A 57671-nucleotide genomic window follows, 5' to 3' on the forward strand; every position below is an offset into this window, starting at 1 on the left:
CCATGTGAGCTACTATTTCTGTATCTGTTTGAGATAAGAATTTAACTCCTTCAGATTCTAATTCAGCTTTTAATTCAAGGTAGTTTTCTATTATTCCATTGTGAACAACAGCTATAGTTCTATCCATGTTGTAATGAGGATGTGAATTTACATCTGATGGTTCTCCATGAGTTGCCCATCTTGTATGCCCTATTCCTAAATGTCCATCAATAGGATTTTTTTGTAAGTCTTCAGCAAGTATTGCAAGTCTTCCTTTGAACTTTCTTATTTCTAATTGGTCACCAGTATTTACGGCAACACCTGCAGAGTCATATCCTCTGTACTCTAATTTTGACAGACCTTCTATTAAAACTTCTGTTGCCTGTCTTCTTCCTAAATATCCAACTATTCCACACATATTATGTGTCCTCCTAAAAATATTATTTTATATATTTTTAGAGTTAGGTCATGAAAAGTTTACTTTGGTTTTCCTTTGTCCACAGAATCACTTCTATGATTTGAAAAAACCTTAACGATGGTAAACACACCGCAGAGCATCCGCCGAAAAATCGATTAACTCTGTCCTCGTCAACTTAACCCCCAATACTACTAATAAAAATTATATTATTGTTAAGTTCTGGCGCTTAGTATTTATGTTTGACCTTACTCTTAGTTAAACTAATTTGAAAATATATTTTTTAAAATTAAATTAACTATATTATTTTATAAGTACGATGCTAATATATAATTAAGGCTATGTCAATCTATATAAATAATCCTACTCATCATATTTTTTTATCACTTTGCATAATTCCTTTATTTTACTTTACCTCAAGCCATATCGTATATAATTAATTTTATTTTTTATTAAGAAGCATACAAAAAAATCGCCTAGAATATTTTATAGGCAACTAATATTCTTTAACTTTTGATTCAACATTTAAAATGCAATGTGTTACAACTAAAATTTTTTTCATAATTCCTCCTTATTTTATCTATCAATTATTATATATTAAAAAAAAGCCATGGCAATTTATTTTTACCATAGCTTTGTCTAAAACTCTAAATTATCTTACATCATAAAGAAAAAGTATGCTAATAAAATAATACCAAGGATTATTCTATACCATCCAAATACTTTAAAGTCATGTTTTTTAATATATCCCATAAGGAATTTGATTGCCCATACAGATACTATAAATGATACTAAAGTACCCGCACCTAATACAATTAATTCAAAACTCGTAAATGCAAATCCAAATTTTAATAGCTTAAGTAAACTTGCACCAAACATTACTGGTATAGCTAAAAAGAATGTAAACTCTGCTGCTATTTCTCTTGATACACCTATTAATAATGCTCCTACTATTGTTGCTCCTGAACGAGATGTCCCTGGAAAAACTGCGGCTATTAATTGGAATAATCCTATGATTATAGCCATTTTATATGTAAGTTGATTCATGTTTGTAACTTTAGGTCTTGTACCTTTGTTATGATTTTCAACTACTATAAATAAAATACCAAATATGATAAGCATAGTAGCTACTGTTTGGAAATTATAAAATAGGGCATTTATTTGATCATCCCATAGTAATCCAATTACTGCTGCAGGAATACAAGCAATTACTATTTTAATCCACATAATAATTATGTCTTTTTGTACAAATGGTTTTCTATCAAATTTAAAAGGAAAAATCTTTTTCCAATATAAAATTACAACAGCCATTATGGCACCAAGCTGTATAACTACAAAGAACATTTCTTTGAAAGCTGGCGACATACCTAATTGTAAGAATTCATCAACTAATATCATATGACCTGTACTACTTACTGGAAGCCATTCTGTAATTCCTTCAATAATTCCCAATATGATGGCTTTAAATATTTCTATCCATTCCATGTTTTCACCTCATTTATATTTTCTTTATTTGAATAAAAAAAATCCTAATTAATATTAGGTCTTTTTCTAGTATACCATATAAAGTATGACTTAGCCTCATAATTTTATACTTACCATTTTGTAATAAACTCACAAAATAAGTAAGTATAAAAATTTAATTCCTTTAAAATATCCTCTAAAACTATCCTTATTAAAAAAAGTCATCTAAAAAATTTCAGATAACTTTTTTCTATATTAGGTAGTTAGCTATGCTATTTTTTCTGAATTTCCTTTGTTACTTTTAACTCTCGGAATACCAAATCCTATAGCAACTATACCACACACAAACATTAATATTGGATAGTGTAAGTAACCAATTATTGAAAATGGTGATATACCAGCTAAACCTGCTGCTGTTAATAGTTGGGCTCCATAAGGAATTATACCTTGCCATACTGATGAAAATATATCCAATATACTAGCTGATTTTTTTGAATCTATTCCATATTCATCTGCTATATCTTTAGCGATTGGTCCAGCCATTACTATGGCTATAGTGTTATTTGCAGTACATAAATCTACAATACTAACTAATGCTGCTATTCCAAATTCAGCGCCTTTTTTATTTTTAATTTTACTTTGTATAAAATTAAGTACAAAATCTATTCCTCCATTAAACTTAATAAGCTCAACCATTCCTCCAACTACTACAGATATCATACAAAGTTCAAACATTCCCGCCATTCCTTCAGATACAGCTGTTATTACTCCAAATAAATCTAAAGATCCTGTTATTATGCCTATTGTTCCTGCAAATATTACTCCTCCACCAAGAAGTAAAAATACATTTGCTCCAAGGATGGCACCAATAAGTACAAATAAATATGGTAAAACTTTTAATAATTCATACTCATACGCTTCATTTGATACACTTACATATCCTCTACTCATTACAGTTAACAATATTATTGTTACTATTGCTGCTGGCAGTACTATTAAGAAGTTTATTTTAAACTTATCTCTCATTTCACAACCTTGAGTTCTAGTAGCTGCAATTGTTGTATCAGATATCATTGATAAGTTATCACCAAACATTGCACCGCCTACGACTGCACCTAAAACTAAAGCTACTGGTATTCCAGTTTTTGAAGCGACTGCTACACCTATTGGGCCTATTGCAGCTATTGTACCTACTGATGTTCCCATAGATATTGATATAAAACATCCTATAACAAATAATCCTGTAACTAATAAGTTAGCTGGTACCACTGATAAGCCTAAATTTACTACTGAATCAGCCCCACCCATGGCTTTTGATACACCACTGAAAGCACCAGCAAATAAGAATATTATAAGCATTAAAATAATATCTTTATTTCCTCCACCTTTACAAAATACTTCTATCTTTTTGTTAAAATCTGCTTCTCTATTAAATAAAAATGCTACTGCTGTTGAAATTATAAAAGCTACTAAAGTAGGCATTTTATAAAAATTTCCACTTATAACTCCACTTCCAATAAATAAAATCAAAAATATAACTAGTGGCAATAATGCCAATGCACTACCTTTTTGTCTTTCCTTACTCATAATTATTCTCCCTTCCTTATAATACTTACTATCAGTTGAAATTTCATTTTCCATACTAAAAAAAGCTTGAGAATAATCTCAAGCTTTTATAAACTATGTTATTCCTCATCTTTCAGCCTTCGCTGCAGGATTTAGCACCTTTTTATATATAAATATATATCGGTTGCCGGGTATCATAGGGCCTGTCCCTCCACCACTCTTGATAAGTAAGTAAGTAAATATTTATTTTTATTAATTAACATTATATTAGAGTATTTTTTATCTAATGTCAACTTTTTATTATTAAAAAATTCTAATATATCATATTAAGCACAAACTATTTTTCAGGTATATAAATTTGTTTTGAATCAAATCCTAAATTTTTAAATTTAGAATATAAAAATTCATATTTATTAGGTATAATTTTTATTACGTTCATATCAAAAGGTAATTTTGATATATTTTCTACCTTAAGATCTTTTCTACTAAGTACATCTATATATTCATCACACCAAGGTTTTATAATTTCCGCTTCTCCACTTATTTGCAAGCCACATAAATTGTTCATACTTTTATAATCTTCATATACACAAAGAGATATTTTATTGTTTTTTGAAAGTCCTATAAACTTTAAACCACCTTCACTAATTATATAAATGTCTCCATCGTAATACTCATATTCTAAAGGTGTTGCTCTTACAAAGTCTCCATATCCAGTAGCAAGTGTACATGTATTTTTATTTATAAGAAAAGCTTCAATTTCTTTTTTTGTTATATTAACTGGAGGTATAAATTTAGGTGTATTAAAATATTCCCTCAAGTCTTTCCCCAATTCCAAGGCTTTTTTCTCATCAAATTCACCTAAATTACCGAATGGTATTCCCACTTTGGCACAAAATGATTTTATCTTTTGCTTATCATCAGTATTAAGCTTATTTATAAACATTTCACCCTTTATAAACTCACAAAAAATATTTTCATTATTAACGATTTTTTTCAATTTAGCAATTTCATTTAGTCCATCTTGTTTATTTAGTCCTATACATACTAAGGCTACTCTTTTCTTACTAAAGTCTATTTTGTTTTCTTCTATATATTTCAAAATTTTTTCGCAACTATTTTGTCCATATAAAGAAAATACTAAGACAATGTTAGAATAATACTTGATATCACTTGGAGCATCGTTAATGTCAAAAGATTTTGCTGGGCCTAATATTGGACATACAGTATTTGCAATAGTCTTTCCTGTTCCATACTTACTTTCATATAAAATAAGAGTAACATTCATTTTATCCACCTCTTCATAATAAATCTTATTATTTGACATTTATTTTTTAGGAATAATTATCACATCTTCCTTTCTTCTATTGTTACACTTTTTATAGTTCCTGTCTATTAAATGAGTAAATAGCTTATATTATTATGATTTTTATATTTTTTTAAATAATAAAAAAAGGAATTATTAAGATTTACTTAATAATTCCAATATGTACTTTTTCTTTTCGATGATTATAAAACTCTTCTTGCATTTACATAAGTATTTACATAGTACGAACTATTCATATCGTTTATAACAACTTTTCCTTGCCCAGATGCAGCATGAATCAATTGTCCATTTCCTATGTAGATACCAGTGTGAGTAACCCCACCATTATTTGCTCCAACAGTGTCAAAGAATACTAAGTCTCCTGGTTTTAAATTACTTCTACTTACATAAGTTCCATAGTTACTTTGTGAAGATGATACTCTAGGTAATGTTATTCCAGCAGCATTTTTAAATACATAGTAAGTAAACCCTGAACAATCAAATCCACTCGGTCCTTGAGCACCCCATACATAAGGCTTTCCTAATAATTTTTTTGCATAAGAAATTACCTTACTTGCTGAAGTACTAGTTGAAGTATTAGAATCTGAAGAACCTCCAGAAGATGGTTTCGTGCTAGTTAAATATGTACTAGAAACATATCCTGTTATACTTCCACTAGTTATTTTTGACCATCCATTGCTAGTTGATTTTACAGTTACTTTTGTTCCATGACTTAATGTAGTAATTACTGAGTAGCTTGTTCCTGCTCCTTTTCTTACATTTAGCCCAACACTTGCATCCACATATTTAGTAGTGGATGTTTCATTATTAGAATCATTTCCAGTACTTGGCTTATTGCTACTTAAATATGTACTAGAAACATATCCTGTCACACTTCCACTAGTTATTTTTGACCATCCATTGCTAGTTGATTTTACAGTTACCTTTGTTCCATGACTTAATGTAGTAATTACTGAGTAGCTTGTTCCTGCTCCTTTTCTTACATTTAGCCCAACACTTGCATCCACATATTTAGTAATTGATGTTTCATTACTATCATTATCTGAACTTGATGCTTTACTGCTTAAATATTGATTTGAAACATATCCTGTTATACTTCCACTAGAAATTTTTGACCAATCGCCACTTGTAGTTATTACTTTAACTTTAGTTCCATTAGTTAATGTTGCTATCTTAGCATAGCTAGTTGATGGCCCTTTTCTTACATTTAATCCAGCTGAAGTATTAACATATTTCTCACTTGACGAAGCTGATGTTCCATCTGATATATAATCCTTATGAACATAACCTGTTTTTGAGTTATATTTTATTTTTCTCCAACTACCATTTGAACCTAAGTAAGTAACAGTTTTTCCTTTTTCTATTTTACCCATAGAATCATACTCTTTGCTTGGTCCAGTTCTAAAGTTTACTCTTCCTGTTATTGTTCTTGTATCATCTGCGTGAGAGTTCGTTACATCTGCCATTGGTGCTACTAGCGCTGTAGCTAGCATACCAGCCATTACATATTTTTTATTTATACTCATATTTAATCGATTTTACAATTTTATAAATTGTAATTTCTATCCCCCTTCCAATATGTAACATATCTGAAACATATTTACTTGGTATTAATACTATTATTACATTTTTACATTAGTTTGTCTATATTTCGACAGTAAAAAAAATACATTTTTGTAACTTTTTCGTAACTTTTTCCTTTCGAAATTGTAACTTATTCCCTAATTTAATTTTAATGAATATGTTTTATGGAAATCAATGTTTTTTTGTACCATTTTTTACATTTATTTTCAAAAAAATAAATGGCGACTCTTAACAGATATCACCATTTTATTTATAATAAATTTATTTGTTCTTATAATTGAGCTTCTATTTTTGCTTTTATATGTTCTTTTGGAAGGAAACCTACCATTTTATCTACTACTTCTCCACCTTTGAATATTATCATTGTTGGAACAGTTGTTATTGCATATCTTCTTGCAACATCTAATGCTTGATCCACATCAACTTTAAAAAATTTAGCTGTATCCATTTCTCCACTTAATTCTTCAAATACAGGAGCTAACATTTTGCAAGGTCCACACCAAGTTGCAAAAAAATCTACTACGCATACTCCATTTTCTATTGATGTATTAAAATTATCGTTATTAAGTATTTGTGCCATTAAAATATCCTCCATATTTTTCTATATTTTGTTTGTCATTTATATTTTATTACAATAACAAATTTATATCCATATTATTATTAATATATATACCCACTTTTTACATAAATACACATTTTTTATATTTATATAAATAAATTTAAATTTGATTCTTCTGTTGCTCCTAGATAAGATGCCACTCCGCCTATTTCTACACCATTAATAAATTCTTCTGCTTTTATACCCATAAGTTCCATACTCATGGAGCAAGCCACAACTTTCACACCCATATCCATTGCATTTTTTATTAATGTGTCAATATCATCCACATTATGCTTTTTCATAATTTGTTTTATCATCTTAGGTCCTATACCACCCATATTCATTTGTGATAAAGGTAATTTATCTGTATTTGATGGCAACATCATATCAAACATCTTTTCCATAGTATCTTTTGAAACAGATGGCTTGTCTTTACTTTTTAAGATATTAAGTCCCCAGAACGTAAAGAACATAGTTACTGGTTTTCCCATAGATGCAGCTCCTGTTGCTATTATAAATGATGCAATAGCTTTATCTAAATCACCACTAAATACTACCATCGTAGCTCCATCTTTTTCATTATTGCTTAAAGAGCAAGAAGGATTTACTTTTACATCTTTACTTCCTTTTTGTATATAAGCCACAAAAGCTTTTTTATTCTTGTCAAATTCAGATTTTAATAAAGTATTTCCTGTTTTATCACACCATGAATCAATGTCTTTTGTAAAACCAGGATCACTGGCCTTAACTTCTAGTATTTGATTTTCTTCCATTTTATTAATTTCTTCAAATACTCTTCTTATTGGACCAGGGCATTGAAGCCCACAAGCGTCTAAAGTAACATGAGCATCTACACTTCCCTTATTAAAATCATTTTTACTCATTTCTTTTCCCCCATTATTTTTACTGATATTTTGATTATTTAAAGCTTTTTCTGCTTTTTTAACAGCTAAATATGTTTTTATTCCACCATCAATATTTACGCAATCAAAACCATTTTGGGATAATATTCTACAAGCAATATATCCTCTAAGTCCTACCTGACATGTGACATAAATTATTTTATTTTTAGGTATTTCATTCAATCTATGTCTTAAAACTGTTAAAGGTATATTAATAGAATTTTCTATTACTCCTGTAGCTAATTCAAACTCTTCTCTTATATCTAGAATTATAGAATTATTATTGTCTAATTTATCAACTTCATACCATTGAATAACTTTTACATTTTTTTCAATTATATTTTCAGCGTAATATCCTAACATATTTACAGGATCTTTTGCTGAATTGTATGGTGGAGCGTAACATACTTCCACATCTTGCAAATCATATATATTAAGATTGCCTTTTATTGCAGTAGCTATTATATCGATTCTTTTTTCTACTCCATTTATTCCTACGCCTTGTGCTCCAAATATTTTTCCATCCTTAGGGTCAAATGTCATTTTATAAGATATTGGAAAAGCCCCAGGATAATATGATGCACTTGATGAAGGATGAATATGAATTACTTCATAATCAATTCCTAACTTTTTCAAAGTCCTTTCATTATTTCCTGTTGTAGCCACAGTATAGTCAAAAACTTTTGCTACAGATGATCCAAGACTACCTTTATACTCTGATTTTTTACCACAAATATTATCTGCAACTATTCTGCCTTGTCTATTTGCTGGCCAAGCTAAAGGAATCATTGTAGGTTTTTTATTTACAAAATCCATAATCTCTACAGCATCACCTAATGCATAAATATTATTATCTGATGTTTTCATATGCTTATCAACTACTATAGCTCCTCGTTGGTTTAGTTTAAGACCACATTCTTTTGCAATATTCGTTTCTGGTTTCACACCTATAGATAAAATTATCATATCTGTATTTATTTCTTTTCCACTTGCTAATACTATCTTTTTACCATTGTTTTCAAAAGAATTTACGCCATCTTTTAGGATAACTTGTATGCCTTTATCTACAATATGCTCATGAATTATACTTGCCATTTCTATATCTAGTGGTGCCATAACTTGTTCACTAGCTTCTACTAATGTAAGATTTAACCCTAAATCATACAAGTTTTCTAACATTTCAAGCCCAATAAATCCTCCGCCAACTACAGTTACATGCTTTGGTTTATTTTCATTTATGAAATTCTTAATTTTATCTGTATCTGGTATATTTCTCAAAGTAAATAAATTATCACAATCATTGATTCCTGAAATTGGAGGCTTAATAGGACTTGCCCCTGGAGATAAAACTAAGTTATCATAATTTTCTTCATAAGTTTCATTTGTTTTGTGATTTTTAACTGTTAATATTTTATTTTCCTTATCTATTTTAATAATTTCACTAAAATTTCTTATGTCTATATTAAACTTATTACTCATAGATTCTACACTTGTGACTATCAACTTATCTCTTTCACTTATTGTCCCTCCAATATGATATGGAAGACCACAGTTGGCAAAAGAAATATACTCTCCTTTTTCAAACATTATAATATTTGCATTTTCATCTAATCTTCTAAGTCTAGCTGCTGTGGATGCACCACCTGCTACACCACCAACTATAATTATCTTCTTACTCATTATAAAACCCCCTACTTTTTATAAATAATACTTAGTACTTACAATATATATGAATAAGATTTTTTAGACTGTAACATTGTCACATAAAACGAATTTTTTTATTTTTTATCATTTAGATTGCAAATAATAATAAGTGGGTAATTATCTGATAAATAGATTTATATATGCAATTAATATATTAATAAAATTGTGAAATAATATTTAAAGGAGACCTTTCAATGAAGATATATGAAGATATAAGTTCACTAGAACTGAATAATATGATAAATAATAAAGAAAAACTCATATTACTTGATGTTAGAACAGAAGCAGAATATAATACTAGTCGTATCCCTAATGCTATAAATATTCCTATAAGTGATTTAGATTTACAAATAGATCACTTATTACCCTATAAAGATGAAAAAGTTATTATTTACTGTCGTTCTGGGAAAAGGAGTGTTTACGCTGCCCATTTATTAGATGAATATGGATTTAAGCATTTATACAATTTAACACAAGGTATTATTGGCCATTTGAATTATTTATAAAAATAAAAATACCCACCTTATATATGAAGTGGGTATTTTATTATAAATTTCTTAAGTATTTCTTAATATTTATAAGATTTTTAATAGTATTCAAAATTTGTTATATAATAATTATAAGGTTACATATACTCTATTTGAAGAAATAAATTTACATTATTAAAAGAAAAGGAGAATTAACATGAGAAGAATATCTTTGTTTATTGTTATTAATGCAATATCTTTATTTATAGTTTCAAATTTAATGTCTAGCGTATATATAGGCTCTTTATCAACTTTAATAATACTTACTATAATTTTTGGATGCCTTAACTTAATAGTAAAACCCATTATACAATTTTTCTCATTTCCTATAACTATTTTAACTTTAGGATTATTTTCATTAGTTATTAATGGTATAGTTTTATACTTAGCTTTTTCTATAGTACCAGGTGCAGAACTTAACGGAATGTTAAATTCGATTTGGGCTGCCATATTATTATCTATAGCCAATTCTATATTGTATAGTATTTTTGATTAATAACATTGTTTAATGATGTTTTATTGCAATAAAAAATCTGTAAAGATATTTTCTTTACAGATTTTTTAATTTAATCCAGTTCAAGCATTTCGCCTTTTATAGAATATATTATCATTTCACAAATATTTGTTACATGATCTCCTATCCTTTCTAAAAATCGTCCAACTAGCAACAACCTTACAGCCTGAGGTATATTTCTTTCATCTCTTTTCATCGCAGAAATACAATCTATATATACTTCATTGTATAAATCGTCTATTATGTCGTCTTGCAAAGCCGTTTTATGGGCCAATTTTACATCACTATTTATAAAAGCAACTTTTGCACTTTTTAACATATCCATACTTACTCTTTTCATTTTAGGTATATCTATTAGCTCTTCAACGTACTCATCTTTACCTATTTTAATTGTTTCCATGGCAATATTAACAGCATAATCACCAATTCTTTCAAGCTCAGTAGACATAGTACTAAGCGCGTATATAGTTCTTAAGTCTTTTGCCATAGGTTGCCTAAGGGCAATTAATTCAATAATTTGCTCTCTTATATATCCTCTTAAATTATCTATATCATCATCTAAGCCTATTATTTCTTTAGATTTTTCTATATTTTTTTCAACCATTGCATTTACAGCTTCTTCAACAATATTTTCACACTTATCCATCATATCTATGGCAATATCTTTTAAAGAATTTATACTTAAACCTAAGTTATTATCATTTTTTTTCATGTTAACACCCCTTATTTTTATCCAAATCTACCTGTAATATAGTCTTCTGTTCTTTGATCTTTAGGATTTGTAAATACTGTTTTTGTGTTATCAAATTCTACCAAATCACCACTTAGAAAAAATGCTGTTTTATCAGAGATCCTTGCTGCTTGTTGCATATTGTGAGTTACTATTACCACTGTAAACTTTTCCTTCATTTCTTCTATAAGTTCTTCTACCTTTAGTGTGGAAATAGGATCTAGGGCTGAAGTTGGCTCATCCATAAGTATAACTTCAGGCTTAAGTGCAATAGTTCTTGCTATACAAATACGTTGCTGTTGACCTCCAGACAGTCCAAGGGCTGAAGATTTAAGTCTATCTTTAACTTCATCCCAAATAGCCGCACCTTTTAAACTTTCTTCAACAATTTTATCCAGTTGTTTTTTGTCTTTTATACCATGTGCTCTTGGACCATATGCCACATTATCATAAATACTCATTGGAAATGGATTTGGTTTTTGAAATACCATTCCCACCTTTGTCCTAAGCTCTATGACATCGTCATCTTTATAAATATCTACTCCATCTAACTTAATTTCTCCATTTATTTTCACATTATCAATAAGATCATTCATTCTGTTTAAAGTTCTTAAAAATGTAGATTTTCCACATCCCGATGGACCAATTAAAGCAGTTACTTCGTTAGCTTCTATATCTATATTTATATTTTTTAAAGCTTTATTATCACCATAAAATAACTCTAAATTTCTTGCACTTATTTTAATATTTTGTGACATTTTAACACCTCTCTTTAGTAATTAGCTTGGTTAAATTTCTTACTTATTAATTTAGCAATATAGTTTAGAGCTAATATTATTACTATTAAAACTATTCCCACTGCACAAGCTTGGTTTATATCTCCATTTTCCTTAGTTACTAAATATGCTTGTACTGTTAAAGTTCTTGCACTATCAAATAATGAGTAAGGCATTTGTGTCACAGTGCCTGCTGTGAGCAATATAGCCGCTGATTCTCCAATAACTCTACCCATGGCTAAAATTACCCCAGACAAAATCCCTGGTATGGCACTTGGAATAATAATTTTATATAGAGTTTGAAACTTTGTTGCACCTAATCCTAGAGATGCTTCTCTATAACTGTCAGGTACCGTTTTTAAGGACTCTTCTGTAGTTCTAATTATAATAGGAAGAATTATAATAGATACAGTAAGCGCTCCTGATAATATGGAATAAGAATAATTAAGAGCTACCACGAAAAAAATTCCTCCGAATAATCCATAAACTATGGATGGTATTCCTGATAAACTTTCTGTAGCAAATCTAATTATTTTAACTATCTTTCCTTGTTTAGCATATTCTTGCAGATATACTGCTGATAATATTCCAATAGGAGTTGCTATTAATATGGCTAATAATACTACATATAATGTAGTTACAATCATTGGCTTAATTCCACCACCACTAGAAGAATAATTTGCAAATATAAAGGATGGACTAATCAATTTTATACCATTTAAAAATATGAAGCCTACTATTAATATAAGAACACTTACTGTAAATATTGCACTCAAGTATACTAAAGCATTCAATATGTTATCTTTAGTTTTATTCATATTAGTCTTCCTCCTTATTAGAAATCATACTTAGTATTAAGTTAAGTATAATTATAAATATAAATAGTACAATTCCTGTTGCAAATAGCATTTCTTGATGAGTACCAAAAGCATATCCCATTTCTAAAACAATATTTGTGGTAAGAGGTCTTACGCTATCCATTAATGAACTTGGAATTGCTGGTGAATTTCCTGCTACCAGTATAACTGCCATAGTTTCACCAATAGCACGCCCTACTCCAAGTACTACAGCTGCTAAAATTCCTGATTTTGCAGCTGGAAGAACTATATTAAAAGTAGTTTGTGCCTTTGATGCTCCAAGAGCCAAAGATGCTTCTTTATATGATTTAGGTACAGCTCTTATTGCTGTTTCTGACACAGTAATTATAGTTGGTAACATCATTACTGCTAAAACAATAATTACTGCTAGTAAACTTTGTCCTTTTGGTAAATTAAATAATTTTTGTATATTAGGAACGAGAAATGCTAAACCAAATATTCCATATAATACTGATGGAATTCCTGCCAATAATTCTACTGCTGGTGAAATTATTTTACTTAAGGATTTTGGGGCAACTTCTACTATAAATGTTGCAGTTAAAATTCCCACAGGAACACCTATAATTAAAGAACCTAAGGTTGCATATACTGATGCTAATATCATAGGCAATATACCAAATTTGTCTGCAGATGGTACCCATTCTGTTCCAAATAAAAAATCAATAAATGAATATCCTTTCGATATAAATGGTATGGAACCTTTATAGAAAACAAAACCTATTATAAGTAGTAAGCTTATTACAGAAATAAATGCACTTAGTAAAAATATCTTTGATGTAAGACTTTCTATTAAATATTTATTTTTATTTGAATTATTTTTTACGCGATTAATATTTTCGTTCATAGGCTTCTCCTTAGATATATAAAATCCTCCTTAGATTAATAAAGGAGGATTTATTGAGCATATTATTTTATTCTTATTAATCCATTTTCTTCTACAATTTTTTGTCCTTCTTCACTTAAGATAAAATCTATTAATTTATTTCCATTATCTTTTAAATTTTCTTCTTTATATACTAATAAAAGCTGTCTTGATATTTTATAAGATTTATTTTTTACATTTTCTGCTTTTGGTGCAATTTCATCAATATTTATAGCATTTATTTTATTGTCTACATATTCAAAAGATATAAATCCAATAGCATTTTCATTGCCAGCTACTGTTGATTTTATATTTCCTGATCCATCGCCTATTTGGGCACTTTTAGTAAGTTCTTCTGATGTATATCCTACTATTTCTTGAAAAGCATCTCTAGTTCCAGAACCATCTTCTCTTGAAACAACGACTATTTCACTATCTTTTCCACCTAATTCTTTCCAATTTTTAATTTTGCCAGTATAAATATCTTTTACTTGTGACATTGTAAGAGATTTTACATTGTTAGCTTTATTTACGATTATAGCTATTCCATCATAAGCAATTTCAACTTCCGTAAGACTTTCTGCTTTTTCTTGATCTTTTAAATCACGAGATGACATACCTATTTGAACTGTTCCATTTATTGCATCTTTTATTCCTGCTGAAGAACCTAACTGATTTATTTCAACTTTCATATCTGAATTAGCTTCTTGAAATTTTTCTGCTTCTTTTTCCATAAGAGGTCCCACAGACGTTGATCCTGACACAGTTATACTACTAGTGCTAGAATTAGACTTTTCATTAGTTTCAGTTTTTCTACAAGCTGTAGATATAAGCATTGTAACTAAACATAAAAACAGTGCAATTAGTCTTGTTTGTTTTGACATATATTATACCTCCACCATTATGTAATAAATATTTTGTTATTTTAAATTATAATTAGTATAACCATGTAAAAAGATTTATATTTTCAACATGCTATATAAAATTTTATTCTACTTAAGTAAAAAAAGACATCATACGATGCCTTTTTTATTTTATTTTTAATATATCATCAATTTCATTAATTAAATTTTTCTTATCTACATCAGAAATATATTCTTTATCATAAATTTTTTCTTTGATGCTTTCTATTTTCTTATCTTTTTCATGAATTTTTGCTTTGAACTTATTTTCAACTTCTTGAATACTTTGACTTAGTCTATTTATTAGAGACGCCATCTCGTCAGAACTTCCTGCTATTCTATTTAATAACATTAAGTTTTGGCCTAAAAGATCTGGAATATCTTCATGAGAGTATCTAAGTTGATGATCTATTTCTCCATATCCCTCTTCAAATATAGTTCTAACTTGAACCTCCGTAATAAGCTTTTTATTAGTTGGATAAGATTCTAATAAATAATGTACAGATCTATACCCTGATGGTCTTGAACAAACAGCTATTCCCTGTTCATCAAATTTTGTCGTATCATCTCCTTCTCTTACATTAGCTACTATTTCCATAACTTCCCACATATTAGTTATAAAATTATGAATTTCTTCCCAATCCTCTTTAAATATATGTATTACTCTTATACCAAGTAAATCTGTAATTTCATCTTTATAGTTTTCTGCTGTAAAATTAAAATCTTGTCCATACTTAGCTCTTCTTTCAGGAGTTTTCCTAATTACTTTTTCTATTAAATGACTTACATCTTTTACTCTAGTTTTTACTGAGTGAACTTTTGGCTGAGCTCTAAGTATATTTGCAACTAAATCTGCCTGTGTTTCATAGCTTTTTTTTGAATTGATAAAGTCATCGTGTATTGCTTTTAAATCCTTCCAACTTATATTTTCTTTTTTAAGTTCTTCTTCATTTATTTTATACATATTTAAAAACTGTTCTTTATTTATCATTTTCTCCTCCAGCTAATTATATCTATTTTTATTTTACCTTATAATTATGCATATTTATATTTTTTTTATCCTTATTATTATATTCTTAATTTATATATTGATAAATCTAGATCGATAATGGTATAATTTTCCATGTAACGTCAAAAAAATTTTATAAAAATATTAATCATGATTTAGGGGGTATATGTAATGAAAAAAATATTTAAATCATTAACTTTATCTATCGTAATAGCCTTTTCTATGACTTTTGCACCGAGTTTAAGTATTCTCAATAATGAAAATATAAGTGTTGTAGAAGCTGCTAAAAAGAAAACGTTTAAGACTTTTACAGTTAACTCAGTATATAATTCTTCAATAAAAATAAGTGGCAAAGGTGCTAAAGGCGCTACTGTTAAAGCTTATGTTGGTAGTAAGCAAGTAGGTAAATCAAAGGTGTCTTCTTCTGGAACTTACTCAATTAAAATTTCTAAGAAAAAGAAAAACACTAAAATTACAGTTAAAATTAGCAAAAACGGTTATACTACTAAGTCTAAAACTATAACAATTAAGAGTAGTTCGTCTTCTTCTAGCTCAAATTCATCTTCTTCAAAATATGTTTATGCAAATGGTGGAAAATCAACTTCTAAAATTTATCATAAAACAGCCAAGACTCATAATATGGAGGGTGCCATAAAAATGACAGCATCTAAAGCTAAGTCAAAAGGCTATAGAGCTTGCAAAATATGCTGGAGATAGTATATATAAAAGACATTATCAACTTTGATAATGTCTTTTTTGTGATTTTATCACAGAATAAAAGGATATAATATGTTTAAATAAATACACATTAAACACTTTAGTCATACCATTAGATGGATTTTTCGGATATTGATTATATAAACAAATCCTAAAAAATTACTTGCCATCTTAAGGCTACAAGATTTACACTTAGCTAAGGTAATATTATTTTCCATAGGGTTTGCCAGTGTATCATTATCAATATCCCAAGTTATAGGTATATTTGATATTAGTCATTTAAGTATAAAAACACTTAATTTGGGCCTAGTTATTAAAGGAGTTGTCTTCGGACTTGGTTTTGGTTATGTAGGGACTTGTCCGTAAACTTGTGTAGGTGCTTTGGCAACGGATAATTTTAAAAAAGCTTTTACTGCTATTATTGTTGGAGCTTTTGCTTTTGCGTTTACACTATCTTATGGATATTTAGAAAATATAAGACTTACATCAGGATTTGATTTGGGTAAATTAACTTTATTTAATATATCACCACAATATCCTTCAGTTTTTAATATAGGATACATGGGATTATTCGTTACTGGAATTTTATTTCTCCTATTTGGATACTTTATTCCAAAATCAATCCTGAAAAAATAATTTTGGAGGATATATAATGGATAAAGAGTATTATCTTAAAGAAACTCTTCCTTTTTTTAAGGATTTAAATGATAAGGAAAAGAATGAATTAATTTCAAAAAGCTTTATAGGTAAATATGAAAAAGGTGAACTTGTTCATTCTAAAAATTCATCTTGTACAGGGCTATTAATTACTATGAGTGGAAATTTCAGAGTATTTATTTCTGCCCCTAGCGGTAGACAAATTACCTTATTCAAGCTATATGACAGAGATGTTTGTATGTTGTCGGCTTCTTGTGCATTTCAAAATATTACTTATGATGTTAATTTAGAAGCTCAAAATGATGCTAACGCTATAATTGTTGATAGTTCATTATTAAAAAATTTGTCTCAATCTAATATTAATGTTATGAATTATATTCTTAGTCTTACACAGGATAAATTATCTGAAGTAATGTATGTATTGGAACAAGCAACCTTCTTTAGTTTAGATGAAAGAATTACAAATTATCTATTAGAACAAAGTAGGTATCAAGATTCAAATATACTTTATATGACTCATGAGAATATTGCCAACGAATTAGGCTCCTCTAGAGAAGTTATTAGTCGTATACTTAAGAAGTTTGAAAAGGAAGGAAAAATAGAAGTTTCTAGGGGAAAAATTAAACTTATTAATTTATAGTAATTAAAAAAGAGTTATTTCAGCAATTATAACTATGTTGAGATAACTCTTTATATTTCTAATGTATTGATCCTACTAAATACTTTATTTAAGGACATCAGTATTAATAATATTACAACTGATATCATTACTGCTGTTATATTAATTCTTGCAGAATATAAAAATACTATTGCTAAAATAAAAATCAAATCATTCACAACTGCTAAGGATAATAAAAATATCTTTAAATTTGAATTAAGTTTTAATTTAAAAACCTTTGCATTACTATTAGCACTTACTACAAAAATTACTGTTACAGTAGTAAGTAAAATGCCTAGTAAACACCTCTTATTGTGCTATTTTTTATTTAGCTTTATTATTTAAATCTAGTCCCAAATAAATTACATCCTTTATGGGACTATTATAATATTCCTTTATTTCCTTAAAACCTAGTTTATAATATAAATCTAAAGCCCTTTCCAAATGTGAGAATGTATCTAATACTATTAAGTCATAATCTAATTCTTTTCCAGCTTTAATTACGTATTCCATAAGTAGTTTTCCTATACCTAAACTTCTAAATTCATTTCTTACATATAATCTTTTCACTTCACAACAATGATTATCTAAAGATCTAAGTCCAGCACAACCAGCAATTTTCCCATCATACTTTGCAATGTATAATCTTCCCTTAGGTAATGCATATTTATCCTGTAAAGTATCTAACTCCTCTTGAAAGCTTACAAAACAAGAACTTACGCCTTCTACATCCTTATACGTTTCTACTAACATATTTTTATATTCAGTGAATAGCTCTTTTATTGAATCAATTTCATCATAAGCTAATTTTATTTGAATTTCTCGTTTTTTCATAATAACACTTCCCTTTTGTTCATTATTATATAATTATTTCATCATATTAATAATAATTTCCTCTATTAATGTAAAAAATGTATTGAATTAACAATACGTTTTTAATCTTTTATTTTTCTTCGTGCACATTTAAATCAATAATTACTACATCTCTTGGCACAAATCGCTCTCCCATAAATTCATTTAGCATTTTACAATATTCTTCTACCCATTGAGCCTTTGATATATTTTTGTACATATGATCATCAACAATATTTAGAAAAACTAGCTTCACCTTGTATCATTTTTTCATAAGTTGATGCATAAAAGTAAATCTATTAGCTATCTGGTAATAAGTATCAAACCATTTATTGAAATCACCTTTTATTCCAATCTCATCATAAGTTTCTTTCATTGAGTTATGTAACAACAGCTAAAAATATTAAATTGTTAATATGTAGTTTTTAATAAACTCTATAAATTTTCTCCTGTAAAAAGGCTATAATTATGTTTTAGCTTCAAAATATAAAAATCGTATCAAAATTAAATTGATACGATTTTTATGCGTTAATCTCTTTTTTTAGCTTTATGATAAAGTTTTTCAGTTTTAGTTTTATTTGTGCCACAATCTCTAGCACCTATTTTTTGTCCATTTTCTATTCCAATGTCTGCTCCATGCTCAGAGTACATTTTTCTAAGTTCTGGGTTTGATTTTGGTCTATCTTTCATTCTATTTTTATTGTTATCCATAATGTAATTCTCCTTGATGATATTTTAATTATAATTTATCCAATAAAAATCCTTCTATTCTTTTGAAATTATTTCCTATTTCTTAAAATTTGCAAAAATCCTTTAATATAATGTTTATTCAATAAATCTACAAATCCCTGTATTGATTTACGATTTATTGCTCCTCTAGTAACCATAGCAATTAGCCTAAAAGGTTGATCATTTAAGGATTCTTTTACTGTAATTTCCATGGCTTTATCTCCACTTACAAATTTATTTGCCTTTTTATTTATGGCAGATATTATTAAATCACCACCATAAATACTTTTAATATCATTAATAGTATAATTTATAGTAAATGGATATATTGGTTTGTTAATAATGGGTAGTTCCTTATTATATATATTCTGAAATTCTGACTCTGTTGGACTTAGTTTCTTTTTATATAGTTCATAATAAGATGAATATTTTGCTTTATAATCAATAGTTTTCACACTATTTCCTCTTTTATTTACTACTGTAGAAAATTTAATATCCCTACATGAGGAACCAATACTTATACCATATTGTCCTTCTTCAACTTCATATTGATGACTTTGAATATTATAGTAAGTAAAACAACCTTCATCTAAAATAAAATTTACTTCTTTACTTTCCTTAGGTTTTAAATTTATTTTTTTAAATCCTTTTAGCTCTTTTTTTGCTCTAAATAATTTTGAGTATAAACAAGAAACATAAAGCTGGGCCACTTCTTTTCCTTCCATATTACCCACATTAGTAACAGTTACGGATACTTTCATATTATTATCATTATTATATTTTATTTTCATATCGCTATATTCAAAAGTTGTATATGAAAGCCCAAAACCAAAAGGATATTTCACATTAATATCTGCACTATCAAAATATCTATACCCAACAAATATACTTTCTCTATATTCTACATAATTATTATCTCCAGGGTAAAATTGTACCGATGGATAATCTTCAAAAGTATTTGCATAAGTTTCGCTTAACTTTCCTGATGGATTTTGCTTTCCTAATAATAAATTTACTGTTGCATTTCCACCTCTACAACCACTTAAATGAGTTAGTAAAATACCTTTAGGAACATGACTCCATGGCATTTCCACAACAGATCCACCTTGCAATATTACTACTAAGTTTTTATTAACTTTGCTAATTTCATAAACTAAATTATCATGAGACTTTGGCAATTTTAAATTTTTACGATCATATCCTTCTGCCTCATAGTATTTAGGTAGGCCTATAAACAAATACACTATATCCTTATTTTTTGCCACTTCTATAGCCTCTTTTAGCAAGAGTTCATTAATTTCATCATTTTCTAAAGAATACCCATCTGCATAATTTATAACACAGTTATTATGTGCAAATACATCATACGCGTTGTCTATAGTATTAGGGTTAACATGTGAGCTACCCAAACCTTGGTATACAGGTTCTTTTGCAAGTCTACCTATTATTCCAATTTTTTGTGAATTATTTCCTGGGAGAATATTATCATCATTTTTAAGTAATACTGCACTACTTTCAGCTATTTTCTCTGCTAAATCAATATGTTCTTTAAAATTACATTTATATGGTATTTTTTTACCTTCTTTATATCTTAAAATTAGTTCAATTACTTTTGTAACCGACTGATTTAATATTTTTTCATCTAATTTGTTAGTTTCTACAGCTTTTTGTAAAATCTTATAGTAATCATCTTTATATCCTGGCATTTCTAAATTTAATCCATTATTTATACTAGAAATAATATTATTAACACCTCCCCAGTCACTAATAATACATCCCTCATAATTCCATTCATTTCTAAGTATATCTTGCATTAAATATTTATTTTCGCAACAATACTGCCCATTTAGTCTATTATATGCCATCATTACAGACCAAGGATTAGCACCTTTTATGGCTATTTCAAATCCTTTCAAATATATTTCCCTAAGAGCTCTTTCATCAATAATTGAATTAATAGTCATACGATATTTTTCCTGATTGTTTCCTGCAAAATGCTTTAAACAAGCTGCTACGCCTTTGCTTTGTATCCCTCTAATAAGAGCTGCTGACATCTTTCCACTTAAATAAGGATCTTCACTAAAATATTCAAAATTTCTTCCACAAATGGGTAGTCTTTTTATATTCACTCCTGGACTTAAAAGTACTGCTACATCTCCTCTTCTACATTCCTCCCCCAGTGCCTTCCCCATACGATTTATTAATTCTTCGTCAAAGGTGGATGCCAAAGCTGTAGCAGTTGGAAAGCAAGTTGATTTTATAACTTTGGGACTCATAAACATAAAGCTCTCTGACTCTTCTTTTCTAAGCCCATGAGGACCATCACATAACATAATTGATGGGATATTCATTTTATCTATTCCGTATGAATGCCAAAAATCTATTCCACAACAAAATTTACACTTTTCTTCTAAAGAAAGATTTTTGACTATGGATGAAGCCTCTTCATATAAATTCATATTCTCTCCCCCAATACAACTAATTTTGTCTTATGTTATATTTTATGTTTGTGACTATAATAGATTGTTAAATTTATTTTTGTATACATATATAAAAGGGTTATAACAATTATTTTATTTTGTTATAACCCTTTTATATTTATTATATTTTCATTTATATAATTTCAGATTTACTATGTAGTTGTAAGGTTTTGTTAAAAGATAATTTTATCAAGAAATAGCTTAGAACAATTCCTAACATAACTATAAAAAATTCATTAAATTTACTTAAAAAGTCGAATAATACCCCTGTGGAATCTTTAGTTAAAAAATTTCCTGCCATACTGTTAAGAAGTATTAATATAATCCATCTTAATACTCTTTTCTTTTTAACTTTATTGTATTTTGTAGGAATCATTACACAAATAGTAACCACAGCCATGAATAATTCTACTATAAATCTGACTAAATAATTTGCTTGTATGCCACTGTCTTGTACAATATGATCACTTATCCAAGATAATAAAAATATTTGTGAATCTAAATTAGAAATATTTTCTGCTATCAATACTAAAATCGTTGCAATTAAAAAGAAAATTACTATTAAAATCGATTGCATAAATGAAGAAATATATTTATAAGCAACATATTCTTTATTGTTTATTGGGAGAGTTTGTATTAAATTATTAACTTTTTTACGGCTATCATCAGTTTCAAATCCATAGTAGAAAACCAATATTACAAGTCCCATATTAAGTGACATACTACCAAAAACAAATAGCATAAGAAAAAATACAGGTATGTAAATACTATAATATTGTTTTAAAAATTTCAAATCTAATCTTAATAATTTTTTTATCTCTGTCATTACTTATTCCCCTTACTAAATATTAATATATCTTCTATTTTAGGCATTTCATATAGAACTTCTTTCCCAAATATATCTTGTGCATCTTTTTTATTATTAGAAATTCCTCTAAATCCAAATTTATTTTCCACTATCTGTTGAAATACTTTTTCTGTTTCTTCATTTAATAGCTCTTTTGCTCCCTTTACAATGGTATAATTATTTCTTATATTTTCACTGTCTTCATTAAAAATAATTTCCCCTTTATCCATTACAACAAAGTAATCCCCTATTTTGTCTAAATCACTTGTTATATGAGTACAATATAAAACTGTAGATAAATCTTTTTCCATTTGTAGTTGAAGAACTTGTAAAAATTCAGACCTAAATATTGGATCTAAATTTGCTGTTGGCTCATCTAAGATTATTAATTTAGGATGATAAGACAAAATCATAAGTAAATCAAATTTTACTTTTAGCCCTTTTGATAAATCTTTATATTTGTCATTAAGATTTAAATCAAATTCTTCAACATAATAATTAAATAACTTCTCATCCCAATTTTTATAAAATATGCCTATAGTTGATTTTATCTCTTCTAATGTGAAATCTTCTGGATATAGTGTGTCATGTCCTAAATATCCTATTAATTCTTTAATATGTTTTTTGTCTTTATTAAAATCTTCTCCAAATATTTTTATGCTACCTTCCTCTTGATTTAATATATTCATGATTAGTTTCATTAAAGTAGTTTTTCCTGCTCCATTTGTGCCTATAATACCTGTAACAAAGCCTTCTTTTATTTCTAATTTTTCTATATTTAATTTAAAATCTCCCATAGATTTTTTTAAATTATTAATTTCTATTACATTCATAATGTACCCCACTTAATCATCTAAATTATATAGTTCTTTAAAAATTTCCATTCCTTCATCTAAGGAAATATCTAATTCTTTAGCTCTCTTTACTATCTCTTCTAATTTACATTCCCACTCATATATGGCTAGTTGCCTCATTTTCTCTGTATTTTTTGCTGAAACAAAACTACCTTTTGATGGAACTGTTTCTATATATCCTTCACTTTCTAAAATCTCATAGGACTTTTTTACAGTTATTATGCTTACCTTAATTTCTCTTGCTAAAGTCCTAATTGAAGGTAGTGGCTGTCCTGGCAAAAGTTTTTTAGAAACAATTTGTGATATAATTTGATTTTTTATTTGCTCATAAAGAGCTACTGGTAATGAGTCAGAAACTATTATATCCATATTTTATCCTTTCCGTTATATTCCGTGTATGTTATATATATACAGAATATAACACCATATATATAAGTGTCAATGTTATTTCTATAAAAATCTAAAAAAGAATTGCAAAACTATTTGCAATTCCTTTTTATCTAATCCATAAATTCAATTATTTTCACATTGCTTTTATTAATAGAAAAGTTACTCCCCAAGTCTCTACCAAATAACACTAAGGATGGAACTGAATTTCCCTCATTAAAATCTTCCATCCAATCTATCAATGATCTAAAATTTCTAACATTGCTTTCTTCTACTATTCTTTCAAAATTATTTTTATATAGTATTCTTATCCTATCTTTTTTCAATTATCTCATCTCCTAGCAACTTAACTAAGTAATATTATAATTTTATTTTTACTATAACTCAATGATCTTCTTAATATTACCCAGTTTAAAAATAATATAATCAGTGTTATAAACTGATATAGCATATTACTAATAATGTTAACATAAGGTAGTTTTCCTTCATAAATTAGAAGAAGATATAAATTTAATTTAGATGGGGGTTATTATGTCTGACTCTAATAGTAAAGTTGTTATAGACAGTTTGTCTGCAAATATAGTTGCCAAAAATTCAAAAGATAAAGTAATTTTAGCGGGGATTTTTCCTTATGAAAATAGTTTTTATAGTGAAAATCTTGAATTAGTTGTAGAACCTGAGGTTGGATATCCAGTTAATATACAACTGCCTTATTCAGGTTATGATATGCAACTATTTTGTGGGGATTTTACAAATGACGGAAAAGATGAAATTATGGTAAGAGGTAGCTTCGGTGGTTCTGGTGGATTTGAGATTGGAGTAATATACAAATTTGAAAATAATAAAATCAAAGAAATTTTTAATCAAGATGATATTTCGAAAGATAACCCTTGTAGTGCAAAGTTTAAAGATAATTACAAGGTTCATGTAAGTTGTGGTGAAAAGAAATATTCTATTAATTTAACAACCCGACCAAAAGATTATTTGGAATTAGCTTATGATAAAGATGGAAAAGTACTTCCTGGAGTAGAAGCTTACGTTGATGCTCCTAATACACTTTTCCCAATAAAGGACGTGGATAATAGTTACTATGAATTACTTATACAACAAAGGATTGTTGGCGTAGTTAATGCAGATACTTTGGGTATTATCCAAACTGTATGTGATTTTTTAAATAATAAATTTAACGTAGTTACTAAAGGATTGTACTTTACCTTTGACTCTGACAATAAAGAAAATTAGGAAAAGGAAAGAGGTTGAACTAGAACATAGTCCAACCTTTTCCTTTTTATAAAATTTTAAACTTCTTTGTTTTCTTTTAATTTAACAAAACTTATAACAAAAAGTATTATTGATAAAATAAGCATTGCATTTAGATATATATTTATACTACCTAAATCATTAGTTTTTTGCAAATTTTCTAGACAAATATATACCCATCTAGTTGGCATAAGTTTTCCTATTGCTTGGAAGTTTTCGTTCATTATATTAAAATCCCAAAATACTCCACTTAACATACAACACGGAACTATTATAAGTACATTTAACATTGATGATGTATGTCTGCTTCTAGTAAAACTAACTAGACACAAGTTAAAACTTAGTGCAACCAGATTTAGCATCAGCATTACAACTAAGAAATTTATACTATTTTCCATGGCAAAGTCTAATTTAAAAATTATTAACACACCATAATATATTAAAGTTGACATGGAAGACATTATATAGAATACAACTATTATTGATAAATAATATTTCCATTTGCTAATTCTATAACCAGGTGTATTAATTCTTACTTTATTTTCTTTGTCCTCAATTAAGGAATTCGATACTTTTCCAGCTACAATAAATATGATTAATATAATCAAAGGCAATGAACTCTCTATATCTGGTCTTTTTTCATTAACATCATTTAAACTTAATATTGTGTTTTTATCATTGTAATCTTGATTTATTTCTTTAAATTTGTTTATATCTCCTTTGCTCATTTTTCCAATCATAGACAAGTCTTCACATTTCATATCTATCATATTTTGAACAACTAACTTCACATCATTTTCATTTATAGTTTTGATTTTTATTTCATTATCCTTTGAGTTTATCAATTTATTTTGAAAATTATCATTTATAATCACAACCATTTGAATTTGTTGTGTTATCAGTAAAATTTCAGAATCATCTTTTTTTATTTTTATACTTTGAATCCCTTCCAAATCATCAATAGTTTTTATTATTTCATTAGACAAATAAGAATTATCATTGTCTATTACACCTATCTTAAATTTATGCTGTCCTGTAAATTCAAAACTAAAAAATATAGCTATAAATATAGGTATAATAATTGCAACCATTATATAACTTTTATCTTTCATCAATTCTCTCATTGTATTTATTATTAATTTAATCAAAACTTTCACCTGCCTTCAGTTTTGATATTAAGCTTCCTAGAATGAGCAATAATAGTGATAAACCCAATGAAATAAATATGGAGAAAATATAATATTTTGTTTTTATACCATAACTTAAGCTAAGTATAGATATATTTGCCCAATAACTTGGAATAATTTCAGATAGAAAGCTTGTCATCCTCTCTGACTTTACTAAACAAATTGGTACATAAGAACCGCCTAAAAATCCCATAATTATAATTAATATATTATTTACCATATAACAAGTTTTTTTATTTGAGAAAATAGTAGCCATAAATATTCCAAGTATAGAACTAAATACTATAAGAGAAATTAATACCATAAGGATATATAATAAATTTCCTCCCCAACTTACATTGAAAAATTTAGTGCTAACTATATATACTGTGATTATTTGTAAAATACCTATAACTATACCAAAAGCTATCTTTGATACTAATATATTAATTTTATTTGTTTTAGGGATCTTAAATCTTGTCATTGTATGTAAATATTCACCCTTATACATTGATATTGACGTAAAATTAGATATATATAAAATAATTAAGATAAGTTGTGCAAAGGTGTAATATGTGAATGCATTTACTTGTTTTTTTTCTATACCTTCATCTTTTAACCATATTTTAATCTCATAATCTAAAACCTCTTTTATTTTTTCAGGATTTGATTTATAAATTGATTGTAAAAAAGTGTATTTTTTCATATATTGCTCGTACAAATTCCTAAATACTGTACTTTCTGTACTCTCTGTTTCTTCACTTCTAAAATAATTAATATCATTGTCATAAAAGTCCATAAAACAAATTGCTTTGTTATTATTTACATCGTTTATGACTTCTTTATAATTATTATTTTCTATAAACTTAATATTTGTATTTTTTTCAAAATGAATCATAAAATCATAGAAACGTTGTAAGTCAACTTCGTTTTCAATAGGAGCATTGACTCTATAATATATAATTTTATTATTAAATATGTTTTTATCTATGGTCATAAGCCCATTAAGTGATTTTCCCATTATAAAAATAAGTATTACAGGAAATATAATCATCATAATTACATTAATCTTCTGTCTGAAAAACTGCTTAACTTCTTTTTTTATAAGAGTTAATAAAATCAAATTTCCACCTCCTTGTTTGCTAATTTTTAGATTTTTACCAATAAAACTTAAAACACTTTTTTCATAAGTGTTAATATTATTTTTATGTTCTATTAATATTTATGAATTCATAAAGTTGTCTATTACTAGCAAATTTGTAGATTCATTCAGTATAGTTATATTTATGTTCGTGATATGATAATAAAAAATACACCTCAGTTTTTAAGAGGTGTATTTAAGTTACTACTTCATAATATTTATCTTAACAAGTTTTTATAAATTATTTAAAATATCTTATATAAATAATAAATTTATTTTCTTCTCTATGGAAATTTCCATAAATAGTGATATCTTTTCCTTCATACATATTTTCTATATATTCAATACATTTTGGAACTATATTATATGTGACAGCATCTAGTTTATAAGCATCTAATAACTTATCCACGTCCATTTTTATTTTTACCTTTTTGCTTAAACTAAAAATATCACTTATAACTATGAATACTATAAACATAGCAATACAGTAAGGTATAATAACATTCATAATACTATTACAAAAAAATATCATGGATATAAACATTAATAAAGATGAATATATTATTTCCTTTGAACCTGATGAAATCTTTAATTTACTACACCTAATTATTTTTTGCAAAACACTCTCACCTCTTAAATTAACTTATGCTTATGTAAACAATTAAACACATTAATCCTAGACCATTTTTAAATTTATTATAATTGATTTTAATTCATATACTTTAATTATATGGATTATATATACAAAATGGTATTATTATAAAAAATTAATTTATTCAAATGGTTATTATAAATACTAAAAAAGTCCCTTCTTATGAAAAGGGACTTTTTTAGTATTTAATTTAGAATTCTATGCAGTAACATTTTTTGAATCAGATTTAGCATTAGAGCTATTTGATTTAATAAAGAATCCAATTGCTGATGCAATTAATACTGGTACTACCCAGTTAAATCCTAATGGGTGTAATGGTAAAGTGTTTATTACTGGAACCTTCACTCCAAAGTTTCCTAATATGTTTAAGAATCCCATTACTAATGCTGTATATGTTGCAAATTTAAATATATTATCATTTTTAATATGTTGTCCTAATAAAGTAAATACTACTAACACTATTGTTGGTGGGTAGATTACTGTTAATATAGGAGCTGAGAATTTAATTATTGTATCAACTCCAAAGTTAGAAACTACTAAACTAAATAGACATACTGCAGTTACTATTGTTTCATATTTTATTTTATTATTTGAAAGCTTTGAGAAATATTGTCCAGTTGCAGATGTTAAACCTATTGCTGTTGTTAAACAAGCAAGAGTTACTATTATTCCTAATATAACTTTTCCTGGGAATCCTAATAAATTCTCTGTTATAGCAACTATTAACCCAGCTTGTGATACATTTGAATCAAACATAGTTGATACTGTAGCACCAAGGTAAGTAAGTCCACCGTAAACTAAGAATAATCCTGCTGCAGCTATTAATCCTGCTTTAAATGTTATATTTATTTTATCTTCTTTTTTTGTATATCCTTTATTAGCTATTGTTGTAAATATTACTGCTGATAAAGATACTGCCCCTAGAGCATCTAATGTTTGATAACCTTGGAATATACCTTCAGAGAATACACCTTCTATAGTTGCTGGTTCTATACTTCCTAAAGGATTAAATATTCCTACACCTATTAATGTTAATAATGCAATTAAAAGTGCTGGTGTTAAATAAGACCCGATTATATCAACAACTTTTGATGGTCTTATTGTTAATAATAATGTCACGCCGAAGAATATTATTGAGAATATTATTGAACTGAAACCACTAAATATTGGTTGAACCCCCATTTCAAATGTTGTAGCTGCTGTTCTTGGTATAGCAAGAAGTGGTCCTATACAAATCATTATTGAACATGCTAGCACTAGTGATATCTTGTGGCCTGCTCTTGAAAATATTTTACCAACATCTCCATCACATTTTGCTATTGCAAGTATAGCTAAAAGAGATAAACCTACGTCTGCTAATATAAATCCTGTGAAACCAGTTAACCAACTACTTCCTGATATAAGTCCTAAAAATGGTGGGAAAATTAAGTTACCTGCTCCGAAAAACATTGCGAACAATGCAAAACCTGTTATTATAATATCTTTATTCCTTTTATTCATTGTGACCTCCTAATTAAAATCCGTATTTCGTTTCATACATGTATTATATACGACATCTATTTGAATAGTCAATATAATTATAATTTTCTGTATATTCAAATTATAAAACACATATTAAAGTTGAATATGTATTCAGAAAATAAAGTAATTTTCAGAAAATTTAGATTAATATTTATATTCTAAATTATTCTTATATTCTTTTTTTGATTTTTTCAACAAAAAAAGACTTGATAAAACCTACAAGTCTTTTTTTTAACATATATTTATTATAACATAATAATTTTAACATGCATAATTATTTAATATATATAAATCCTTTAGCTGATTTCACTTCAATTTTTTTTCCTAAATATACTTCTAACGCATCAGAATATTTTTCGAAGTCTGACTTTCCAAGACCTATAGGACACCATATTTTGTAAACGTTTTCTTCTTCACTTAAAATATTCTCAACCACAGTTGGATATTCTTGATCTTTATTGCAAAGGCCTACTTTGTTAAAAAATATATCCAATGGTTCCTTTTTTTCTTCTTTTTTTCTAAATTTTTTGACTATAATTTCTCCAACTCTCCAAATTCCATCAAATACAATTTGAATCAAATTTCCATCACTACTCATTAAATACCCTCCCTTTATAAAGTAATATGAAATATCCACAATAATTTTTTCTATATTTCTAAATATTCACAATTTACTTTCTTTTAAATTTTCACAATAATTGGAAAGTGATCTGAATATAATACTTGGTCAATTTCATATGATTTTATATCGATTATTGAACTTACAAACACATAATCTAGCCTTGAAGTTTTAAAAGTTGGATAGAAATCCTTACACAAACATTTAGCTGCATCTTTATAAGAGCTTAAATTAATGTTTTTTTCATTAAAATCACCACAAATCACAATATTTTTATTTTGGTTTTTACCAAAATCCAAAATTTCACTTATTTGTATCTGTCTTTCTTCCATATCCAATCCTAAATGTGTATTTATAATAATTTTATCATCTATATCTATACTCAATAGCCCTCTCTGCTCTGTTTTGCTACTTAGTAATAAGTGTGAACTGTAATTTATTTTATTTTTACTTAATATACATATACCAAATTTCATTTTTCTATTATTTACATGCAATCCAAATACTCCATCCATCTTTAACAATATTTTCATAAGTTTAAATTGATAATGTAAAACTTCTTGGAGACAAATAACATCACAATCTAAAGATTTTAAATAACCTATAAGTTGAAACAAGGTCATTCTTCTAAACTCATCTGTCCCTATATGTATGTTATAACAAATTAACTTCAAATTATTTCACCTCCTATCATAGGTTTATTACAAAATAATATTCATAGTATTAAATAATTATCCTTTTAAATTTTCGCATAATAAAAAGAAGACAATTTAATTGTCTTCTTTAATATATACATTTTATTTATAAATTAAAATCTAAAATCTCTTTGACCATTTGTAATTTTTATCAATCTTTCTTCTACTATTTCTCTGACTTTATCTTTAGGTATTTTTTTAACTTCTTTTTCTATTAAATTTTCACCAGATTCTTTTGTTGATTCTGATGCATAGTCTTCTAAGTACTCTTTTAAAGTCATGATAGCATTTGGTTGACAACAGTTGGCTATTTGACCGTTTTTACATAGTGCCATAAATCTATCTCCAGTTCTTCCTTCTCTATAACAAGCAGTACAAAAACTTGGTATATAGTTCATATCTAGTAGCCAGTTTACAACTTCATCTAAAGTTCTATCATCATCCACGTCAAATTGAGCACTTGTAATTTCTTCTTTTACACCCTCTGCTCTATCTGCATATCCACCTACACTTGTTGATGATGCACCACTTATTTGTGACACTCCTAAATGTAATACTTTTTCTCTAGTTTTTTGAGATTCTCTTGTTGAGACTATCATTCCTGTATAAGGTACTGCTAAACGAATTATTGCCACTATTTTTTGGAATATTTCATCTGATAAGGCTTCTGGGAATTCAGATACATCTATGTCATCAGCTGGGCGAAGTCTTGGTACACTTATTGTATGTGGTCCAACTCCAAATGCCTCTTCTAAATGTTCAGCATGCATTAATATTCCTACTAATTCATATTTATAAGTACTAAGACCATATAGTACACCTAACCCTACGTCATCTATTCCAGCTTCCATAGCTCTATCATGAGCTTCTGTATGATAATTATAGTCGTGTTTTGGTCCTGTTGGATGAAGTTTTTCATAAGATTCTTTATTATATGTTTCTTGGAATAGTATATATGTACCTATCCCTGCATCTTTCAATTTTTTATAGTTTTCTATAGTCGTAGCAGCTATATTCACATTTACTCTACGAATTGCTCCATTTTTATGTTTTATACTATAAATAGTATTTATAGATTCTAATATATATTCTATTGGATTATTCTTTGGATCTTCCCCTGCTTCTAAAGCAAGTCTTTTGTGGCCTAAATCCTGAAGTGCTATTACTTCTCTCTTTATTTCTTCTTGAGTTAGTTTTTTTCTAGCTATTTTCTTATTCTTTAAATGATAAGGGCAGTATACACATCCATTTACACAATAATTTGATAAATACAATGGCGCAAACATTACAATACGATTTCCATAAAATCTTTTTTTAATATCTTCTGCCATTTTAAACATTATTTCAATTAATTCTTCATCTTCACATTCAAGTAAAACTGCCGCTTCTCTGTGAGTTAATCCTTTTGCTCTATTAGCTTTATCTAATATTCCTTCAATTAATTCCTTATTTCCTTTATTAGATTTTGCATACTCTAAGCTATCTAAAATCTCATCATGATTAATAAATTCTTCTGCCTTTCTTGATTTTGGATCATAAACCATACTATTTCTCCTCCTAAAAATGTTTTTGCTGACAAATTAGAAGACATATATCATTAAGTATAAAAAACCTTCGCCCACTGCGAAGGTTATCATAAACTTAATATATAACTGTCTTTTTACTTAAGATTTGTCTTAGTAATCAGACTAATTTCATATTATGATTACCTTCCCCCTCAGATGATACTTTAGGGTCAGCCTAATTAAATAATATCACTTTTTACATATTTTAGGTGGTTTTTATTAGATTTTTAATTAAATTAATAAAACACTCCTCATAACTTTATGGAAGTGCTTTATTTATCTATTTGCATACATAATTTCTCTTTGATATTTCGTAGTTTGAATACATTGAATCTTTTGTTACATCTGCCTTTATATTTAAAAAGTCTGGAAGTAATATCTTTCCATTTTGATCTGTAGCTTCTATTTCTAATATTCCATATTTTTTGTCATTGTTAAATACGTCTAGTTTGAAATATTGATTTTCATATACAAAACAGTGACGGGTCTTTATTATTGTAAATAATTGGTTATCTATTTCAGATAAATATGTTAAGTATAGTTTATCACTTATCTTCTTTTCTTTTCTAAAGGTTCTATAATTGTTAACTCTTTCTTTTTCAGTATAGTAATATGAGTAATTTTCTCCATTTCCTATTTGTCTAATCCTTCTTTCCACATTTGAATTAGAAGATTTTAAGTAATGTTGAACTATATCCATTTTTTCTGAAGTATTTATTATATTATCTATGTGAATATTTTCAACATCTACTAAGTATTTACGTATAGTTCCCGTTGGCATATGTTCATCTAAATCATTGTAGATTTCTTTTAATACTCTTTCTACTTTTCCTTCAAAATCTGTAGAGTTATCAAATATTCTTAAACGAGGATGTCCTACCCATGCATTTAATGTTAATTCATCTATTTGTCTTGCATCTTCTAATGATTCACTTCTAGCTGCATTATTTGCTAATGTGTAATGTTCTTCTGCTCCATTAGCCGTTGTTACTAAATGTAATACTAAATCATATCTATCTATTAATTCATTTTCAGTTGTTCCAAATTTGTCTAATATTACTTCAAATTCTTCCTTTGATACATAAGCTTTATTATCTAATAGCCCTCTATCATAAAGTATTATTATTTTTTCAGAATCCATTTCCTTAGCTGCTTTTTCGTAAACTTCTTCTTTCTTAAATTGAAGGTTTAAAAGGTAGTCCTGAAATATAAACATATTCTCCTTACCGCCAAGTGGTGAAACTCCACCCCTAATTAATTCTGTTGCTGTTTCTGAAACTATTAAAACTTTATACCCTTTTTCTTTAAAAGTATTTTCTATTAAGTTAAGCATTGTACTTTTTCCAGAGCAAGGACCTCCAGTTATTACAATTTTTTTTATAGCTTTCATTTTGTTTCCTCCAATATTATCAAATACCTTGTTATATTTATATATAAAACATTTGCTGTTTTTCTAATCTTAAAAAATAACACTTTTCTATTATATTGCATTTTTGTAAAAAGTGAATAGTTTTTTGTTTCCAATTCTATTATTATATCAATATAATTTTACTACATATATTATTCTTTATAATTTCATATAAATTATTATAAAAATACAGATAATACTATTAATTCTCTAATACATTAAGGAAGGATTTTCTATGAAAAAAATCGGAATGAGAAACATAAAAACTGGTATTGCCGTTTTCTTTGCCACTCTAGCTGGCTATTTATGCATAGTTGAAACACCAGTTTATACAGTATCTGTTTGTATATTTTCTATAAAAAACACTATTAAAGGTTCAATTAAAGATTCCTGGTCTAGAATTTTAGGCACTTTGCTTGGTGGCTTAATTGGTTTTTTGTGTGCACTTTTTCTCAAAGGTAATATTATTTCATCTACTTTGGGAGTAATTTTAATTATATATATTTGTAATATATTAAAAATTTCTGACTCATCTGCCATCGCATCTGTAACCTTTATTTCTATATGCTTAGGAATTGGTAATAACCACCCACTAAATTATTCTATTATGAGAACTGTCGATACTTTAGTAGGAGTAATTATAGCTTTAATTGTTAATTATGCTGTAAGCCGCAAAAGATATATAAAGTACTTATGGACATCTTTCAACATTGCTTATAATGACTGCTTAAATATTGTTAATTCTATGGTAAAAAATAATGATTTTTCTTCATTATATATAAAACTTAATAATAAACACTTTGAATTAGAAGAATATTATAATCAATTAATAGATGAAATTCCTTATTCTAAGGAAACTCATGATATAAATACTTTATATTATAAATTTGACATTGAAGAACAATTAATACATCATGTTCATGGTTTATATTTAATAGAAAAAAAAGTTTCTTCCATTGACACTAGTTTAAATAAACCTATATATAAATATCATAAAGAAAGTATTTTGTCACTTCTAGATAAATTCAATGAACAAAAATAAAATCCAGAAAAAATTATTATTTTTTCTGGATTTTTCTTTTATTATTTTATTGATTCTAAAGCCTTTTCATAATTTGGCTCATTTGTGATTTCTTCTAAATATTCTACATATACAACTTTATTATTTTCATCTACAACAAATACTGCTCTAGATAAAAGTCCAAGCTCATTTATGTAAACTCCATAGTTATTTCCAAATTCTCTATCTTTATAATCTGAAACTGTTTTTACTCTGTCTATTCCAGCACCACCACACCATCTTCCTTGAGCAAATGGTAAGTCCATAGATACTGTATAAATTGTTACATTTTCATCTAGTTTAGTTGCTTCTTGGTTAAATTTTCTAACCTCCATATCACAAACTGGAGTATCTAAAGATGGTACTGTTAAAAATACTCTTTTCCCTTTTGTATCACTAAGATTTAATGGTTTTAAATCATTATCTACAACAGTAAAATCAGGAACCATATCTCCTACTTTTACTTGAGTTCCTTTTAATGTTAATGGTTTTCCTTGAAATGTTACTTTCATCATAATACCTCCTACAAAAATTATTACTATAATTAGTTTTAAGTTTTACTATATTATTTATACCCATTTTTATTTTTATTAAATTAATAATTACAATTTTTTAAAAGAAATTAATAATTTAAATTAAAGAACTTTTTTAGATACTTAATATATTTTTAGCTAAATTTAATTTTCTAATAAAATTAAATTCTTAAAATTACATTTTGTGCTTAGACTATAAATTAGTTTTTTTTTATTTTTTGTTTAAGTTCATCAATACTTAAATCCAAAAGTTCTTTCAATTGTTTTTTTCTTTCTTCTACATCCTGTATATTGTTTACTATAATCTGTCTATTTTCACCCAGTAAGTTTATATATTCTTCATAACTTTCGTCATAAACTTCTTCTAACTTTTTTCTTATCTTCGCTGATAAAGAAGGACTTTTTCCACCAGTAGAGACACTTAGTAATAAGTCTCCTCTTTTAACAAAAGAAGGCACTGTAAAATTAGATAAATCTATGTCATCAACTACATTTACTAATTTTGCATATTCTCTACAATAAGTTCCTATTTTATGGTTTACATCTTTATTATTAGTAGCAGCAACTACAACAAAAGCATCCTTTATATATTTTTCATTATAACTATCTTTTATAATTTCAATTTCACCTTTTATATTTTCAAACTCTTTTATAAATTCTTCACTTACTACTATTACTTTTTTGTTAAAAGCAAGAAAGTTTATGCATTTTCTATATGCTACCTTTCCACCACCTATAACAACAATTTTCATATTATTTATTTTTAAATTAATTGGATAATACATAACATCCCCCGTATTTATAATCATGCTATTCTAATTATATTTTAATATAATTTCTAATAACTAAAAATACCTTAAAGAAGTTTTGTGAACTAACTTTAAGGTATTTTTAATCTCTACTTAATTGAAAACCTATAACTGCTTTCTGGTTTAAAATCATCTTGCTTAACTTCTATTCTGTAATTAAATATTGGTCCATCAACCACAAATGTATGATACTCACCATTTTCTCCACAAGGATCAGAACCAGTAGCTTTAATCTTTTCTACCAATTCTTTTGTTAGTGTTTTACCCAAGAAATTTTCACTCATATAGTCTAAGTTTACTTTCTTAATTATAGCTTTGAATCCATTATCTATAGCTTCATAAACAAGTTTTTCTCTATTTTCTTGCCATAAGGGAAATTCATAGTTTAAACCTGTATTTGTTGCTCTATCTATTCCCCATTGTTTATGCAGCTCAATATCAATATCTCCATATACTACTGAGGTTGCACCCATTTCCTTTGCCACCTTAAGTTTTTCTTCAAACTTAATTTCGTATTCTGAAACATCACACTCTGCATAAATAACAGGTATTTCTAAGCTTTTGCTAACTTGTTCTAGTAAATCGTAGCTTAAACCATGAGTCCAAGTTTCACAAGCAGATTTTTTCACAGTAGTTAAAAGCGCCACTGGAATACATCCTTCTTGGATTTTTCTATATAAAGCTAACATACAATCTTTTCCACCACTATATGATAAAACAAATTTATTATTCATAATCTTTCCTCCAAATGTTTTATCACTTATATTGACTAGTTGTTTTTTAACATTTTAGCTATGTCTTTAGCAAAATAAGTGATTATTATTGTAGCTCCTGCTCTTTTTATAGACATAACTGCTTCATAAATAGCACTTTCATTTAGTAATCCTTCTTTAACAGCTAATTTTAGCATTGAATATTCACCACTTACGTTATAAGCTGCTATTGGTAAATCAAAGTTATCTTTGAATCTTTGTATTACATCTAAATATGATAGGGCTGGTTTAACCATTATTATGTCAGCACCTTCTTCAACATCTAATTGCCCTTCTATTACTGCTTCATTTGTATTTGCTGGATCCATTTGATAAGTTTTTCTATCTCCAAATTGAGGTGCAGAGTTTGCAGCTTCCCTAAATGGTCCGTAAAATGATGAAGCATATTTAGCACTGTAAGCCATTATAGCCACATTTTCAAATCCATTATTATCTAAAACTTCTCTTATTGAACCTATTCTTCCATCCATCATATCTGATGGCGCAACCATATCTGCACCAGCCTGTGCGTAACTTAAAGATATTTTAGCAAGATAATCTAAAGTTTTATCATTGTGAACATATCCTGTATCAGTTAATATTCCACAATGTCCATGACTTGTATATTCACACATACATACATCGCATATTACATCCATTTCTGGGTTTATTTCTTTTATTTTTCTTACCGCTCTTTGAACTCCACCTTCTGGATTAAATGCTTCACTTGCTTGGCAGTCTTTTTTGTGATCATCTGGAACACCAAATAATAATATGTGCTCTATTCCAAGTTCTGTTAATTCTTTTATTTCATCGTCTATCATATCAACTGAAAAATGATAAACACCTTCCATTGATGATATTTCTCTTTTGATATTTTCTCCATCTACTATAAATAATGGATAAATTAAATCTTCCACTTGTAGTTTTGTTTCTCTTACTAAGTTTCTTATTGCTTTGCTACTTCTTAATCTTCTTGGTCTTCTTAACATGTTAATTCCCCCATTTGCATTTTTTCATTATTTGATATTACATCTATCATACTGTCAATTGTCGCTACTTCAGCTTCTTTATAAACTTCTAATCCAGAGTCCTCTATGGTTTTGCTAGTTATTGGACCTATAGATATTATATTTTTATTTTTTAGTTTTTTAAGATTTTCTTCTCCTATTAAAGTTATAAAGTTTTTAACCGTTGAAGAGCTGGCAAAAGTAATATAATCAATTTCTTCATCTTCTATTACTTCTATAGCCAAATCTTTTTTATCATTATCTATAACAGACTCATAAGTTATAACTTCTTTAATATAGCATTTCTCACTTAATTTATTAATTAAGAAATCTCTAGCATTTTTTGCTCTTGGAATTAAAACTTTATCATTTTCATTAATAATATCTTTTAATTCTTCATAAAGCCCTTCAGCCACATATTTTTGCGGAACTATATCAGCCATTATACCTCTTGATTTGATAGCCTTTGCAGTTTCTGATCCAACAGCACAAATTTTGCTATTGTAAAGAACTCTTGAATCATATCCCATTTCATTTAACTTATCAAAGAATATATCAACTGCGTTTTTGCTACTAAATAGTATATAAGTATAATCTTTTATTTTACCTATCTCTACTTCTAATTCTTTATTATCCTCAACCTTTTGAATTTTTATAGTTGGAATTTCTATTGGATTTCCACCCATATCACTTATTTTTTTAGCTAGTTCACTACTTTGTGTTCTACATCTAGTAACTATAATATTTTTACCGAAAAGTGGTTTTTCTTCAAAAAAGTTTAACTTTTCTCTAAGGCTTACAACACTTCCAACTACTATTAAAGTAGGTGGTTTAATATTTTCATTAATTGCTACCCCATGGGCATTCTCTAAAGTAGCTGTTACAACTCTTTGATTAGATCTTGTTGCCCAACTAACAAAGGCCACTGGAGTATTTTTATCTTTACCTTCTTCAATTAAATTTTCACTTATATTTTTTAAGTTTGAAATTCCCATTAAAAACACTAAAGTACCTTTTACATTTGCTAGAGCATTCCAATTTATTTCCTTTGTTTCTTTCCCATCTTTTCTAGGGTGTCCTGTTATAATATGGAAAGATGAAGCGTGATCTCTGTGAGTTATAGGAATACCTGCATAACATAGACCTCCTATTGGAGAAGTTATTCCTGGCACTACTTCAAAATCAATATTTTCGTCACGAAGAAGCTCTGCCTCTTCCCCTCCTCTACCAAATACATAAGGATCTCCACCCTTTAATCTAACAACTACCTTTCCTTCCAATGCTTTATCAGCAATCAATCTATTTATGTCATCTTGTGGTAATGTATGATTACTAGATGCTTTTCCTACATTTATAAATGTACAATCTTTCTTTGCTTCTTCTAAGTATTTAACGTTTGCTAACCTATCATAAACTATTACATCTGCTTTTTTTATACATTCTAATCCTTTCAGAGTTATAAGTTTATAATCTCCAGGTCCTGCCCCCACTAAGTAAACTTTTCCCTTCATAGTTTTCATACTCCTTAAATTCACTATAACTTGTTGTATTCTTTAAGTACTTCTTCTGCCAAATCAAATCCTATTTTTGCAGAATCTTCAATACTTCCTTCTTTTGATTTTACAACTAGTTTTTTACCCTCTTCATCTCCATAAAGACCTGTTAATATTAATTTATCATCATTAATTTCACAATAGGCTCCCATAGGAACATGGCAACTACCGTTAACGCCTTCTAAGAATCCTCTCTCTGCTGCTACTTGTATTTCTGCTGTTTCATCTTTAATATGAGAAATTATATCTTCCATCTGTAAATCATTTTCTCTTATTTCCAGGGCAAGTGCCCCCTGAGCTGGGGCTGGTATCATTATGTTAGTAGGTAAGTAGTAACTAATACGATCTTTTAAGCCTGCTCTTAATAGTCCTGCCGCTGCTAATACAATACCATGAAGATTTTCATCTTCTATTTTTCTTATTCTAGTATCTATATTTCCTCTTATAGGTACTATTTCTAAATCAGGTCTATATCTAAGAAGTTGATATATTCTTCTTTTACTTCCTGTACCAATTCTTGCTCCATTAGGTAAATCTTCTAGTGTTTTGTAATTTTCATTTAAAACAAGAATGTCTCTAGGATCTTCTCTTCTTGGTACATTTGCAAATTTTAATCCTTGTGGAAGAGTTGATGGCATATCCTTCATACTGTGTACAGCCAAGTCTATTTCTCTATCTAGAAGTTGTTGCTCAATCTCTTTTGTAAATAGGCCCTTATCTCCTATTTTATGCAAAGGTAAGTGGGTTACTAAATCTCCCTTTGTTTTTATTATCTTGATTTCAAATTCAATGTCTGGATTAGCTTTCTTTAATTCTTCAACTACCCAGTTAGTTTGAATAAGGGCTAATTTACTGCCTCGTGTTCCAACTACTATCTTCATATTAATTCTCCTTATTTCATAGGAATTCTGTTTCAATAAGATGCTATCTTTTATTTCTATTTTTATTTACTAATATAGTTGAGAAATACGATATCTTCTCATTAATATGTTCATCTCTTAAATTAGTAAATACTTCTTCTTTATCTTGAGACGAATTGCTAACTAGTATAGCATAATCAATTAAGTCATGTTTTTTCAATTTGTCTATAACCATATTTATTTTTTTATAAACTTTCATTAATACTAAACAATCATATTTTTCAAGAGCTTCATCTATCTTATCTTCTTCCATAGTGCATGGTATTACTATTAATGGATCTGTGTCCATTACTAGAGGAAAGTTTTGGTTTGATGCTATATTAGAAAATGATGAAATCCCTGGTATAGTCTCTACTTCTATTTCTTCCATTAGTCTTTCCATTACATAGACATAAGTACTGTATATCATTGGATCTCCCAATGTTACAAAACCAACATTTTTACCTTTTTTAACATCTTCAACTATTTCACTAGATACAGAATTCCATAATTGTATTTTTTCTGTTCCATTGAAATTCATAGGAAAATGTCTAGATTTTATTTCTAAGCTTTCTGGTAAATACTCATCAACTATTGATAATGCTAAACTTTCTCCACCCCTTTTAGATTCCGGCGTATATAATATATCTAAATTTTTAAGTGTATTAACTGCCTTTACTGTTACTAATGAACTATCTCCTGGTCCAGTTCCAATTCCATAAAACTTTGCCATACTAATTCCCCCTAATTATTAAATGCTTACTTCCTCTATTTCTTTCATACAATCTAATGCATGATTAGCAAATTTTTCTTGTATATATGGATTTTCTCCAAGTCCTTTTAAATGAACTTTTACATTAAATCCTTCATTTTCTAAAATAGTTTTCCATGAATCTTCCTCACCGCTAGCCATATCATTTATAGCATGATCACCTGCTACAAGCATAAATGGCATTAAATCTACTGTTTTTACATTTCTTTCTTTTAACAACTTAATTACTTGGTTAATTTCTGGATATCCTTCAACAGTTCCAACATAAGCATTTATTCCATAATCTCTAAACATATACTCTATGGCTGGGTAAGAAGCATGACTTTCATGTTCTGTACCATGTCCCATAAATACTATGGCTTCATCAATATCTATTTTTTCAATATCTTGTTTTACAGCTGAAACAGTCTCTTTATAATCATCTATATAAGTTAATAGAGGTCTTCCTAAAGAAAGTCTTTTAAATTTATCTTTAAATCCATCTACCATCTCTTTAAGTTTGTTGTATTCTTCTCCGCATATAATATGAAGAGATTGCACTATAACTTCTTCATAACCTTCATTATAAAGTTTTTCTAAAGCTTCTACTGGATTATCAATTATTAAATTATCTCTTTTTTTTAATTTTTTTATAATCATACTCGAAGTAAATGCTCTATAAAAATCGTAACCTTCAAAACTCTCTTTTATTTTATTTTCACAAGGTTCTATAGTTTTTTTTCTAGTTTCATGATAGCTAGTCCCGAAACTTACTACCAATATAGCTTTTTTCATAACGTCTCTCCCTTATATTAAATCAATTAAATATTGAATTTTTCCAACAGTATTTGGATAATTCATTTCTTTTCTTTTTATAATAATCACAGGAATATTTAAATTTTTGCAAGCTTTAATTTTTTCTAAAAATCCTCCTGCTACTCCACTTTCTTTTGTAATTACTAAATCAATATTATATTGTTTGTATGTTGACTCATTCATTTCAACAGAGAAAGGTCCCTTCATAGCTATAATATTGTCTGCATTAAATCCTAATTCTTCACAACTTATTAATACATCACTTGTTGGAAGTACCCTAGGAATTAAGTTTTTATTTTTTATTTTTGCTTTATAAAGATATAAGTTTTTACTTCCTGTGCCAATAAAAATGTTATGACCTATCTTATTGGCTATTTCACAGGCTTCTTCAATATCATTAACTATGTACTTGTTTTTGTAATCTACCTCTTTTATTAAAGATTCTCTTTCAAATCTAATATATTTTATATTTGTAATTTGTGAAGCTTTAATAGCATTTCTAGATACTTCCACAGCATAAGGATGAGTAGCATCTATTATTTTTGTAATACAATTTTCATTTATAAAGCTAACCATATCTTCTATAGTTAACTTTTTTAATATAATTTTATTTGAACATTTCTTTGCTAAATCTTCTCCATAAGAAGTTGTTACTGAAACTATATAATCCATATTTTTTTCATTTAACTTATGACATATTTCTATACTGTCCGAAGTTCCGCCTAAAACTAAAATCATACTTCGTATCCTCTTGGAGTTATAATTAAATCATCATGAATGTAAGTTGCTTTGTTGCCTATAATCACCATAGTAGTCATATCAACTCTTTCAAAATCAATAGTATCAAATGTGCATATAAATTTTTCTTCTTTTTCTCTTCCCACATCTTTTACTATTCCAACGGCCGTTGAACCAGCCTTAAATTCTCCCATGATTTCAAAGGCCTTAGCTAAATGTTCGCTTCTTCCCTTACTTCTTGGGTTGTATAGGCAAATAACAAAATCAGCTTCTGCTGCTAGCTTTAATCTTTTTTCTATAACTTCCCATGGAGTCATCAAATCGCTTAAACTTATATGACAAAAATCATGCATTATAGGCGCTCCAAGCACTGCTGCCGCTCCTATACTTGCAGTAACACCTGGTACAACTTTAACTTTTATATCTACATCTTCTTTTGTTACTAGCTCTAGTATAAGTCCTGCCATCCCATATATGCCAGCATCTCCACTACTTATAACGGCTACTTTTTTCCCTGTTTTTGCAATTTCTAAAGCTTGCTTACATCTTTCTATTTCTTTTCTCATTCCATTTTGCACAACTTCTTTATCTACAATAAATTCTTTTACTAAATCAATATAAGTTTTATATCCTACTATAACTTCAGCATCATCTATTGCATTTATTGCTTCCATAGTCATCAAGTTTTTGCATCCTGGTCCAATACCTACGACATATATCATATATTAACTCTCCCTACTGAAAATGTAATTCCATTGTATTTATGTTTTTTTATTATTAAATTTCCATTGCTTAATAAATGAGCCACTGGCTCTGCCACAGAGTGAACACCCACATTTTGTTTTACCCACTCTGACTTTTCATATAAATGCTCTACTTTTGATATTTCATCAGCTGTAAATGTTCTAAAAGGAACATTTAAATATTTACTTAAATTTACCAGAGCTCCTTCATTCTTTTTAATATCTATACTTCCTATCTCTTTAATTGCATTTATATCAATATTTTGCTTATGTAAAAAATCAGATAATGAATTTATCATATATTCTTTATCAATGTTTTTTCTGCATCCAATACCTATTACAATATTTTTAGGTACAACTTTAAGAATGTTGTTGTTTATTAAGTTTAAATTTTTCTTATTGCTTATTACTATCACTTCATTTAATTTATTTATTTCATCATGCTTACATATATTAAATCCACGAGTATCTATGTTGTAATCTCCATCTATAAAAAGATTCACTACTTCACCATTAACTATCATGGAATTTATTTTTAATACTTTATTTCTAAAGTCATAAATATGAGCATTTAGTTTTTTTGCAATCATATCTAGTGATGATTTGTCGTTAACATCTGTAGCCGTAGTTATTACTGGATTTGAGTTTAATAAATCACTTATATATAAAGTCATTTCATTGGCTCCACCCATGTGTCCACTAAGCAAACTTATAATGTTTTTTCCCTTTTCATCGATGACTAATATAGCCGGATCTATAAATTTATTCTCTATAAGTGGAGCTATAGTTCTTACTACAACTCCGCATGCCATTATAAATATAATGTAGTCATATTCACCAAAAATTTCAGTCACAAGTTCCTTTAATTTTTTATTTACATAAATAACATTATCTACTTCTTTAACAGCATCCTTTTTCACATAGTATAAATGAGCAGTAGGCATATTTCTTTTTATTTTTAATCCAAGATTTTTCCCATTTTTAGTAATGGATAATATGGCAATTTTCTTATCCTCTGTATTCATGAACGAAGTCCTTGTCATATAATTTTGAGTTATTATATTCTTTTCCTAAAAATTCTCCCACCATTATTAATGCTGTTTTTCTTATGTCAGCTTCTTTTACTTTTGTTGCTATGTCTTGTAGAGTTCCTTTTACTACTTTTTCATCTGGCCAAGTTGCCTTATATACAACAGCTATTGGTGTTGTTTTATCATATCCACCATCAATTAGTTTTTCCACAACTTTTTCTATTTCTTGAACTGAAAGGAAAATTACCATAGATGTTTGGTGAGCTGCAAAAGATTCTATTGATTCCTTTGATGGCACTGGAGTTCTTCCTTCCATTCTTGTTATTACTACTGACTGAGATATTTCTGGAACTGTATATTCCACACCCAAAGCTGATGATGCTCCAAGGAAAGAACTCACCCCTGGTGTACAATCATAATCTATGTTCAATTTTGCTAAATCTTCAACTTGTTCTCTTATAGAACCATATATTGAAAAGTCTCCTGTTTGAAGCCTAACAACTGATTTTTCTTCTTTAATTCCTTTTTCCATAACTTCTATTATTTCTTGTAAGTTCATATATGCGCTGTCATGAATTTCGCATCCTTCTTTACAATAATCTAAAAGCGCTGGGTTAACTAAGGACCCGGCATATATTACCACATCTGCATTGGATAATAGTTTATATCCTTTTAGTGTTATTAACTCTTTGTCTCCTGGTCCTGCTCCAACAAAATGTACTTTATTCATGTTCATCTTCTTCCCCTTTTTCGCATGATATTATGTAAATAGGATTGTAAGGCTTAAAATAATCCCTTACTCCTAATTTATCTAGCTTACTTATATTTAGTAGTGATACATCCACATTTTGAAAATCATATTTTTTTAGTAAATTCATTGTGTCATAAAAATTATCAATTAATATAAAATTAGCTACTAACCTTCCCCCTGGTATTAATAAATCTTTTGACCATTTTATTATTTCTTCCAAGTTATTACCTGTTCCACCTAGAAAAATCCCATCAGCTTTTTCTTTTATTTCAATAGGCGCATAAGCTTTTATAACTTTTATATTTGATAAATTAAATTTCTCTATATTTTTGTTTATTAAATCTATAGCTTCATCATTTCTTTCAATAGCTATAATATTTAAATTATCATAAGTCCTGGCGGCTTCAACAGAAACACTTCCTGTACCTGCTCCAACATCTATAAAAGTTTTAGCATCTTTCAAATTCAATTTATTTAATGAGATGGCTCTAACTTCTTCCTTTGTTATAGGAACTTTTCCCCTAATAAATTCATCATTTTTCATCTAGTATCACCACCACATTCATTTCAAATTTTTCAACTGCTAATATTTCATCAGCTTTTCCTATAGTTATTCTTTCATTGTCATAAGATAAATTTTCTCCTACAACAACTACCTTATTTAAGTTTCTTTTTCGTATTTCCTTACAAATTTTATGGGGACCTATTTTATTATCAGTTACCATACATACTTTTTTATGAGATAGTATATAATCAAAATCAGGTGTTTTACCATGACTACTAGTAATATAAACATCATTCATATCTACAAATATTTTTGAAAAAATATACTGTAATGAACTTATTCCTGATACTATGTTCAAACTTTTATGATCAATATTCCTTGATAAATACTTTCCTATTCCATAAATAGATGGGTCTCCTGATGCTATAACGCTTATATTTTTATGTAGATTTTTTTTAATATACTCTAAAACTTCCTCAAGATTAGTGGATAATACTATCTTCTCTCCCTTAAAATCTTTTACAGATTCTAAATTTCTTTTTCCACCTATTAGAACATCTGAAGAATAAATTAATTTTTCACCTAGTTTAGTTATATAATCAAACTCTCCTGGCCCCAGACCTATTATATTTATCATCTAAAATCCTCCATTAATAAATCTGCATTTTTTGATTTTCCAAGCAGTGATTTATCCATTCTAAACATATAAACTTCCACTTGTATATCATCATTTAAATATTCCTCAGCTCTTTCTTTGCATTTGTTGCAAAGTATGTTGTATAGTTGTGTGTAATTGCTTTTGTCTATTATTTCAACTGCACCTTCTGCTGTTACACATTCATTTATTTCTTTGAGAAAACCTAAATCTGCTCCTATTAATGCTAAATTTGCAATCATTATCTCATTTCTAGCATCACAAACCTTACTATGAGTATTAAAAATTCCTGCAGATATTTTTATAAACTTTCCAATATGACCTGCCATAAGTATTTTCTTAAATCCTAGTCTTTTTGCTTCGTTTAACATATATCCCACAAAGTTGCTCATCCTAACACAATTACTCATATCAATTTTTAAATAATCTCTTATAAATTCCTCTCCATGGTTTCCTGGAACTAAAATGATTTTATCCACTCCTTGAGCTTTTTTCATTTCAAGTTCTATGGATAAAGATTTTTTCCAACCTTCTTCACTCATTGGCTCAACAATTCCAGTAGTTCCAAGTATAGATATTCCTCCAAGTATTCCAAGTTTTGAATTAAAAGTTTTCTTTGCTATTTCCTCACCTTTAGGAGCAAAAATAGTTATTTTTAATGATTTATTATTTAATAAATCATTCTTTTGTTCTAAAACTTTTCTTATCTCATTCTTAATCATTTTCATTGGTACTGGATTTATTGCATGCTTTCCAACCTCAACACTTAACCCTTTCTTAGTTACTATTCCTATTCCTACGCCACCAGTTACAATAATATCTTCAGCCTCTTTATTTACTAATTCAGCTTTTGCAAATATATCCATAGCATGAGTTGCATCTATATCGTCGCCACCGTCTTTTTCTATGGAACATATGGAATAATTATTTCTAATCTCAACATTTTTAACTTTTAATGTTAGCGGTATACCCTTTGGCGTGTCTATATTTATACTTCCTATACTTTTCTTAGTGAAAAGCATATGTACAGATGCCTTTGATGCTGCTGTTGCACAAGAACCTGTAGTATATCCTCTTCTGTATTTTTTCCCCTCAATATATACATACTCTTCCATAAACATTACCTACATTGCATATAAAATAGCGTTCATTATGGCTGCAGCTATATTGCTACCACCTTTTCTTCCTTGTACTACTATGTGAGGAATAGAAGTTTTTTCTAATTCATATTTAGATTCTGCTGCACCAACAAATCCAACCGGTGCACCTACAATAGCTTCAACATATCCTCCATTATTAACCATTTCTATAGTTTTATAAAGAGCAGTTGGAGCATTTCCAAATACAAACAGCTTTTTACCTTCTTCATTCATTGCTATTTCCACAGCAGCCATTGATCTAGTTATTTCCTTTTTCTTAGCCAATTCTTTAGTTCTTTCATCAGCTACTAAACATTTGTATTCACACCCAAGGGCATTTAGTTTCATTTTATTTATTCCACTAAGAGCCATATTTGTATCTGTGTAAATTGTGCATTTATTGTTTAAAGCATTTATTATTGAATCTACTGCTGTATCTGATATTTTTAATATATCTAAGTATTCAAAGTCAGCACTTGTATGTATACAACGCTTTATTATCTTTTCTTCTATTTCATTTTTAAATTTATATCCTGGTCTAATATCATCAATTATACCTTGTATAATTTCAAAACTTTTTACCTCTATCATCTTAGGGTCTTTAACGTATTCCACTCTATTTCCTCCCTTTCTTTATGTCCTATAATCTTGGATAAATGTATCTTTTTATAATAATCATTAAAAGATTTTTCTTTTAAATGATTTATTATTCTCTCATGATCCATATGATTATCAATTAATATTCCAATAACTGTACCGCTGTGAGCAATATTAACTCCATAAGCCCCCATCTTGTTACTTATTTCTATAATTTCATTCAAATATGGTTTTTTATGTATATTTTCATTTGCCATACTACTTAGTGTACAAGACTTACCTATTAACTTTAAATCATTATTTATTAATCCTTCTTCTAATAATTTAAAGGATTTATTTATAATCACTTCATTTTCCAATTTAATATCTAAATAATTTGGATTGCTTCTTATTATGCTTGTTTCCAGTATTTCATCTGGTTCTAAAATTATTACTCTAGCATTATATAGATTAGCTAAATATTTTTTTACCTGACCTTTAACAGGATTAAAAATCGAGTTTTTATATAATAAAATAGAATCTGTCGGTTCTATTTGTGAAGCAATATGAGATATTTCTTCATTACCTAAATCTTTATTTATCATGGATAAGGTCGCCTTAATAGTTGCCCCTATATCTGCTGTAGAACTGGCCATTCCTTTACCTATAGGTATACTGCTATTAATTTCTAGAGATATATTTTCACATTCCCTTAGCGGAATATTAAATCTTTCAAATACTTTTTCTATAGCTTTTCTTGATTTTTTAGGTCCTAAATTAATATTCTCCTTTCTTTCTTCAAGGGTAGCAACTGAAAACATATCAATTGCATAAGATGATAAGTATTCTTCACTATCTAATATACCTTGAACAAATTCTCCACAAGATGCGGGGCATATTCCATAAGATTTCATATTATTCTCCCAACAATTTATTTAATTCCTTCAAAATCAATTGGTTTTCCTCATGACTTTTAATTGCTATTCTTATGTGTTTTTCACCTAGACCTATAAAGTTAGATGCATTTCTTATTAATATATTACTTTCCTTAAATAATTTAAGTTTTAATTCATCTGCTTTTATATTTTTTAATTCCATTAATATAAAATTTGTATCTGTGTCATATACATGTATATTCTCAATTTTTCTTAATTCATTTATCATATATAATCTTTCTTTAAGGTAATACTCCTTACTAGATTTTATATATTCTTTATCATTAAAAATGTAATTAGATAAAGTATCGGCAAAGGAGTTTACTGTCCAAGGCTCTTTATATCTATAAATATCATTTATAAGTTTTTTATTACTTGTAACACCATAACCTAGTCTAAGACCAGGCATTCCAAAGAATTTTGTTACTGCTTTTATAATAAATATGTTTTTGTACTTTTCCACATATTTTATTAAACTATAATTCTCTTCATCATGTACAAACTCCATAAACGTTTCATCAACTATTAATAACTTATCATTTTTTATTATTATTTCTAAAAGTTTTTCTATGTTTTTTACTTTTCCATTTGGATTATTAGGATTACATATAAATAAACTGTCAAAATTATCTATATTGGCTTCTATTTCTTCCAAATTCACACTAAATTCATCTTCTTCATTTAGCATAAAGTTTATCAATTCTAAATTATTTAATTTAGCGCCTCTTTCATATTCTGAAAATGTAGGATTCAATATTGCCAATCTTTTCTTAATATTTTTCATAAGAATGTATATTATTTCTGTTGCTCCATTTCCTGGAATAATATGCCTAGGATTAATATTTATGTAATTCCCAATATTTCTTCTTAACTTTGTGTAATTAATATCTGGGTAACTTTTACACTTACTTAAGCCTTCCAAAATATATTTTTCCAAATTAGGAACAACTTTTGGATTTATATTTGAGCTAAAATCTATTATATCTTCAGTATTTTTATTAAAAGTTTCTGCCATTATATCCACATTAGCTCCATGTCCTAAATCTTTCATAACTTCCGCCTTTCTTTATTTATAAACCAATTACTACATAGTAAAGAGTTGTAAAAATTATTATTGATATTATTGATGATGAATACATTATTTTGTTTGTTCTTACAATATCTTCAATTTCTATCTCCCTTTTTTTATCTCCTATAGTTGGTTTATACACTTCTTTTCCAAAATAAACATTAGTACCACCAAGCTGTATTCCTAAAGCTCCAGCTACTGCACCTTCTGAAAAAGCACAGTTAGGGCTTTTATGATTTTTTCTATCTCTTATTCCAATTTTTAAAGCATCTTTAAAATTAAACCCAACAAATAAACTTCCAATAGAAAGTAAAATCACACCTAATCTTGCTGGTATATAATTTGCAATATCATCTATTTTTGCTGATGCAAATCCTAGATAATAATACTTATCATTCTTATATCCCACTGTTGAGTCTAAAGTATTAATAGCCTTATATGCCATAGCCAGAGGAGCTCCCCCTATAAACCCATAAAACAATGGTGCTATTATTCCGTCTACCGTATTTTCTGCCACAGTTTCAACTGTTGCTCTTACTATTTCTTTTTCACTTAAATTTGTTGTATCTCTTCCTACTATGTATGAAAGCTGAATTCTGGATTTCTCCAAGTCTCCAGTTTTTAATACTTTATATATTTTTTTAGATTCATCTTTTAAACATTTTGTAGCTAATGTTGTATAAATTAATATGGAATTTACTAAACAGTACACTACTTTATTAAACTGAAACAAACGTAGTACGATGGAAGTACTACCTAGTGTTACTCCTACAACGACAAACCAAAGAATGAACCCAGCTATTTTTAATCCTTTATCACTTGTAGCTATCTTCCTTATTTGTTTTTCTACAAAACTAATAAGTTTGCCAATAAATCTTACTGGATGAGGAAATGAATATGGGTCCCCTATGATTAGATCAAGAGCATATCCTGTATAAATAGATAATAGATTCATATTATTCACGTCCTCTTTTTATAAAATTAGATATGCAATCTAAGTTGTTGTAAAAATGTGTATGTAGATATGTTGCTAAAGTATTATCCTTACTGTAGCCACCTTCCCATTCATCAATTACTTTTTCATTTTTTAATTTCCTCATATAATAAGCACATTCTTCTTGGCTATCAAAAATTGAATGATGAAACTCATGACCTTTAATTATTTGTCCCTTTTTAGCTAGAATAGTATCTTCCTTAGCCTCACCTAAACAATATCCAAATCTTTTAAGTGAAGATGTCATTTTACTACATCCTTTAAAAATTCCAACCATATTATAAACATCATTATTTAGACCCTCTAATGTTTCTCCAAGGTACATTAGTCCTCCACATTCTGCATATATGGGAATATTATTGTAATGAGCTTTCATGATAGAAGTTCTAATTTCTTTATTTTCATCTAATTCTTTTGCAAAAACTTCTGGGAATCCTCCTCCTATGTAAACATAATCACAATTTGGAAGTTTTCTATCAACAATAGGGCTAAAGTACTTTATGTCCATGCCTAGCTTTTCAAATAACTCTATGTTTTCTCTATAATAAAAGTTAAAAGCTTTATCATAAGCTACGGCTATTGTTTTATCTGTAGCCTTATTTTTTTCTATGAAATCTTCTAGACTAAATGAAGTATTGAAATCTTCAGTTTCAGATATTTCAATTATTCTATCTATATCTATGTATTTTTCTATTTCCTCTGATAGGTTATCAAACTTGGATTTTAAAGAATTTATCTCAACTGAAGGTACTAGACCTAAATGTCTAGACTCTAAAGAAAATTCTTTGTTTGGAGGAAAATACCCAAGTACCTCCACACCAGTATATTTTTCTATAGCTTCTTTTAAAGTATTATAATGAGATTTACTTTTTACATTATTTGTGATAACACCAGCTATATTTACATTTTCATCTAACATCTTATATCCCAGTACCATCGCAGCAGCAGATGTTGCCATTGCCTTTGCGTTTATAACTAAAATCACTGGTGTTTTTAAGATTTTGGAAGTATACGAACTAGTACAATCGTCTAAATCAATTCCATAACCATCGTATAGTCCCATTACACCTTCAATTACCGAAATATCTGCATCTTTTGAAGAATTTTTAACTATATATTTAATTTTCTCATCTTCAAGCATATATGAATCTAAGTTTCTTGAATACCTTCCAGTAATAAATGTATGATAAGAAGGATCTATATAATCAGGTCCAACTTTATAAGGTTGTACTTTTAGTTTTCTTTTTGTTAATGCTTGCATTATTCCTAAGGAAATTGTAGTTTTTCCTACTCCACTATTTGTTCCTGCAATTAATATTTTTTTCATATTACCACCTAACTTGAATTATTTTAAGCAACAAAGTTGCCTGAAGCGATAGCAAAATAATTCGCCAACACGTTGCTCAAAGGCACATGGTTGTCGCTATGAAGTTAAGCGCCCACGCAGTGGCTTAAGCATAGCGAATTTTTAATTCATTATTTCATATATTTTTTCCATATCTAAATGCTCTCTTAAAAAATCAGCTAATTTATCATATTCTTTATTTTTAAACTCATCAAATGACTCAACTTTACTTTCAACAGGCTCTAAATTTTTTATTTTCCTTATATTATTTAAAATAGTTCTTGTAAAATCTATATCATCAAATATTCCATGTAGATAAGTTCCAAAAACATTACATTTATTATTTACGCTACCAATCTCATAACTCACAACCTCACCAAGTTTTTCTGTCACAGTGGCAAAATTGTCACTCTTTTCTCTTCTTCTTGTCATTCCCATATGAATTTCATATCCATTAACTTCTTTTTTATTTAAATTTGCAAGGTAGCCATGTAAATTATCTCCTAATATAGCTCTAACTTGAGTTGTAGTTTTTTCTAGTTCAAAAGTCGTCTCTACATCTAAAAGACCTATACCTTCAACTTCTTCCAGATCATTTTCCACATGATATGGATCTTTTAGAACTTTTCCTAGCATCTGATACCCACCACAAATACCAAGTACAAGTTTTCCTCTTTTGTGAAGCTCTTTAATTTGATTCTCTAAGCCATTTTCTCTCAAGAATATTAAGTCATCTATGGTTGACTTAGTTCCTGGAATAATTACAATATCAGGATTTCCAAGAGATTCTCCATAATCAACATACCTAAGACTTACATCTTCTTGTGTTTCAAATATATTAAAATCTGTAAAGTTAGACATATGAGGTGTTCTTATCACTTCTATATGAATATCTCCTTTATCTACTTTTTCCTTGAATCTTGTGGTTACACTGTCTTCCTCTTCGATTTTTATGTCAGTATAAGGTATAACACCAAGAACAGGAATTTTTATAATATCTTCAAGCATTTTTACACCAGATTCTAAAAGTTCTTTTCTTCCTCTGAATTTATTAATTATTACACCTTTAACTCGTTCTCTGTCTTTTTCAGGAAGTAACATTATTGTACCTACTATTGATGCAAATACTCCCCCTCTATCTATATCACCAATTAATATAACTGGCGCATCTGCAATTTGTGCCATTCCCATATTTGATATGTCTCTATCCATCAAATTGACTTCAGCACAGCTACCCGCACCTTCCATTACAACTATGTCAAATTTCTCCTCAAATTCTTTGAATATGTCATCTAATATTTTTTCTAACTCTAACTTATACTCGTAATATTCTTTCGATGACATATCTCCTACTACTTTTCCTCTTACTATAACTTGGCTTTTGTTATTACCATTTGGTTTTAATAATATGGGATTCATATCTGCAGTAGGGTCTATTCCACAAGCTTCAGCTTGAGAAACTTGAGCTCTTCCCATTTCCAAACCTTCTTTTGTTATAAAAGAATTAAGAGCCATATTTTGAGATTTAAAAGGTATTACTTTATAATTATCCTGTTTGAAAATCCTACATAGTCCCGTAGTTATTATGCTTTTTCCCACATTTGATGCAGTTCCTTGAAGCATTATTTTTTTTCCCATAGCATTAATCCTTTCCATTTTATATCAAATACCAAAAAATCCCAGCTCAAATGGCTAGGATTTTACTATTGTAACATAAAATCAAATCTTCACCCCGAGATTTTCTATATATAATTAGTTTAGGCAGGTATCCTGGCTTAACATCATTTTACTCCCATACCTTCCCATCAACTTGACAGTGGTAATTATGGTTTCATCCGTTTTACAGTAGCGGGGGCTGCAAAGGCTTTTACCTTTTTCCCTAAAACCTAAACTAATTCTATTAAATTTTACAATTCTCTTCTTATTTCATAAAAAACTTATATATTTTAATTATAGTTATTTTTACTAGGTTGCAAAACATATTAATAATTTTTATATATATAAATATTATTAAACAGTTATTTTTTTGTTATTTTTGTTAAAATTTTAATTTATATCGAAACTGCAATATTTATTTTCTACCTCCATGTTTGTTTATTTATTTTTAGAGAGTTAAATTCTATCACGAAAAATAAAAAAAATCCATATCCGTAGCAAAATATGGATTTAATCTATTTTTTGTATCGTATTTTTTATTTAGCTATTTTATTTAAATTTCCTTCCATATTTTCACTCCAATAATTATATAAATCTTCCTCTTTTCTAAACAAAGGCAAGTTCATGTTCTTATTAAGTTTTACAAGCCATGGAAGTTCTAATCCTGCTTCTTCTATTTTTTTTTCATCAATAAATACTTTTTCCACATTACCTTCATTAATTATTTTGCCTTGATTTAGCACATATACATAATCGCATATATCATAAATCAAATTCATATCATGACTAGTAATTATTATTTTCTTTCCTTTTTCGTACATTGTTTTAATTATATTTACAATTGCTCTTGTACTTTCTGGATCCAAACCAGCTGTTGGTTCATCTAATAAAACAAGGTCATTTTCCATAGCTATTACTGATGCAATTGCTACTCTTTTTTTCTGACCAAAACTTAAACTGTGTACTGGTCTATCTATAAACTCTTCGCCATTAACAGCTTCTAGAGCTTTGCTAATCCTAACTTTTATAGTTTTTTCATCCACGCCAATATTTCTAAGAGCAAATGCCAAGTCATCATATACCATGGAATAAAAAATTTGTTTCTCTGGGTCTTGAAAAACTATGCCCACTTCTTTTCTTAAATTGTATAAACTTTTCTTATCATATTTAAGCTGGCTGTTTTTATATAATATTTCTCCTTGTGTAGCTTTTAAAATTCCCATTAGATTATTAAATAATGTGGACTTTCCAGATCCATTTGAACCTATTATGCCAATAATATCACCATTATCGAAATCCATAGTTATATTATCTAAGGCCTTTCTTTTTTTGCCGTATTGATATGTTAAATTATTTATTTTAAACATTATTAATCTTCCTCTACAATATAAAATGTGCCATCATAAAGCTTCATATCCAAAGCTATACTCATCTCATCATATCTTATCATCATCCTCTTGAATAACATATTTACTAATAATCCAAAGGAGTTATACGCATTTTTTAAATTTATATATCCAAATCTAAGTTCTTGAGACTTTCTTATATCTGCAACTTCCTCCATAAATATAAATATAAATCTATACATTAGCATTGAAATCTCTAAAACTATATCTGGTAAATGTAGTTTTTTAAATACAAATATTAATTGATTAAAAGGTGTTGTAAGCATTATAAAATAAATACAAGTCAAACATGATAATGCTCTAAAAAATAAACGTGTTGATGATACTATTGATTCATTTGAAACACCTATGTATAAACTTCCTATATTTATACTGTATAATAATGATTCTTTATCTTTAGAAAAATTTAAAAGTATCATAATTATACTTAAAATTAGAAATACCAAGGGAATTTTAATAAAATGAATGTAATCTTTAAATTCAATTTTTGCAATTCCAACTATAACAAAACTCATTATACCTATAACCAATAAAGATATATAATTGTAAGGATTAATTAGTGATAAAATTAGTAGTAGCATACCTATGGCAAATTTCATATTTGGATTAACTTTAGACAACTTATTTTTATAAGCATAATCATCTATTATCATTTAAGCTTTCTTCTCTCATTTTTTTCTTAGTTCTAGTAGTTCCTATATAATATCCTATTATTCCTGCTCCAAGTGCTGCTTGTGATGCAAAGAGTAAACTTTCAATTTCTCCACTTGCAGGTTCTATTAAACTGCTAAACCATGGCTCATACTCTGGATTTATTTCAGTTATTACACCTTCTGCTTCTCCATCTGCTCCTCCAAACTCTGCACCTTTTTGAGTTATTAACGGAACAATAATTATAGCTAAAACTAATAGAAATAATATCACAGTTAGCTTCACATTACTTGACTTTTTTGTTGTTGAACTTTGCATTATGCTAACACCTCTCTCTCCTCATTTTCAGTTATAAAGTTATAAATTATAACTGTAAGTAATCCTTCTGCTATTGCTATAGGTACTTGAGTAACAAAGAATACTCCTAGGAATTTTACTGCTGAAGCCATAAATCCACCTGCTGGATCTGGGAAGGCAAGGCCTAATTGGAATGATGTTACTGTATATGTTAACAAATCTCCTAATGCTGCTGCTAAAAATACTGCAACTTTTTTATCCATTTTGTCTTTACATAGTTTCCAAATTCCAAAAGAAACTAATGGTCCTACAATTGCCATTGAAAAAGCATTTGCTCCTAAAGTTGTAATTCCACCATGGGCTAATAGTAATGCTTGGAACAATAATACTATTGTTCCTAAAACAACTGTTGCACTAGGTCCAAATAATATTGCTGCAAGTCCTACACCTGTTGGATGGGAGCAACTACCTGTAACTGATGGAATTTTTAATGCTGATAATACAAAGACGAAGGCTCCACAAAGAGCTAATAATAATTTCTTTTTAGGTTGCTCATTAACTATTTTAGCAATATTTTTAAGTCCTACTACGAAGAATGGAATAAATATTACCCACCAAATTATAGCCCATTTTACTGGTAAAAAACCTTCCATGATGTGCATTGCATTTGAGACTACTGGTGTGATCATTAGCATAAAGGCTGCTATTAATGACCATTTTAAATTACTTTTTTTCATACTACATACATCTCCCTTTTAATTATTTTTAGGGTGTATATCTTATTATTTTGATTCATTTAAGTAAGTTTTCTTGTTGTAATTAAATATTCTGTTTCCTTATTTGTTGATAATTAAAAAACCTAACCAAAAGGTTAGGCTAGTATCTTTTAATTTCCAACATAAAATGTTTTCTAATAAGATACTTCCTTCACCCCGAAGAAATTTCTTTTCATATTTTAGGCAGGTATCCTGACTTAGTTTCATTCTACTCCTCACCTTCCCATAGCTTAACACTACAGTGGTTTTCTGAGTTTCGTCCACATTACAGTA

Annotated in this window: 62 protein-coding genes and 3 riboswitches (1 of these 65 running past the window's edge); of the genes, 7 read left to right on the top strand and 55 right to left on the bottom strand. The window is 28.0% G+C overall.

All coding sequences use genetic code 11. The features are described 5' to 3' along the window. The 7 genes from K0040_RS08490 to K0040_RS08520 form a co-directional block, all read right to left on the bottom strand. On the bottom strand, positions 1-397 hold a 397-nt coding region (locus K0040_RS08490; RefSeq protein WP_228108470.1), incomplete at its 3' end, for a class II glutamine amidotransferase. Positions 398-1051: 654 nt separating this feature from the next. After that, on the bottom strand, positions 1052-1879 hold the full coding sequence (locus tag K0040_RS08495; protein ID WP_228108471.1) for an undecaprenyl-diphosphate phosphatase: 828 nt from the start codon (positions 1877-1879) through the stop codon (positions 1052-1054). Between the two features lie 246 nt (positions 1880-2125). Then, positions 2126-3445 carry a Na+/H+ antiporter NhaC family protein gene (locus K0040_RS08500; RefSeq protein WP_228108472.1) on the bottom strand — a complete coding sequence of 440 codons (1320 nt, stop codon included), beginning with the start codon at positions 3443-3445 and terminating at the stop codon, positions 2126-2128. Positions 3446-3547: 102 nt separating this feature from the next. Further along, positions 3548-3654: riboswitch (SAM riboswitch) on the bottom strand. Positions 3655-3761: 107 nt separating this feature from the next. Further along, on the bottom strand, positions 3762-4751 hold the full coding sequence (locus K0040_RS08505) for a flavodoxin domain-containing protein (RefSeq protein ID WP_228108473.1): 990 nt from the start codon (positions 4749-4751) through the stop codon (positions 3762-3764). Between the two features lie 182 nt (positions 4752-4933). After that, the gene (locus K0040_RS08510) at positions 4934-6277 is read right to left on the bottom strand and encodes a C40 family peptidase (RefSeq protein ID WP_228108474.1); all 1344 of its coding nucleotides are present in this window, start codon (positions 6275-6277) and stop codon (positions 4934-4936) included. A 329-nt stretch (positions 6278-6606) separates the two neighbouring features. Beyond that, entirely contained in the window at positions 6607-6915 is a 309-nt protein-coding gene (gene trxA / locus K0040_RS08515; protein WP_228108475.1) for a thioredoxin, read from the bottom strand. Positions 6916-7040: 125 nt separating this feature from the next. Continuing rightward, positions 7041-9518 (bottom strand): CoA-disulfide reductase, encoded by a 2478-nt coding sequence (locus tag K0040_RS08520; RefSeq protein ID WP_228108476.1) that lies wholly within the window; start codon positions 9516-9518, stop codon positions 7041-7043. A 218-nt stretch (positions 9519-9736) separates the two neighbouring features. On the opposite strand from K0040_RS08520, the gene K0040_RS08525 reads away from it, so the two are divergent. Beyond that, positions 9737-10048, top strand: a complete 312-nt coding sequence (locus tag K0040_RS08525; RefSeq protein ID WP_228108477.1) for a rhodanese-like domain-containing protein — start codon at positions 9737-9739, stop codon at positions 10046-10048. A gap of 178 nt (positions 10049-10226) precedes the next feature. Then, on the top strand, positions 10227-10565 hold the full coding sequence (locus K0040_RS08530) for a phage holin family protein (protein ID WP_228108478.1): 339 nt from the start codon (positions 10227-10229) through the stop codon (positions 10563-10565). 70 nt (positions 10566-10635) lie between these two features. Here the strand turns inward: K0040_RS08530 and phoU are convergent, their stop codons facing one another. From phoU to K0040_RS08560, 6 genes are all read right to left on the bottom strand, one after another. After that, entirely contained in the window at positions 10636-11295 is a 660-nt protein-coding gene (gene phoU, locus K0040_RS08535; RefSeq protein ID WP_228108479.1) for a phosphate signaling complex protein PhoU, read from the bottom strand. A 17-nt stretch (positions 11296-11312) separates the two neighbouring features. Continuing rightward, positions 11313-12071, bottom strand: a complete 759-nt coding sequence (gene pstB, locus K0040_RS08540) for a phosphate ABC transporter ATP-binding protein PstB (protein ID WP_228108480.1) — start codon at positions 12069-12071, stop codon at positions 11313-11315. A 14-nt stretch (positions 12072-12085) separates the two neighbouring features. Continuing rightward, positions 12086-12907, bottom strand: coding sequence for a phosphate ABC transporter permease PstA (gene pstA / locus K0040_RS08545; RefSeq protein WP_228108481.1), 822 nt, complete (start codon positions 12905-12907; stop codon positions 12086-12088). Position 12908: 1 nt separating this feature from the next. Beyond that, positions 12909-13811 (bottom strand): phosphate ABC transporter permease subunit PstC, encoded by a 903-nt coding sequence (pstC, locus tag K0040_RS08550; protein ID WP_228108482.1) that lies wholly within the window; start codon positions 13809-13811, stop codon positions 12909-12911. Between the two features lie 62 nt (positions 13812-13873). Further along, positions 13874-14713: a phosphate ABC transporter substrate-binding protein gene (locus K0040_RS08555; RefSeq protein WP_228108483.1), complete on the bottom strand. Its 840-nt coding sequence runs from the start codon at positions 14711-14713 to the stop codon at positions 13874-13876. Between the two features lie 145 nt (positions 14714-14858). Next, entirely contained in the window at positions 14859-15722 is an 864-nt protein-coding gene (locus tag K0040_RS08560) for a RelA/SpoT domain-containing protein (protein WP_228108484.1), read from the bottom strand. A gap of 189 nt (positions 15723-15911) precedes the next feature. Here K0040_RS08560 and K0040_RS08565 point away from each other — a divergent pair, with 189 nt between their 5' ends. The 3 genes from K0040_RS08565 to K0040_RS08575 all read left to right on the top strand — a co-directional run bounded on the left by K0040_RS08565 (position 15912) and on the right by K0040_RS08575 (position 17754). Then, a complete protein-coding gene (locus K0040_RS08565) occupies positions 15912-16457 on the top strand; it encodes an Ig-like domain-containing protein (RefSeq protein WP_228108485.1) in 546 nt (181 codons plus the stop codon). Positions 16458-16838: 381 nt separating this feature from the next. Further along, positions 16839-17093 carry a hypothetical protein gene (locus K0040_RS08570; RefSeq protein ID WP_228108486.1) on the top strand — a complete coding sequence of 85 codons (255 nt, stop codon included), beginning with the start codon at positions 16839-16841 and terminating at the stop codon, positions 17091-17093. Between the two features lie 16 nt (positions 17094-17109). Next, on the top strand, positions 17110-17754 hold the full coding sequence (locus K0040_RS08575; protein WP_228108487.1) for a Crp/Fnr family transcriptional regulator: 645 nt from the start codon (positions 17110-17112) through the stop codon (positions 17752-17754). Between the two features lie 50 nt (positions 17755-17804). Here the strand turns inward: K0040_RS08575 and K0040_RS21480 are convergent, their stop codons facing one another. From K0040_RS21480 to K0040_RS08610, 9 genes are all read right to left on the bottom strand, one after another. Then, positions 17805-18065: a Na+/H+ antiporter NhaA gene (locus K0040_RS21480; protein WP_369123728.1), complete on the bottom strand. Its 261-nt coding sequence runs from the start codon at positions 18063-18065 to the stop codon at positions 17805-17807. A 31-nt stretch (positions 18066-18096) separates the two neighbouring features. Next, positions 18097-18606 (bottom strand): GNAT family N-acetyltransferase, encoded by a 510-nt coding sequence (locus K0040_RS08580; protein ID WP_228108488.1) that lies wholly within the window; start codon positions 18604-18606, stop codon positions 18097-18099. A gap of 109 nt (positions 18607-18715) precedes the next feature. After that, positions 18716-18844 (bottom strand): hypothetical protein, encoded by a 129-nt coding sequence (locus tag K0040_RS20685; protein WP_265588837.1) that lies wholly within the window; start codon positions 18842-18844, stop codon positions 18716-18718. 308 nt (positions 18845-19152) lie between these two features. Beyond that, positions 19153-19335, bottom strand: coding sequence for a hypothetical protein (locus K0040_RS08585; RefSeq protein ID WP_018592271.1), 183 nt, complete (start codon positions 19333-19335; stop codon positions 19153-19155). Positions 19336-19403: 68 nt separating this feature from the next. Beyond that, positions 19404-21812, bottom strand: coding sequence for a beta-glucosidase (locus K0040_RS08590; RefSeq protein ID WP_228108489.1), 2409 nt, complete (start codon positions 21810-21812; stop codon positions 19404-19406). Positions 21813-21966: 154 nt separating this feature from the next. Beyond that, entirely contained in the window at positions 21967-22659 is a 693-nt protein-coding gene (locus K0040_RS08595; protein WP_228108490.1) for an ABC-2 transporter permease, read from the bottom strand. After that, positions 22659-23513: an ABC transporter ATP-binding protein gene (locus K0040_RS08600; protein ID WP_228108491.1), complete on the bottom strand. Its 855-nt coding sequence runs from the start codon at positions 23511-23513 to the stop codon at positions 22659-22661. The genes K0040_RS08595 and K0040_RS08600 overlap by 1 nt, the downstream gene beginning before the upstream one ends. 12 nt (positions 23514-23525) lie before the next feature. Beyond that, positions 23526-23903 carry a GntR family transcriptional regulator gene (locus K0040_RS08605; protein WP_228108492.1) on the bottom strand — a complete coding sequence of 126 codons (378 nt, stop codon included), beginning with the start codon at positions 23901-23903 and terminating at the stop codon, positions 23526-23528. 131 nt (positions 23904-24034) lie between these two features. Beyond that, complete coding sequence (locus tag K0040_RS08610) at positions 24035-24247, bottom strand: hypothetical protein (protein WP_228108493.1); 213 nt, start codon at positions 24245-24247, stop codon at positions 24035-24037. A 205-nt stretch (positions 24248-24452) separates the two neighbouring features. Between K0040_RS08610 and K0040_RS08615 the strand changes: the two genes are divergently transcribed. After that, complete coding sequence (locus tag K0040_RS08615; RefSeq protein ID WP_228108494.1) at positions 24453-25163, top strand: YybI family spore inner coat protein; 711 nt, start codon at positions 24453-24455, stop codon at positions 25161-25163. 56 nt (positions 25164-25219) lie between these two features. Here the strand turns inward: K0040_RS08615 and K0040_RS08620 are convergent, their stop codons facing one another. The 8 genes from K0040_RS08620 to K0040_RS08655 form a co-directional block, all read right to left on the bottom strand. Further along, entirely contained in the window at positions 25220-26338 is a 1119-nt protein-coding gene (locus K0040_RS08620) for an ABC transporter permease (RefSeq protein WP_228108495.1), read from the bottom strand. Further along, positions 26322-27470, bottom strand: coding sequence for an ABC transporter permease (locus K0040_RS08625; RefSeq protein ID WP_228108496.1), 1149 nt, complete (start codon positions 27468-27470; stop codon positions 26322-26324). Before K0040_RS08625 ends, K0040_RS08620 begins: the two co-directional genes overlap by 17 nt. Before the next feature lie 259 nt (positions 27471-27729). Beyond that, on the bottom strand, positions 27730-28107 hold the full coding sequence (locus tag K0040_RS08630) for a hypothetical protein (RefSeq protein ID WP_228108497.1): 378 nt from the start codon (positions 28105-28107) through the stop codon (positions 27730-27732). A gap of 231 nt (positions 28108-28338) precedes the next feature. Then, positions 28339-29640, bottom strand: a complete 1302-nt coding sequence (gene brnQ / locus K0040_RS08635; protein ID WP_228108498.1) for a branched-chain amino acid transport system II carrier protein — start codon at positions 29638-29640, stop codon at positions 28339-28341. A 295-nt stretch (positions 29641-29935) separates the two neighbouring features. Then, on the bottom strand, positions 29936-30259 hold the full coding sequence (locus tag K0040_RS08640) for a hypothetical protein (protein ID WP_228108499.1): 324 nt from the start codon (positions 30257-30259) through the stop codon (positions 29936-29938). Positions 30260-30342: 83 nt separating this feature from the next. Next, a complete protein-coding gene (locus K0040_RS08645) occupies positions 30343-30954 on the bottom strand; it encodes an endonuclease/exonuclease/phosphatase family protein (protein WP_228108500.1) in 612 nt (203 codons plus the stop codon). Positions 30955-31088: 134 nt separating this feature from the next. Next, positions 31089-32519, bottom strand: a complete 1431-nt coding sequence (hydG, locus tag K0040_RS08650; protein WP_228108501.1) for a [FeFe] hydrogenase H-cluster radical SAM maturase HydG — start codon at positions 32517-32519, stop codon at positions 31089-31091. Between the two features lie 301 nt (positions 32520-32820). Further along, complete coding sequence (locus K0040_RS08655) at positions 32821-33930, bottom strand: AAA family ATPase (protein ID WP_228108502.1); 1110 nt, start codon at positions 33928-33930, stop codon at positions 32821-32823. Positions 33931-34183: 253 nt separating this feature from the next. On the opposite strand from K0040_RS08655, the gene K0040_RS08660 reads away from it, so the two are divergent. Next, positions 34184-34990: an FUSC family protein gene (locus K0040_RS08660; protein WP_228108503.1), complete on the top strand. Its 807-nt coding sequence runs from the start codon at positions 34184-34186 to the stop codon at positions 34988-34990. 41 nt (positions 34991-35031) lie between these two features. Here K0040_RS08660 and tpx read toward each other — a convergent pair whose 3' ends face one another. The 25 genes from tpx to K0040_RS08785 all read right to left on the bottom strand — a co-directional run bounded on the left by tpx (position 35032) and on the right by K0040_RS08785 (position 57359). Further along, a complete protein-coding gene (tpx, locus tag K0040_RS08665; protein WP_228108504.1) occupies positions 35032-35520 on the bottom strand; it encodes a thiol peroxidase in 489 nt (162 codons plus the stop codon). Positions 35521-35741: 221 nt separating this feature from the next. Further along, on the bottom strand, positions 35742-36326 hold the full coding sequence (locus K0040_RS08670; protein WP_228108505.1) for a precorrin-2 dehydrogenase/sirohydrochlorin ferrochelatase family protein: 585 nt from the start codon (positions 36324-36326) through the stop codon (positions 35742-35744). A 113-nt stretch (positions 36327-36439) separates the two neighbouring features. After that, positions 36440-37084 carry a Dph6-related ATP pyrophosphatase gene (locus K0040_RS08675; protein WP_228108506.1) on the bottom strand — a complete coding sequence of 215 codons (645 nt, stop codon included), beginning with the start codon at positions 37082-37084 and terminating at the stop codon, positions 36440-36442. 35 nt (positions 37085-37119) lie between these two features. Then, positions 37120-38094 carry a porphobilinogen synthase gene (gene hemB, locus K0040_RS08680; RefSeq protein ID WP_228108507.1) on the bottom strand — a complete coding sequence of 325 codons (975 nt, stop codon included), beginning with the start codon at positions 38092-38094 and terminating at the stop codon, positions 37120-37122. Further along, positions 38088-39623, bottom strand: coding sequence for a uroporphyrinogen-III C-methyltransferase (cobA, locus tag K0040_RS08685; RefSeq protein WP_228108508.1), 1536 nt, complete (start codon positions 39621-39623; stop codon positions 38088-38090). The genes hemB and cobA overlap by 7 nt, the downstream gene beginning before the upstream one ends. Before the next feature lie 23 nt (positions 39624-39646). Further along, the gene (hemC, locus tag K0040_RS08690) at positions 39647-40546 is read right to left on the bottom strand and encodes a hydroxymethylbilane synthase (protein ID WP_228108509.1); all 900 of its coding nucleotides are present in this window, start codon (positions 40544-40546) and stop codon (positions 39647-39649) included. A gap of 43 nt (positions 40547-40589) precedes the next feature. Beyond that, positions 40590-41297: a cobalt-factor II C(20)-methyltransferase gene (locus K0040_RS08695; RefSeq protein WP_228108510.1), complete on the bottom strand. Its 708-nt coding sequence runs from the start codon at positions 41295-41297 to the stop codon at positions 40590-40592. Between the two features lie 18 nt (positions 41298-41315). Further along, the gene (locus K0040_RS08700; RefSeq protein WP_228108511.1) at positions 41316-42110 is read right to left on the bottom strand and encodes a sirohydrochlorin cobaltochelatase; all 795 of its coding nucleotides are present in this window, start codon (positions 42108-42110) and stop codon (positions 41316-41318) included. 12 nt (positions 42111-42122) lie between these two features. Then, positions 42123-42869 carry a precorrin-6A reductase gene (gene cobK, locus K0040_RS08705; RefSeq protein ID WP_228108512.1) on the bottom strand — a complete coding sequence of 249 codons (747 nt, stop codon included), beginning with the start codon at positions 42867-42869 and terminating at the stop codon, positions 42123-42125. Continuing rightward, entirely contained in the window at positions 42866-43591 is a 726-nt protein-coding gene (gene cobJ / locus K0040_RS08710) for a precorrin-3B C(17)-methyltransferase (RefSeq protein WP_228108513.1), read from the bottom strand. Before cobJ ends, cobK begins: the two co-directional genes overlap by 4 nt. Next, positions 43588-44655: a cobalt-precorrin 5A hydrolase gene (gene cbiG, locus K0040_RS08715; protein ID WP_228108514.1), complete on the bottom strand. Its 1068-nt coding sequence runs from the start codon at positions 44653-44655 to the stop codon at positions 43588-43590. Before cbiG ends, cobJ begins: the two co-directional genes overlap by 4 nt. Beyond that, positions 44621-45373 (bottom strand): cobalt-precorrin-4 methyltransferase, encoded by a 753-nt coding sequence (locus tag K0040_RS08720; protein ID WP_148557382.1) that lies wholly within the window; start codon positions 45371-45373, stop codon positions 44621-44623. Before K0040_RS08720 ends, cbiG begins: the two co-directional genes overlap by 35 nt. Further along, a complete protein-coding gene (locus K0040_RS08725) occupies positions 45366-45938 on the bottom strand; it encodes a decarboxylating cobalt-precorrin-6B (C(15))-methyltransferase (RefSeq protein ID WP_228108515.1) in 573 nt (190 codons plus the stop codon). Before K0040_RS08725 ends, K0040_RS08720 begins: the two co-directional genes overlap by 8 nt. Beyond that, complete coding sequence (locus K0040_RS08730) at positions 45928-46536, bottom strand: cobalt-precorrin-7 (C(5))-methyltransferase (RefSeq protein WP_228108516.1); 609 nt, start codon at positions 46534-46536, stop codon at positions 45928-45930. The genes K0040_RS08725 and K0040_RS08730 overlap by 11 nt, the downstream gene beginning before the upstream one ends. After that, positions 46533-47669: a cobalt-precorrin-5B (C(1))-methyltransferase CbiD gene (cbiD, locus tag K0040_RS08735; RefSeq protein WP_228108517.1), complete on the bottom strand. Its 1137-nt coding sequence runs from the start codon at positions 47667-47669 to the stop codon at positions 46533-46535. The genes K0040_RS08730 and cbiD overlap by 4 nt, the downstream gene beginning before the upstream one ends. A 9-nt stretch (positions 47670-47678) precedes the next feature. Next, on the bottom strand, positions 47679-48308 hold the full coding sequence (locus K0040_RS08740) for a cobalt-precorrin-8 methylmutase (protein WP_228108518.1): 630 nt from the start codon (positions 48306-48308) through the stop codon (positions 47679-47681). After that, positions 48281-49183 carry a GHMP family kinase ATP-binding protein gene (locus tag K0040_RS08745; RefSeq protein WP_228108519.1) on the bottom strand — a complete coding sequence of 301 codons (903 nt, stop codon included), beginning with the start codon at positions 49181-49183 and terminating at the stop codon, positions 48281-48283. The genes K0040_RS08740 and K0040_RS08745 overlap by 28 nt, the downstream gene beginning before the upstream one ends. Before the next feature lies 1 nt (position 49184). Continuing rightward, positions 49185-50255, bottom strand: a complete 1071-nt coding sequence (locus tag K0040_RS08750) for a pyridoxal phosphate-dependent aminotransferase (RefSeq protein ID WP_228108520.1) — start codon at positions 50253-50255, stop codon at positions 49185-49187. A gap of 19 nt (positions 50256-50274) precedes the next feature. Next, entirely contained in the window at positions 50275-51228 is a 954-nt protein-coding gene (gene cbiB, locus K0040_RS08755; RefSeq protein ID WP_228108521.1) for an adenosylcobinamide-phosphate synthase CbiB, read from the bottom strand. Position 51229: 1 nt separating this feature from the next. Next, positions 51230-52594 (bottom strand): cobyrinic acid a,c-diamide synthase CobB, encoded by a 1365-nt coding sequence (locus K0040_RS08760; protein WP_228108522.1) that lies wholly within the window; start codon positions 52592-52594, stop codon positions 51230-51232. Between the two features lie 141 nt (positions 52595-52735). Beyond that, positions 52736-54250, bottom strand: coding sequence for a cobyric acid synthase (locus tag K0040_RS08765; protein ID WP_228108579.1), 1515 nt, complete (start codon positions 54248-54250; stop codon positions 52736-52738). Between the two features lie 105 nt (positions 54251-54355). After that, positions 54356-54517, bottom strand: a riboswitch (cobalamin riboswitch). Positions 54518-54804: 287 nt separating this feature from the next. Next, on the bottom strand, positions 54805-55635 hold the full coding sequence (locus K0040_RS08770) for an energy-coupling factor ABC transporter ATP-binding protein (RefSeq protein ID WP_228108523.1): 831 nt from the start codon (positions 55633-55635) through the stop codon (positions 54805-54807). Between the two features lie 2 nt (positions 55636-55637). Beyond that, a complete protein-coding gene (gene cbiQ / locus K0040_RS08775) occupies positions 55638-56327 on the bottom strand; it encodes a cobalt ECF transporter T component CbiQ (protein WP_228108524.1) in 690 nt (229 codons plus the stop codon). Continuing rightward, positions 56314-56643 (bottom strand): energy-coupling factor ABC transporter substrate-binding protein, encoded by a 330-nt coding sequence (locus tag K0040_RS08780; RefSeq protein WP_228108525.1) that lies wholly within the window; start codon positions 56641-56643, stop codon positions 56314-56316. The genes cbiQ and K0040_RS08780 overlap by 14 nt, the downstream gene beginning before the upstream one ends. Further along, on the bottom strand, positions 56643-57359 hold the full coding sequence (locus K0040_RS08785) for an energy-coupling factor ABC transporter permease (RefSeq protein ID WP_228108526.1): 717 nt from the start codon (positions 57357-57359) through the stop codon (positions 56643-56645). The genes K0040_RS08780 and K0040_RS08785 overlap by 1 nt, the downstream gene beginning before the upstream one ends. Before the next feature lie 204 nt (positions 57360-57563). Further along, positions 57564-57671, bottom strand: a riboswitch (cobalamin riboswitch) (it continues 70 nt past the right edge of the window).

This window comes from Terrisporobacter petrolearius, from assembly GCF_020748185.1.
Lineage (GTDB): Bacteria > Bacillota > Clostridia > Peptostreptococcales > Peptostreptococcaceae > Terrisporobacter > Terrisporobacter petrolearius.

What these genes read in the sequence shown, in the direction of transcription:
- cbiG (WP_228108514.1), bottom strand. Translation starts at nt 44,655, where the DNA reads ATGACAAGGACTTCGTTCATGAATACAGAGGATAAGAAAATTGCCATA.
- K0040_RS08730 (WP_228108516.1), bottom strand. Translation starts at nt 46,536, where the DNA reads ATGATAAATATAATAGGTCTGGGGCCAGGAGAGTTTGATTATATAACT.
- cbiQ (WP_228108524.1), bottom strand. Translation starts at nt 56,327, where the DNA reads ATGATAATAGATGATTATGCTTATAAAAATAAGTTGTCTAAAGTTAAT.
- K0040_RS08760 (WP_228108522.1), bottom strand. Translation starts at nt 52,594, where the DNA reads ATGAAAAAAATATTAATTGCAGGAACAAATAGTGGAGTAGGAAAAACT.
- cbiB (WP_228108521.1), bottom strand. Translation starts at nt 51,228, where the DNA reads ATGAATCTATTATCTATTTATACAGGATATGCTCTTGATCTAATCATA.
- K0040_RS08555 (WP_228108483.1), bottom strand. Translation starts at nt 14,713, where the DNA reads ATGTCAAAACAAACAAGACTAATTGCACTGTTTTTATGTTTAGTTACA.
- K0040_RS08510 (WP_228108474.1), bottom strand. Translation starts at nt 6,277, where the DNA reads ATGAGTATAAATAAAAAATATGTAATGGCTGGTATGCTAGCTACAGCG.
- cobJ (WP_228108513.1), bottom strand. Translation starts at nt 43,591, where the DNA reads ATGATATATGTCGTAGGTATTGGACCAGGATGCAAAAACTTGATGACT.
- K0040_RS08560 (WP_228108484.1), bottom strand. Translation starts at nt 15,722, where the DNA reads ATGATAAATAAAGAACAGTTTTTAAATATGTATAAAATAAATGAAGAA.
- phoU (WP_228108479.1), bottom strand. Translation starts at nt 11,295, where the DNA reads ATGAAAAAAAATGATAATAACTTAGGTTTAAGTATAAATTCTTTAAAA.
- K0040_RS08770 (WP_228108523.1), bottom strand. Translation starts at nt 55,635, where the DNA reads ATGTTTAAAATAAATAATTTAACATATCAATACGGCAAAAAAAGAAAG.
- tpx (WP_228108504.1), bottom strand. Translation starts at nt 35,520, where the DNA reads ATGAAAGTAACATTTCAAGGAAAACCATTAACATTAAAAGGAACTCAA.
- K0040_RS08580 (WP_228108488.1), bottom strand. Translation starts at nt 18,606, where the DNA reads ATGAAAAAACGAGAAATTCAAATAAAATTAGCTTATGATGAAATTGAT.
- K0040_RS08575 (WP_228108487.1), top strand. Translation starts at nt 17,110, where the DNA reads ATGGATAAAGAGTATTATCTTAAAGAAACTCTTCCTTTTTTTAAGGAT.
- K0040_RS08695 (WP_228108510.1), bottom strand. Translation starts at nt 41,297, where the DNA reads ATGGCAAAGTTTTATGGAATTGGAACTGGACCAGGAGATAGTTCATTA.
- K0040_RS08655 (WP_228108502.1), bottom strand. Translation starts at nt 33,930, where the DNA reads ATGAAAGCTATAAAAAAAATTGTAATAACTGGAGGTCCTTGCTCTGGA.
- brnQ (WP_228108498.1), bottom strand. Translation starts at nt 29,640, where the DNA reads ATGAATAAAAGGAATAAAGATATTATAATAACAGGTTTTGCATTGTTC.
- K0040_RS08595 (WP_228108490.1), bottom strand. Translation starts at nt 22,659, where the DNA reads ATGACAGAGATAAAAAAATTATTAAGATTAGATTTGAAATTTTTAAAA.
- hydG (WP_228108501.1), bottom strand. Translation starts at nt 32,519, where the DNA reads ATGGTTTATGATCCAAAATCAAGAAAGGCAGAAGAATTTATTAATCAT.
- cbiD (WP_228108517.1), bottom strand. Translation starts at nt 47,669, where the DNA reads ATGGAAGAGTATGTATATATTGAGGGGAAAAAATACAGAAGAGGATAT.
- K0040_RS08640 (WP_228108499.1), bottom strand. Translation starts at nt 30,259, where the DNA reads ATGAGTAGTGATGGAAATTTGATTCAAATTGTATTTGATGGAATTTGG.
- K0040_RS08500 (WP_228108472.1), bottom strand. Translation starts at nt 3,445, where the DNA reads ATGAGTAAGGAAAGACAAAAAGGTAGTGCATTGGCATTATTGCCACTA.
- K0040_RS08605 (WP_228108492.1), bottom strand. Translation starts at nt 23,903, where the DNA reads ATGGATATAATAGTTTCTGACTCATTACCAGTAGCTCTTTATGAGCAA.
- K0040_RS08600 (WP_228108491.1), bottom strand. Translation starts at nt 23,513, where the DNA reads ATGAATGTAATAGAAATTAATAATTTAAAAAAATCTATGGGAGATTTT.
- pstC (WP_228108482.1), bottom strand. Translation starts at nt 13,811, where the DNA reads ATGAACGAAAATATTAATCGCGTAAAAAATAATTCAAATAAAAATAAA.
- pstA (WP_228108481.1), bottom strand. Translation starts at nt 12,907, where the DNA reads ATGAATAAAACTAAAGATAACATATTGAATGCTTTAGTATACTTGAGT.
- cobK (WP_228108512.1), bottom strand. Translation starts at nt 42,869, where the DNA reads ATGATTTTAGTTTTAGGCGGAACTTCGGACAGTATAGAAATATGTCAT.
- K0040_RS08670 (WP_228108505.1), bottom strand. Translation starts at nt 36,326, where the DNA reads ATGTATTATCCAATTAATTTAAAAATAAATAATATGAAAATTGTTGTT.
- K0040_RS08700 (WP_228108511.1), bottom strand. Translation starts at nt 42,110, where the DNA reads ATGAAAAAAGCTATATTGGTAGTAAGTTTCGGGACTAGCTATCATGAA.
- K0040_RS08525 (WP_228108477.1), top strand. Translation starts at nt 9,737, where the DNA reads ATGAAGATATATGAAGATATAAGTTCACTAGAACTGAATAATATGATA.
- cobA (WP_228108508.1), bottom strand. Translation starts at nt 39,623, where the DNA reads ATGAAGGGAAAAGTTTACTTAGTGGGGGCAGGACCTGGAGATTATAAA.
- K0040_RS08590 (WP_228108489.1), bottom strand. Translation starts at nt 21,812, where the DNA reads ATGAATTTATATGAAGAGGCTTCATCCATAGTCAAAAATCTTTCTTTA.
- K0040_RS08785 (WP_228108526.1), bottom strand. Translation starts at nt 57,359, where the DNA reads ATGAAAAAAAGTAATTTAAAATGGTCATTAATAGCAGCCTTTATGCTA.
- trxA (WP_228108475.1), bottom strand. Translation starts at nt 6,915, where the DNA reads ATGGCACAAATACTTAATAACGATAATTTTAATACATCAATAGAAAAT.
- K0040_RS20685 (WP_265588837.1), bottom strand. Translation starts at nt 18,844, where the DNA reads ATGTACAAAAATATATCAAAGGCTCAATGGGTAGAAGAATATTGTAAA.
- K0040_RS08780 (WP_228108525.1), bottom strand. Translation starts at nt 56,643, where the DNA reads ATGCAAAGTTCAACAACAAAAAAGTCAAGTAATGTGAAGCTAACTGTG.
- K0040_RS08565 (WP_228108485.1), top strand. Translation starts at nt 15,912, where the DNA reads ATGAAAAAAATATTTAAATCATTAACTTTATCTATCGTAATAGCCTTT.
- K0040_RS08725 (WP_228108515.1), bottom strand. Translation starts at nt 45,938, where the DNA reads ATGAAAAATGATGAATTTATTAGGGGAAAAGTTCCTATAACAAAGGAA.
- K0040_RS08505 (WP_228108473.1), bottom strand. Translation starts at nt 4,751, where the DNA reads ATGTCAAATAATAAGATTTATTATGAAGAGGTGGATAAAATGAATGTT.
- K0040_RS08765 (WP_228108579.1), bottom strand. Translation starts at nt 54,250, where the DNA reads ATGGGAAAAAAAATAATGCTTCAAGGAACTGCATCAAATGTGGGAAAA.
- hemB (WP_228108507.1), bottom strand. Translation starts at nt 38,094, where the DNA reads ATGTTAAGAAGACCAAGAAGATTAAGAAGTAGCAAAGCAATAAGAAAC.
- K0040_RS08720 (WP_148557382.1), bottom strand. Translation starts at nt 45,373, where the DNA reads ATGAATAAAGTACATTTTGTTGGAGCAGGACCAGGAGACAAAGAGTTA.
- K0040_RS08675 (WP_228108506.1), bottom strand. Translation starts at nt 37,084, where the DNA reads ATGAATAATAAATTTGTTTTATCATATAGTGGTGGAAAAGATTGTATG.
- K0040_RS08520 (WP_228108476.1), bottom strand. Translation starts at nt 9,518, where the DNA reads ATGAGTAAGAAGATAATTATAGTTGGTGGTGTAGCAGGTGGTGCATCC.
- K0040_RS08745 (WP_228108519.1), bottom strand. Translation starts at nt 49,183, where the DNA reads ATGAAATCTTATGGAATATGCCCCGCATCTTGTGGAGAATTTGTTCAA.
- K0040_RS08750 (WP_228108520.1), bottom strand. Translation starts at nt 50,255, where the DNA reads ATGAAAGATTTAGGACATGGAGCTAATGTGGATATAATGGCAGAAACT.
- K0040_RS08615 (WP_228108494.1), top strand. Translation starts at nt 24,453, where the DNA reads ATGTCTGACTCTAATAGTAAAGTTGTTATAGACAGTTTGTCTGCAAAT.
- hemC (WP_228108509.1), bottom strand. Translation starts at nt 40,546, where the DNA reads ATGAAGATAGTAGTTGGAACACGAGGCAGTAAATTAGCCCTTATTCAA.
- K0040_RS08585 (WP_018592271.1), bottom strand. Translation starts at nt 19,335, where the DNA reads ATGGATAACAATAAAAATAGAATGAAAGATAGACCAAAATCAAACCCA.
- K0040_RS08660 (WP_228108503.1), top strand. Translation starts at nt 34,184, where the DNA reads ATGAAAAAAATCGGAATGAGAAACATAAAAACTGGTATTGCCGTTTTC.
- K0040_RS08495 (WP_228108471.1), bottom strand. Translation starts at nt 1,879, where the DNA reads ATGGAATGGATAGAAATATTTAAAGCCATCATATTGGGAATTATTGAA.
- pstB (WP_228108480.1), bottom strand. Translation starts at nt 12,071, where the DNA reads ATGTCACAAAATATTAAAATAAGTGCAAGAAATTTAGAGTTATTTTAT.
- K0040_RS08530 (WP_228108478.1), top strand. Translation starts at nt 10,227, where the DNA reads ATGAGAAGAATATCTTTGTTTATTGTTATTAATGCAATATCTTTATTT.